This is a genomic window from Pedobacter nyackensis (genome assembly GCF_900176505.1).
GTDB classification, from domain to species: domain Bacteria; phylum Bacteroidota; class Bacteroidia; order Sphingobacteriales; family Sphingobacteriaceae; genus Pedobacter; species Pedobacter nyackensis.
In genome coordinates this window covers 1-57,671 of the sequence record NZ_FWYB01000010.1, presented here as the reverse complement: position 1 = coordinate 57,671, position 57,671 = coordinate 1, and the positions used below count along the sequence as shown (strand labels likewise).

Here is a 57,671-nt window from a genome sequence, read left to right as displayed (position 1 = left end):
TCTTATTCCTTACGGTAAGGTATCTTATCATTCGGGCACTGTTTAAAAGATCGAAAGATGTACAAAAGATGAAGCTGAACTTCTTTACTTATGTCTCTCATGAAATCCGTACGCCTTTAACCCTGATTCTTGGTCCACTTGAACATTTATTGAAAACAACTAAGGACAATCCGGATTTAAACAAACAGATACTTCCTATAAAAAACAATGCAGACCGACTAATGCGCCTCATTACGGAGCTAATGGACTTCAGAAAAGCTGAAACTGGCCATTTAAGATTATACGTCGGCAGTAGCAATATTGTTGAGTTTACTTACGATATTTTCCATGCTTTCCAACACCTGGCCGAAGCACGTAATATTGAATATATATTTTACAGCAAACAGAAACACATTGAGCTGTATTTTGATAAGGTGCAATTAGAGAAAGTCTTGTTTAACCTGCTTTCAAACGCCTTTAAGTTCACCGATGATCAGGGTAGCATTAAAGTTTCTATCGAGGAAACTGCACAAGAATTGAGCATTAAGGTGCGCGATAATGGTAAGGGTATTCCTTACGAAAGTCAGAGTAAATTGTTTAGTGATTTCTTCCAGGTTGACGAACGCGGATCAGGACATATCGGATCAGGAATTGGTCTGGCCCTCTCAAAAAGCATTGTAGAGTCTCATCATGGTATTATTGCGATTGAAAGTCACCCGGCTACATCTGCTCAGCCAGGCGACACCTGCTTTACTGTAACGCTAAAAAAGGGTAAAGCTCATTTTAAAAGCAATGACTTTATAGATCCGCAATATCAGGAAACTGAACACAGGATTTATACACCACCAACAGCAGCTGCGATTACTGCTGAAAGGGTTGAAACCGGGAAAGCACATCAAAAAACTATTCTGATTGTGGAAGACAATCCCGAAATCAGACAGATGTTAATGGGCTTTTTAAACAGCGATTACCAGGTTTATGAAAGCTATGATGGATTAAATGGTTGGGAAACAGCCATCGACTTGTTCCCCGACCTGATTATTTGTGATGTAATGATGCCTGTAATGGATGGTTTGGAATTGTGCAGGAAGCTCAAAACAGATGAACGTACCAGTCATATCCCTGTTATCCTGCTAACGGCTAAATCATCTCATATCCACCAAATGGACGGTTTAGAGACCGGAGCTGATGCTTATATTACCAAACCTTTCAGTATTGATCTGCTTGGGCTCAATATTAAAAATCTGCTGCAATCCAGAGCAACAATGAAGCAGAAGTTTAGTCAGGAAGTGAACCCACAACTTCAAAATACCGCTATTAACACCGTTGAGCATGCTTTTATGCTGAAAATAGTCCAATACATAGAGGATCATATGTCGGATCAGGACTTTAGCGTTCCTGAACTAGCTAGCTATATTGGGATGAGCCAGCCGATACTGTATAAAAAAATCAGAGCAATTACAGATCTTTCAGTGAATGATTTCATTAAAACCATTCGCCTGAAAAAAGCTGCACAGTTGTTTGCTCAAAAGCAATATAATGTATCAGAGGTATCTTATCTGGTAGGTTTTAACGACCCTAAGTATTTTAGCCGGGAGTTTAAAAAGCAATACGGACATACACCTAAGACTTATGTGGGTTCTTTATCGGAACAAGGATCATAGTAGGGCATTATCGGTTTTACCGAATCGTTTCTCCTGTAATCTATCGTAATCCTTTACATAATCCGGATGCTCCGTTTTCATTAGTCTATCCCATACCCGTAGATATAATCCATAATTCCCTTTGAACTTCTGATGGTGGAGGTTATGGAAGGTTGATGTATTGATGATTTCAAAAAGAAAAGTATTTCTAAAACCCTTCGGCATAATTTCATAACCCAGATGCCCATAAACATTGATTATAAACGAAGAAAGGGCAAACAGTCCAATCGTTAAAGGATGTAACGGCATAGAAAAAACCAGTAGAATGATGACTGCTCCTTCTGCTATAGCTTCCAGAAAATGGAAGGAATAGGAAGTCCAGGGAGATGGATTTGTAGACTGATGGTGCACAAGGTGCGTTAATTTGAATAGCTTCTTATGGTGCAATATCCGGTGCATCCAGTAAAAATAGGTGTCGTGCACCACTAAGGTTAATAAAAGGCTTACCGGAATCCACCATAGGGGATAAGCATGCAGGTCAGTATAAATAAATGTATGCGGCCTGAGGCTATCGGACAGCGCGATGATGGAGGTAATGGCCAACATAATGCTGGAGATAGACGAATGGAGCATTTCTCTGAGAAAATCGGCCTTGCCCGCAAGCCTGCTTTGAATTTTATTTCGCAGCAGGCTTTTGGGAAAAAGCAGGTAAAAAACTAAAAAAAAGATACCTGCAATTATAAAATAACGACCAATGGTGATGAGAAACGCCCAACTAATGGTTTGAAATAAATGGCTCATAATTATTTACGTTTTCTACGAATCAACAAGACCATTCCTAACAGGAATAAGGTCCCGGGAATTATGCCATAAAATAATATCTGTATAGGTTTTATGCTGGCCTTGGTGAGTGTAACGGCATTATCCTTTGATGGCGGGCGACTGGCATCAATCGGGAATTCCTCATAAGAAAACCAGCGGAATATGCTCATGGCAAATGCTGTATTTAGGGTTTGCATGTTGTTACGGTTCAATTCTGTATTACTGAAGAAGTCTGCATCAGCTGCTACGATGATCCGCTGTTCCTTATTGTTCACTTTCCGGGTCAGCATCAGGGCGGTAGGAAAGCTCCCCTGCTGATCGCCATTTATGTGATCAACTGTAAGCGCGGCAGAATCCAGCGTAAACTTGCCTTTTTTCAGCCAGCTGCTCTGGGCATTTGACGTTAAAAGTAGATGTACTGTAAAAGCCCCCTTTGCCGCATAGCTTAAGGCCCCGGCACCCGGCATAGAAACGGTCAATCCGTACGAATAATATTGTTGTAAACGCTTATCCATGGCCACTGCACCCGCAGCCAGATTTGGCGTAAGCAGATCGTAAGAATAGTCCCTGCTCTGCTGAACAATAGTCCCGTTTAGCATTTGAACACCCAATGAATCCAATAAAGGATTTACGACATTCTGTTTCCCCGGTTCACCTGCAATCATCAGGTTGCCTCCGCCCTCCTGCGTGGAAAACTAAGCCTAGCTGGTACCAGGTGTCAGACCATGATCCAATGATTCCTCCAGAGACACAAAAAGAAATGGCGGACCGCATAAAAGCAAAAAAGATCATTCATTTAAATTCCGGTCATGCTTCTCTGGCTACCCAACCCAAAGAAGTCACCGCATTGATATTAGAAGCTGTTGAAGCCGCTGTTTTCGAGTTTTCGTAAAATAAAAAAGCCTGCTATCGTGTGATGCAGGCTTTTCAATGTTTTTATGTTAATGCGGACCGGACGGGACTCGAACCCGCGACCTCCGCCGTGACAGGGCGGCATTCTAACCAGCTGAACTACCGGTCCGTTTTCCTTTTCAGGAGGGTTTAGAATATAGCTTCTAAGGGCTTCAATATAAAAACACTCTGTTGAGTATTTTTGCGGACCGGACGGGACTCGAACCCGCGACCTCCGCCGTGACAGGGCGGCATTCTAACCAGCTGAACTACCGGTCCGTTTTCCCTTTGCTTTCTTTCGTCCGTTTCGGGATTGCAAATATAGAGCGTTTATTTATATTTACAAACTATTTTTGAAATAACTATAACTACCTATATTACAGCGCCTTCTTTTAGCTTTTCAGCATTTTCTGCAAACTGAAGCGCATCAATCAGCTCCTGAACACCACCATCCATGATGTTATTTAGGTTATAAAGCGTCAATCCGATACGGTGATCGGTCACCCTACCCTGCGGATAATTGTAAGTTCTGATCTTCGCCGAGCGGTCACCTGTCGAAACCATAGTCTTACGTCTGGCCGCAATATCACCGTTCTTTTTCTGCAATTCGATATCGTATAATTTACTACGCAACATCTCCATTGCGATCACGCGGTTACCTAACTGCGAGCGTTCTTGCTGACAAACCACAACAAGACCGGAAGGTCTGTGTGTTAACTGTACTTTGGTTTCCACCTTATTTACATTCTGACCACCGGCACCACCTGAACGTGATGTTTGCAAATCAATGTCTGCAGGGTTGATGTAAAGATCGATCTCCTCTGCTTCAGGTAAAACTGCAACTGAAGCCGCAGACGTATGTACACGCCCTTGTGTTTCTGTATCCGGTACACGTTGTACACGGTGAACACCAGACTCGTATTTCAGCTGTCCGTAAACATCCTCACCGCTCACCTTTAAAATCACCTCTTTATAACCACCAGCAGTTCCTTCTGTTACATCAACAGTTTCAACTTTCCAGCCTTTCTGCTCAAAAAAGCGGCTATACATACGGTATAAATCTCCGGCAAATAAAGCTGCCTCATCACCACCTGTACCACCTCTGATCTCAAACACTGCATTTTTAGCATCTTCAGGATCAACAGGGATAAGCATCAAACGAACTTTCTCTTCCAATTCTTCCTGTTGCACCAATAAAAGGTCAAGCTCTTCTTTAGCCATCTCACGCATTTCGGCGTCTTTTTCCGTACTCAGAATCTCTTTATTGGCCTCAATGTTGCTCATTACATTTTTGTAGATTTTATATTCATCTACGATCTTACCCAGATCTTTATACTCTTTATTCAAAGCAGCAAAGCGCTTCATATCCTGCATCGTATCAGGATTACTCAACTGCTCTTCTACATCTTCCCAACGCAGTTTAATTGCTTCTAATTTCTCTAACATATTCTTTTTTTCAGAAAATACTACACATTACCCTCAGCCCTAAAAAGGTCCGCACAATGGCGGCTTGCATTCAATCAGGCAAATGGCATTTATTTTGGACTACAAAAATAGGTTTTTTCGTTTAATGCAACTAATATTTATTGCCATACCAGCCTCGCATTTCATCCCACTAATCCTTTTCGAAGTAATTCAGGCTTAAATCATTGCCATCAAACACCGCATATGAATTGAAATTGATCCATTCACCAAGGTTTACATATTTGGTTTTATCCGTGATATGGAGATCCAATGGCAGATGTCTGTGGCCAAAAACGAAATAATCAAAATGCTCTTTTTGCAAGATTTCTTTGGCATAAATAGCCAACCATTCTTTCTCCACGCCCTCAAAAACCTCTTCGGCGGTATTGGCAAGCCTACTATTTCCCGACCACCAGTTAGCGATCCCTAAACCAATCCTAGGTGGAATCAAGCCAAACAACCATTGACAAACTGGGTTTCTAAATATCTTTCTCAACATCTTATACTTTGCGTCGCCCGGACCTAAACCGTCACCATGATGTAAAAAGAAACGCTTACCCTCCCTTTCCATGATCAATTCATCACTCACAATCTCTATCCCCAGCTCTTCGGTAAAATAGGTATTGACCCACATATCGTGGTTACCCTTAAAAAAGTAGACCTTTATTCCGGCATCGGTCATAGCGGCAAGCTTACCCTGCAACCGAACAAATCCTTTAGGCACAACAGTGTGATATTCAAACCAGAAATCGAAAATATCGCCCATTAAAAACAACTCACTACATGATGATTCTATGGAAGTTAGCCATCTTAAGATGCAATCTTCGCGCTTTCTGCTCTCCTTATGATTGGGAGATCCCAGGTGGAAATCTGAAGCAAAATATATGTTCTTTTTCATTAATGTAAACAAAGATAAATAAAATATCTGCTCAGATCTTCCTTATAAAATCTACGGATTATGTAGATTATTTATAAATTGCATCATTATTAAAACAAAAGTTCGTAAATTCGCACAAAATTTAAACTATGATTTCTACTGATATAGCCATCATTGGCGCCGGACCTGTAGGTTTATTCGCGATTTTTGAAGCAGGCTTACTAAAAATGCGCTGCCATCTAATCGACTATCTACCACAAGTTGGCGGACAGCTTTCTGAAATTTATCCTAAAAAACCTATATATGATATCCCTGGCTACCCTACTGTACTGGCCCAGGAATTGATCGATAACCTGATGGAGCAGGGCAAACCTTTTCATCCGGGCTTTACTCTTGGCGAACGTATTGAAGGTTTAGAAAAACGTGGCGAAGGCGACTTTGTGCTAACCACTAACATGGGTACTATTATAGAATCTAAGGTAGTGGTTATTGCAGGTGGACTAGGCTGTTTTGAGCCTCGTAAGCCAGCCGTTCAGGGTTTAGAGCAATTTGAGAATGGAAGAGGTGTAAACTACATGATCCTTGATCCTGAAAAATACCGTGGACAGAAAATGGTAATCGCCGGTGGTGGTGATTCAGCATTAGACTGGACCATCTTTTTAGCCGATATTGTTGATGAATTGACATTGGTTCACCGTAGCGAAAGCTTCCGTGGTGCTCCTGATTCAGTAAACAAAGTAATGCAATTGGCTGAAAGCGGAAAAATCAACCTGGTATTAAACAGCAACCTGAATTCAGTAAGTGGAAACGGGAAACTGGAAAGTGTTGAGATTATCCATAATAAGAGCTTAGAAATTACTAACGTAGAAGCAGATCATCTTATCCCATTGTTTGGTTTAAGTCCGAAATTAGGCCCTATTGAACAATGGAACCTAAACATCAGCAAAAGTGCTATCGAAGTTAATACAGACGATTATTCGACCAATATACCGGGTATCTACGCAATTGGCGACATCAATACTTACACCAACAAGTTAAAACTTATTCTGTGTGGTTTCCATGAGGCTGCTTTGATGAGTCACAGTGCTTATCAATACATGAATCCTGGAATTAAATACACCATGAAATATACAACTGTAAACGGCGTATCAGAATTTTAAACATGGAAGACAATAACATTACCCTGCACGTCGAAAATCCTGACGGCAGCAGAACTACACTTGAGGCGCCGGTAGATATGGGCCTGAGTTTAATGGAATATTTAAAAGCATGCGAATATGATATCCTTGCAACTTGCGGTGGTATGGCACTTTGTGCTACCTGCTGTGTAGATGTATTGGAAGGCGAAGATAAGCTTAATGAAATGAGCGACGACGAATACGCAATGCTTGACACCCTACCTGATGTATTACCAAATTCAAGATTGGCCTGCCAGCTGCAGTTAAACCCTGCTATGGACGGCCTTGTGGTTAAATTACATCACGCAGAATAATACTAAAATACTTTATTGATTATCATCTACAGCGGCAGCGATTGTTTTTACAGGGCTGCCGATTGTTTTATATTCACCCTCACCTTTCAATATCGCAGCCATTTTGCCTCCATCATTTAAAATGGCTTTTGCCGTATTCAGCTCCTTATCATACTGAAATGCCTGCGTTACCTTGCCCTTTTCGTAATAATAACGACCAACAATCTGCGCTTCCAGCACTCTCTTTATCTCAGTCTTATAAGTAATCAGGTCCGCTTTTTTAGCCCCGATCATTTTAGCCTTCAAATCATCCAGATCAGCCTTTACAGCATTTAACTTATTTTCCTTCTCGGCCTCAGTTCTTAGATCTGAAAGTAATCTTTCTGTACGCGAGACATAAGCGTAATCTTTCCCGGCCAGTGAATTTACAAAAGCTGTATAATCACTCTCAGTCAGCTGAAAGGATGCTGCAGGAGCGATATCTTTATTCTTTTTCTTATAGCCGTTGGCATAATCAAAAAACAGATATTTATTGATGAGTGAAACCGTGATTGGACTTAACTTGGGCGCGTTGACCAATACATCAGGATAAACACCATTCCCGTCGTACACACTACGTCCGATTTTAGTATTAAATTTAGTCATCAGGGAATCGGCAAACTTAGAGCTCTTGCCATTTGCATCTTTATGGGCATAATCAAACGCCTGGATGCATCTGCCCGATGGCGTGAAGTACTTTGCCACAGTAACCTTTACGAGGCTATTATAAGGCAGATTAAACGTTTGTTGCACCAAACCCTTGCCGTAGCTCCGCTGACCTACAATAATGGCTCTGTCGAGATCCTGTAATGCCCCTGCGACAATTTCAGAAGCTGATGCTGATGATCCACCAATCAATATCACTAAAGGAATTTGCGGGAATAGCGGCTGGTTCAATGTTTTATAGGTAATTGTCTTTTGCGGATTTCGGCCTTTCTGCGTAACGACCAATACGTCTTTGTCGACAAATATATTTACGATTTTTACGGCTTCCTGAAGTATTCCTCCTCCATTATATCTTAGATCAAGCACCATTCCTTTAGGCTGGAGTTTACCCAATGTAACAGCAGCATCTTTCACTTCCTGCGCTGCATTTTCAAGAAATTTATCGAGACGGATATAGGCAATATTATCGGCAGTCATGCCTGAGTAGGACACATTAGGCTGCCTGATCTCATCACGCACAAGGGTTTTGGTAATCAGCGCCCCTTCTCTTATGATCAGTAACTCAACAGATGAGCCTTTAGGTCCGCGTAACAGCTGACTTACCTGACTACGTTCTTTTCCCTTTACCTCATTGCCATTAATTTTTACCAGTTGATCCCCAGGTTTCACCCCCTGCTTATCAGCTGGATATCCTTCACTAATGTCATTAACAAATAGCTTACCCTCAATAAAGATGGTACTTGCGCCGATGCCTCCATATTGTGTACTCACATATTTCAGCTTATAATCTTCAACTTCAGATTCGGGAACGTATTCGGTATAAGGATCCAGATTATCGAGCATAGCATCAATACTGCTACGCATCAGCGTCGATGGATTGGTTTCCTCTACATAATTGATGTTGATTTCTCTATAAAGCGATGCAAAAATGTCCAGGTTTTTGGATATAAGGAAGAGGTCTTCCCTAAAAGACAAGGATAAAACAGCAAAGGAAATTAGAAAGGCGGCCGCAGCAATTTTATATTTTTTCATCATAAAGAGGATGGTTTCATCGATCTGTTGATGGTAAATTTACAAAAAAGCCTTGTATATCAATAGGCTTGAATAGAATTAAAGCCTGTTACCGTCTGGGTCGGCCAATGCCTTTTGAATGGTAAATTCTACGTAAGCTTTATCTCTCTTTACCAGGTCCATCAATTGTGCAACCAGCTGATCTTCCTCTCCGGGAATAAAGTTAAGATCTGCCTGGGCCAGGTCGCGGTATTTTCTCAGGAATTTAATTTTAACCTTTTGCCAGGTTTCAGGAGTAAGTGTAAAATTTGCCATAGCGCAAAAATATAAATAATTATAATACAGTACTCCTTAATTATGACCAGGTGCGCCTTTTATATTCAAATCTTTTATTTGCTCCCTAAGCCTTTTCATAAAATCTATCCCGGGGTCTGTTTTATGTGTACTGTAAGCAGGATCTGTTTCCTTCCACAAAGGGGTATGCTTAAATAAGGTATATTCATAATGGCCAATCACATACTCAATAGGATACTTACGCTTAAGGTATCTGATTAACTGCTCATTGGCAACCAACTGGGCCGGTGTCAATGGATTCTTCTCACTTCCAATGTTCTCTACACCAATGGCACAATAATTAAGACCGATCACATGTCTGGCAAAAACAGTATCCGGCAATAACCTAAATACAGTTCCATCTCTATCTACAAGAAACTGGGACGAAACATTTAATGCGCTTGCTGTAGCGATTTCTTTACGTGCTCCGGGCAACTTTGATTTATTAAAAACATCAAATGTGACTTCAATACTAGGAATGGCAGTCCAATGCAATACCACCATCACAGGTTTGATGGTTGGTTCATTCTGCTTTAATCCGTGGCGCTTCTCCAGATATTCTAAAGAAAGCTGTTTCCGCTCAGCATCAAAAATAATAGGCTTATCAAAGATTCTAAAAGTAGCCTGCGCCCTTAAGGTAAGAGCTGCAGTACTACAAAGTAAAATCAGTAAAACCTGCTTTACAGCATATTTCATTATCATCATTTATTTTAACAACTAGTTTGTATCCCAGCAAAGTTCGCGAAAAATAAAGAGGCCCCACCACAATTAAATAGTACGACCTCTTTATTTAATACCCAATCAAGCTACCTATTCCTTGTCAAATCAAGTCCAAGATTGCCAGCAACAGTAACACTCCCTCTTGAAGCTATCGTATAAACAAAGCCCTTAGAAAACGAAACCGTGTTCCTTGTAATTGTATAATTCGCTGGAACATTCGCACTTACTGAAGTTAGATTGTAAACACCATTTGGAACTTTTGTAAACCCCGATGCCGCTTTATATGCTATTACCGGCGCAATAACGACTTGATTCAAGATTGTGGTGTTGACTGCCTTTAAATCAAATCCATTGGTTGCATTGGGAACGGTATTTACAAATCTTACATAGGCTACAGAGGTATCCGGCGCAGGTAAAGCATCTTCTAAAATAAACCCGGAGGTGGTTTTAGCCGTTGCATCATAAACCCCACTGGTAAATAGAGAATAATATTTTCCAGCTTCAATAGTAGCAGGAACAGTAGCAATTACAACTCCCGGATTTGCGGATGCCTTAGAAGGGATTATCGTTTTAAAAACAACACTACCTGTATTACTTAGAGACAAATAGTTGTTATTTGCGGGGAAAATTCCAGCATAAGCAACACCGGTAGTCGCCTCAATTCCTGTCGTTGAATTTGTTGCCGAAATTTTTGTGTCATTAACATAAAAATTAACACTCGGGCCATTCACTGCAAAGTTATACCCTCTAACAAAAGGGCCATTTGGCAGACTATCTATAACTTGAACCGCATTCTTTTCACACGAAGAAAAGAGCAATGCTACGACCGATAATATTATAATATAATTCTTTTTCATCTTAGAAATAATTAAGGTTGAGTAATCCATAGAGGTACAGTATGATAATCCGTCGCCAAAGCGCCAATTTTATCTAAACTCGCTCTGTTCCAAACATATTCTGAATTGTAACGAGGCCTTATCCGTTGAACCGTTTTTCCTCCGTTATCACCATACAAGCTAGTTGGAACTCCAAAGCCCAGAAATACCTGTTTAGTACTTATAGGATCAATATCGGTATAATGATACCTCCTTAAGTCCATCCAGGTTTCAAAGTGCCCCCAACCCCATTGAGCTATATATTTTTGGGACATAATATGTGACAGAGTTAGGTTGGCCGGAAGCAAGGGAACGATTGCAACATTGGACAAAAACGCACTCTTTTCAATCGCAGTAATTTGGCCAGGCATCTGGCCATTGTCACTGTTACGGGCATTTACAAAATCGATATGGGATGCTACTGCAATTTTATACGCATCATAAGCAGTAGGTTTGTCTCCTTTTTTAAATGCAGCTTCAGCCTTAACAAACTGCAATTGTGAGTAAGTCATGGCTGGAAACTTTGATTTGTCATCAAAAAGGTATGTTGTAGGTACTCCTGAAGAGATATTAGCCGCATAACCCCAAATATTGTTTGGTCTTTGAGCAGTAGTTAAAGCTCCATAATTCACCACATTAATATCCAGACCGCGATATTGACCATCAGGAGAAGCCGCCAGCATTTTACTCATCCGGGGATCAACCACCCCGCCAAATTGCGTTCCATTCATCAGGTTTACAATAAATGCAGTTTGTCTGTAATTCTGAAAATTCTGACGTCTAGGCCCCATGAAATTACTATCATCATTTGCTGTATTTGTAAATGGGATCAACGCATCATCGGCATTACTTGCAAAGGAATTATTAACGGCAGTGATTACAGCATCAGGATCATAGGTACCTTTATTCGAATAGTGATTTAAATTCAAGGCTAACAAACCATATGCATACTTAAGCCATTTCTCCCTATCACCATTATATATTTTGTCGCCTACAGCCAGATAAGTTTTATTTACCTCCCCATCTGTTCGTTTTAAATTTTCAATTGCAAGTGTCAATAATCTTCTTGACTCCTCATAAGCAAACTGCTGAGTATCGTAAGCAAACTCTGTTTTATTAGGATCTATTGCCTCTTTAATCATAATTTCACCGTGTATTCCAGTTAAAGTTTGCCAACCCCAGGCCTTAAGAATATAACCTACACCCAGCAAATCCCAACGTTTTTCGCTTTCAGCCTTTTGCATCATAAGAATCAAATTATGACCTAGAGACCAATAGACATCCCGAAAGGTCTGAGCGCCATTATCAGAACTTGGATCATAACCCTGCCTATCCCAGGTACTAATTGAAGTTGCAGGCAGATACCAGTTCTGGGTATACCTACCTATAAAACGCCCTTCAAAAGCGGCATCGGAAAACATCCAGTGCACCATTGGGGCCAGATACAAATTCGCTGCCACTTGTTGTGGTGCATTTGGACTGGTATTCACGTCTAAGAACTTCTTGCACCCACCGGCCATAACCAGCAAAGCGAGTAAGCATATTTTATAAAAATTTTTCATATCCTCTAATTTTAATTATAGCCCAATTTTAACACCAAAATTTATCCCGGCAGGTATCGGAAAATTACCATAATCAATGCCAACACCTCCAGAACCTCCAACAGCAGCGCTGTTTCCATTTACAACAGGATCCATACCTGAGTAGTTCGTAATTAAGAACAAATCTGTTCCCGTAACGAAAACGCTCGCATTTTTTATAAAGTTCTGTTTTTTCAAGATTGAAGAGGGTATTCTGTAATTTAAGGTAACATCCCTCAACCGAACCCAATTAATGTCTTTCTCTATAAAGAGCTCTTCACTAATCTCAGTATAATAAGTGGTTTGATAACGAGGCACTACAACAATATTATTGCGCGTTGGATTAGCCGTATTTTCAAGGCCATCACGTAATACCCCATCAATTACACGAGGAACATCTCTATCTAGCGTCCTGTTACTTAAGCCTCTTGAGGTCAAAAATTGTTCTGTCGCATTAAGTATATCCCCGCCTTTTCTTATGTCTAATAAGAACGATAGAGAAAAATTATTGAAGCTAAACCGATTAGTTAATCCGATAGAAAAATCAGGTTGTCTATCATATCCCGCATCAAAAAAGACCGTCGACCGATATGGCAAACCTGTAGTAGCATCAATTAACAACTGACCATTATCATTCCTTAAATAAAACAAACCAGTTAATGATCTTGTCGATTTCCCTACAGAATTCCCATTTCTTACATTACCAAATAACCATGTATCAGAAACGTAAGATTCAGGCAATGAATTTGGCAGCCCTGTAACTATACCTGTTGCTTTTTCGAAATTGGCCTGAATATTCCACTCAAAATTTTTCTTCCTAATTGGCGATCCAGTTAAACTTATCTCAACTCCTTTGTTACGTGTACTTCCCCCATTGAGGTTAAACAAGATATAACCGGTGGCATAACTGCCACGAATATCATTTATAATTTGATCAGTTGTTACCTTTTTATAAACCGTCAAATCCAAGCCAAGCCTGTCATTAAAAAAAGACAGCTCAGTACCAAATTCATACGAGGTAGCAAATTCCGGCTTCAAACCAGGATTCGGCCCTGTAAAACCCAGACCATAACCACCTCCAACAGTTGCTTTATACTCAAGTGCGGGTACATAAGCATATGGTTTGGCATCTTTACCTACTTCCGCATAAGCTGCCCTCAGTTTACCCGAAGTAAGCACACCTCCTTTTAAGCCCTTAAAGGCTGGCACATCTGTAAAGACAAAACTTGCAGAAACCGAAGGGTAATTAAAAGAATAACGCTCAATAGGAATTGTAGATGTCCTATCATTTCTAAATGTGCCGGTCACATATAAGTAATCATTATAATTTAGGGTTGCACGACCAAAAAAGCTTACCAGTCTTCGTCTTGCCTGCGTATTCCTGGCATTCCTGATATAAGTATTGTTGACAGAAATAAAATCCGGTTCCAAGAAATTCTCTCCATATGAGGCATCTGTATTGGACCTTAAATCCTGGAACGAATGACCCAGCGTCGCATCAAAAGACAATCCCTTAGCAATATCAATACGGTTAAGGTTAAATAAGTTTTGCATACTGATGTTGCGCGTCATATCGTTAGCCACATCAATAATCCCCTTGAAAGCAAAACCAGCTGCGCTTTCAGGGTGTCGGAAAACCAGATTCTGACTGGTGTAACTATCAATTCCAATATTTGATTTAATGTTAAACCATTTCGCCGGCATAATCGTCACTCCAAAATTTGATAACACCCGGTTAACTTTAGAATTTGACAAATTCTTATTTACATTAAAATAAGGATTATCTATTTCACTACCGGCGCCAAGAGTAGTCAATCTTCTTCTGGCTCCCAATGGATTTAAGTATTCTTTTGCATTATCTGTTTGCGGCCAAACCAACAAGCCAATTAAAGGACCGCCAGCACCCTTCCTTGGCTGGTCATTGTTTGAGTAAGTGTAACTGATAGAAAGGTCCGTTTTTAACCAACTATTTAATGTAGCTTGAGTTGCCCCAGTTAAATTAATCCTATCATATACAGAGTTGGGAATAACACCATTCTGATTGGTAAATGAACTCGAAATCCTATAACTCATTCGTTCAGCTCCACCACTTAAAGATAAATTATGTTTTTGCGTCAATGCGGTCTGAAAAAAACCATCGATATTATCATAAAAAGTTGTTCCGGTTGGATACTCATTTCCAAAGTAATAAAATGAATTTGTTGATAATGCACTTACCCCGTACTTTTTCTGAACTTCGGGTTTACCTCGAGGTGTTTCAATTCTAAAACTATTGCTGTAATCGATCGTACTTACTCCTGGCTTACCTCTTTTCGTCGTAATTACTATAGCCCCGTTTGCAGCATCGATTCCATATAACGCAGCAGCTTCAGGTCCTTTCAGCACAACCAGACTTTCAATATCCTCAGGGTTTATATCAGATGAACGGTTAGTAAAATCAACAGTTCTATTAGCCTGAGAGGTATTCGAACTTATTTCCGAGAAAAAGGCAGATGTATTTAATGTTTTATTATCAATCGGCAATCCGTCAACAATCATCAATGGCTGGTTACTACCACTAATTGAACTGACACCACGGATGGTAATAGAAGCAGACGACCCCGGAACACCTGACGAAGTGGTAACTTCAACCCCAGCAACACGCCCTTGCAGTGCATTTACAAAATTCTCTCGTTGCGTCTCGGCAATATCAGCTCCTTTAACTGTTTGTTCCGATGTACCCAAGGACCTCCTGGTAGTAGTTCGTCCTAAAGCCGTTACAACCACCTCATTTAGTGACTGATTATCTGGTTTCAAAGCAACATTTATCATATCAGCGCCACCAACCGTTCTCTCCTCAGGGATCAACCCGATATAACTAAAAACAAGGACATCCCCGACTTTCGCCTTAACGCTATATAAACCAAAAGCGTTAGTCTGCACTGCGCTTGGCGTACCTTTAATCTTGACGGAAGCACTGGGAATAGCCAACCCGTCGTCAGACGAAGTTACTTTTCCGGTAATAACTTTTTGCTGCGCATAGGATTGTACGAACAGCAAAAAACAACTTACCACAACTAAGAGTAGTTTTTTTTTCATAAATGCCAATTTTAATAAGAATTTGAACTATTGTTGGTTTGTTAGGTTGAGGAATATTAAAACACGCACTAACCCGCATAAACACACCCTCTTAAGTAAATATCAAAAATGTTTTTGATAAAAGACAATAATCTTTAAAGTATTTTTCACAACAACCCCATAAAACACCGCATAAAAACGCAAAAACTCGCGTCACATTTTCTTGTCTTTTTTTTTTACATTCGTTAAAAATTTCCCCCAGTATGCTCAAAAAAGAAAGGCATGACTTCATTATGCGTCAAATCAATTTACACAACCGTGTACTCACTTCAGATCTTGTTCAATTATTAAATGTTTCGGAAGACACCATCCGCCGTGACTTGCAAGAACTATCGGAAAATGGGCAGCTTTCTAAAGTACATGGGGGAGCACTCTCTAAATCATACCATTCCACTTTTGACGATAGCGAGGTTTACGCTAAGGACGCCAAAATCGCGATTGCAAAAAAGACTATCTCTTTAATAAAAGACGGAATGGTAGTTTTAACCGGAGGAGGAACAACCATTATTGAGTTGGTAAAACAATTGCCCGAGAATTTGAACGCTACTTTCTTCACCATCAGTCCTTTGGTGGCGATTGAGCTGTCGAACTATGTCAATATAGAGGTCATTCTTATTGGGGGCTTATTCTCTAAAAATTCGCAAATAACTTATGGCGGGCATGTCATCAGCCAACTGGCAGAGATCAACGCCGACCTTTGCTTACTGGGAACCAGTGCCATACACCCTCAAGATGGCCTGACAGACACTGACTGGGAAATAAATCAGCTGAAAAAAGCCATGTTCAATTCATCAAAAAAAACAGGTATTTTGTGTATTTCCGAGAAACTGGATATCTCATTGAAACTTAAAGTAGCACCCTTAAAGAATATTAATTACTTAATTACGGAAATTGATCCTCAATCGCCCGAATTAGAACACTATAAAGTTGAAAATTTACGGATCCTCTAAATTCAATATATCCCATTTCACCCCCATTAGATCATCGTGCTTTAGCACCCTATAATTGCAAATGGGTTATATCAAATAATGATACAACCCATTTATATTCGTTTTACACTTCAATTAAAACGTCGGATCAGCCGGCGTATTCGTATTGTTATCACGCTCAACAAACGGATATGGGAAGAAATTCCGTTTTCTATCAGCATTAGGCAAACCAAATCTTCTCATATCTTCCAGTTTTAAACCTGACAAAAAAAGCTCTATACAGCGATGCTTATAAATCAGAGCCAACAACTGGGTCTGATTAAAAGGGCCTATAAGCACCGGCAAATCTGCACCGACCCCATAAATATCAGCAGCAGGGGTTTTAGTTACCACCTTGTTAAGCTCAATTAAAGCATTACCGAGATCCGGTTGCCTTGCTAACACCTCAGCTTTAATCAAGATCATCTCTCCTGGCAAAAAAATGGGAATTGATGCACTACCAGACGCACCAAAACCAGCTAGTCGAGCTGTGGGCGCCGTAGCATTTGGTACAGTATAAAATGAAATCCGCTTATCACCTGCATCTGGCACATTGGCGCCAGTCTGTCCTAAATTTATATTTGTTGGCTGAAATACATTATTAGTAGAGGTGGCAATTTCAAATATTGGATTTAATGTTTGCGCATCAAAAGTAAACACAGATTTTTTTGTCAGATCAACGCTATTCACAGCAGTTAACGCCAAAGGATAATTACCAGCAAAAAGTGCATATCTCGCTTTTAATGCATACAAGGTATTTGTTATATCAATAGCCGGAGTAACCGGAGTAACATTTGGCATAACCGGGATATTAGTATAAAAGCCAGCACTGATTGGATTAGCCGCAATCACAGCTAAAGCATTATCTATTACCGAAATTGCTTTATTAAAACCTTCTACTCTGGTTATAAAGCCGACATTTTGTCCAATGCCTGCAGGAATTTTCTCCCAATACTGCGACAAATTACCTAATGCCAGTGCTTTAAAGATACTTGAATAAGCGATTAAACCCGAGGCGTAACCTTTATCGGACAGATTTGCAGAATTATTGATCACATTATCAGCATCATAAATAATTTTATTGCTAATGGTCCATATATTCGCTAGAATATTATTGGTACCATCAACACTATTACCACCTGTAAACAGCTGTAACTCGGGGATGTTACCTGAATTCATCAACTGAATTTCATTGGTAACAAAGCCTGTAGCAGAAACCGAATTAAAATACACACCCACCCGGCCAGCAGCATACAACCGCTGTAAGCCAATAGCCACCCCCGTCAAGCCTCTGGGTGAACCTAATATATTTTCCGCATTTCCCCCTCCAGGATTTAAATATTCCTTCTTACAGGATGTGATTACAAGAATAATCAGTGTAATACACGCTATTTTATTTATATAATTTTTCATAATCGTTCATGTTTAAATTAAAACTTAACCTGTAAACCCAAAGTGAAGGTACGAGGGATAGGAACTGATCCAAAATCAATATTCCTCAGAATTGTTGATTGTCCACCCGCATTCAGTTCCGGATCATAGCCTTTATAATTATCCCATGAAATCAGGTTTCTACCACTTAAATTAATAGTAAGATCCTGTAAGTACTTAACCTTTCCTACATTGTAACTTAAAGAGATTTCTCTCAATTTAACATAAGAACCATCATCAATACGCCATTCCTCTGTCGCATATACTCCGGCTACATAACCCCTGGGCAATAAGCCCATTTGCTCTTGCTCGGCAACCTTACCCCCGCCTACTCCCTGACGTGTTCTCCAATCAGCATTCCATACATCTGAACCTTGAGAAGCATCAAGTTGGATATGAAGGCTTAGTTTTTTATATGAAAAATCGTTCACAAAAGATGCGGTATAATCCGGGTTTGGATCCCCAATAACCTTACGCAATGTTGTACCAGTCGGCAAACCATTAGCACCACGTTGAGGAGTATAGGTTGTACTTGAATTCTGAATGCCACGTTCCAATTGTGGAATACCCGCAGCATTGGTTAACAAGCTGCCATCCGGATTACGTGCAAAAAAAGTTCCATAAAAGACTCCAATTGGTTCATTACTTATAATTGCAACGGGCGCTCCTGCATTAGTAGAAATCAATCTCAATGCCCCTGTATTCTCAGCTTTATTCCGGTTTCTGTTAAAAATTAAAGTAGTATTCCATTTGAAATCTTTAACCAACACAGGCACTCCTGTAAGCATCAATTCCATCCCCCTGTTTCTCAAAGCACCATTGTTTTCTAGAAAACTCGAAAAACCTGTAGATGGCGCAATAACCACTGGCACAAGTAAATCCTTTACCTCCTTATCATACCAGTTAAAAACAACACCCAGCCTATTCTTAAAAAAGGATAAGTCTGCACCCAATTCAATTTCCCTTTGAAGCTCCGGTGCTACTCCGACATTTGCAAGTTGCGTTTTAGACAACAACGCAGTTTTACCTGCCAGGGATGAAGGCAAATATTCATTAAAACGATCATAAGCACCAATTCCGGTAAGATTTCCTGATTCACCGTAAGCCGCCCTGATTTTAAAAGTATCCCACCAATCAGACACACCAAAGCCCTCCCAATAATCGGCTGATGAAAGCACATAGCTGACATTACCTTTTAAATAAAGGTGCGAACGATTATCTGTACCGAATACTGTCGACTCATCCACACGCAATGCTCCGGTCAAAAACAAGTGATCTCTGTACTTAAAGTTTTGTTGTAAATAGAATCCACTTATCGAGAACTCAGACCTGGAATCAACATTTTGCAAGATTGTACTTGCGCTGGTTACATTTTGAAAAAAGGGAGCCAACCCTCTCCCATTCGACAATAGATACAAGTCTTTCTGATATTGATAATTGCCACCTAATTGCGTCGTAGACAAAAGTCCTTCTGCCAGTTTAGTATCATAAGTAAAGTTTAATTCGTTATTAAACAAAGTAGTGGTAGCATTAGCCGCACTAGCATAACCATTTAAAGTCGGATCTAAGGAAGCTCCACCTCCAAAAAAACCAGTACTCACATTGTATGCAAAAGGAGGAATAAACGTCGTACCATTTTGAATGGTATTGTCTACCCCGATAGTATAATCGACAGTAAGATTCTTCATTGGATTTATTACCAATTTTGCATTAGTAATTACACGGTTAGTGGCCTGATGTTGTTTAATGTCTTCAATTACAGATACCGGGTTTACCCTTCCACGCTCCCCAACTGATTTTAAATTCCCAATTGCATCTCTGGTGAACAAATCATGAAAATTCCCTATAATCGTTACAGAATTCATCGGCGAGAAAAACGAGTTTCCATCAGGTTTTTCATCCGCGTCACTATGTATATAATTAAAGTTCGCGGAGACCTTTATCCAATCGTTAATTTTCTGATCAAGGTTTGCCCTCATATTATACCTTTTGAAGTTGGTATTTTTAATGATCCCCTGATTTGAAAGATAGCCTAATGAAGTATAAAACTTAGTATTCTCACTACCCCCGGAAAGTGAAACCGTATTATCGGTACCAGCAGCAGACTGGAATATATAATCTTGATAATCATATCTGGTAACCGGAGTAGTGTTAGAAAGCAACACAGGAGGCGTTCCAACGGTTTGTATAACATCCTGTGTAAAGGAATCCACAGACCCGCCAAATTTAACAGGCGATTGGTTTACGTCGATTTCCTTACGCAAATGACTGGATATGAAACTAGTCGACAAGCTCACAACAGGCTTTCCGCTTACTCCTCTTTTTGTAAAAATCTGTACTACACCTGCATTTGCTCTTGACCCGTAGATGGCTGCTGCAGCAGCACCATTTAAAACCTCAATACGCTCTATATCGTTTGGATTGATATCAACCATTCTGTTTTGGCCAATATCACCAACAAAATTACCTCCATCATAGTTCGCTGATGTATTAGTTACACGCTTGGTTGAATTGTTTACGATCACCCCATCAATGATATATAAAGGCTCAGATGATGAATAAAGAGAACTTACCCCCCTCAATCTTACCGACATTCCACCAGCCGGATCTCCGGAGTTCTGACTAATTTGCGCCCCGGGTGATTTACCCTGCAAAGAGGAAAGCACATTTCCACTTGGCGCTTTTACTAAATCATCGCCCTTTACAGAGGTAACATAACTACCCATTTGCTTACGGGTCGTGCCTAACGAGGTACCTGTCACAATTACCTCGTCAAGGCCAATATTATCGGCCGTAAGTGCTCCATTGACTGTAACCTGAGTAGCAGCTCCCAACTCAACAGATTTAGTTTGAGACTTATAACCAATCGAAGAGAACACAATCTGATACGTCCCCGGTGCCAGATCAGCATTTAAGCTAAACCTTCCATCACCATTCGTTGCCGTTGCAAAATTTGTGTTTTGTACTTTAACAACTACCCCCGGAACTCCCGTTGCAGATGAACCCTCTGTAACCCTACCTGTTAAAGTAAATCGTTTTGTCTGCGCATTTGCTACCTGAGTAAGCATTAGCAGAAAGATTGGCACCCAAAAAACCAGCCGGATTTTAGGGAACCCATTAGAGTACAATTTTTTCATAAATTTGGTTTATTTGTTGTAATACACCATTTAAGGAATATTGTTTTACAAATAGCCAAATATTTTACCAAAAATATTCTTTAAGGCAAACAAACTTTCCCCATATGAACAGACGGAACCCCTTCACGATTACCAAAATCAACATGCTCACCTACCAAAGTCTCATTGGCAAGAATGGCAAATAAAACAGCTTCTTTTGCATCCGGATTGATTTCCAACTCGTCAGTAGAATGGAAACTGGCATTACTCAATTTCTCTTTAAGCAGCAGCAAAAGCAAAGGATTATGCATCCCACCGCCGCTGATATAAATTGACGGCGTTTTATCTTTTCCAAAACACCTCTCAACCGCAGCAACAATTACCTGTGCGGAAAAGCGGCAAAGCGTTGCCATAACATCTTCTTTAGGAAGTAGCAAAGTACCCGACCTACTTTGAGCTTCAGTTAAATATTCAAGATTAAAAAGTTCAGGACCGGTTGTCTTAGGGAAGTCGGCCTCTAAAAACTCCGACTGCAGTAACTCTCTTAAAAGCACAGGATTTACTGCCCCGGACAGTGCAATGCTTGCATTTTCATCAAAATATAGTCCTTTATAGTGCTGCTGAACATACTGATCCATTATTGTATTTCCAGGTCCCACATCTGTCGAGAACACTTTAGAGGGATCATTATCACCAGGCAGATAAGTAAAATTGGCAATCCCACCTATATTCAACATGATCCTGTCTTCACCCTTTTTTGAAAAAAGCAGATAATCCCCATAAACAGCTAAAGGAGCACCTTCTCCGCCCGCAGCAATGTGCTTTTGTCGAAAATCAGCAATGGTAACAATACCTGTTTTAACAGCAATATGGTCGCCATCACCAATCTGCAAAGTAGCATTTGGGTAATCTGCAAGACCATGTAATGACTTTGGCGCATGAAAAATAGTTTGACCATGGCTAGCGATTATATCTACCTCTTCAGGCTTCCTGCCCCAGGACGCAATAGCATCCAATATCATTTCAGCGTGCACAAGCCCAACTTTTTCGTTCATCAGGCAAACCATCTGCAGATCTGCATCCCGTCTTGAGAAAATCGCCTTTACCTCTGCCTTAAATTCATTCGTATAAGAAACCGTTTTAAACTCAAGCAACCTAACCTTTGTTTCGGTCCCGCTGCCAGCAATCCCGCAAAGGGCGATATCTAAACCGTCCATAGAGGTGCCAGACATGAGCCCTATGATGAATCTTTCGGGCTTTTGAATGGTATTGAATATTTTTTTCCAGTTTGAGTTCATGAGAATGATTATGCTAGGTCTTAGCTCAAAAATAATCTTTTCAAATTGCTTCTGTAAGCCGACGATACTATTTATTGTGGTTAATTAGCTTCTTAGATGCCAGGCTTTAGTTTTGGTAAAAGCCCGCAAGCCCTGGTGTGATAAGGTTGTTCCCATACCCGAATGACGTCTTCCGGTCCATGGGAGCCCCGCACTCACCCTGTCGCAGCAATTCCAGTAACCTGTACCGGAGTCAATCTGTGAAAGTATAGTTTCTGCCCTCTCCCTGCTTTCAGAATATACAGCAGCCGTTAAACCATATACAGTATCCTGCATTAAATAAGTGGCTTCCGCATCATCATGGACTTTCATGATGCCAATAATAGGCCCAAAGCTCTCTTCCTGCATGATTTTCATGTGGTTGGTTACATTGGTCATTACCGTTGGTTCAAAATAATTGCCTTTTCGCTCTATTCTTTCCCCTCCTGTTAAAAGCGAGGCTCCATGCTCCAGGGCCTCTTTAACTTGCTGCTCTAGTACAGCAATTTGTTCTTTTCGTGTTAAGGCCCCGAAATAAACACCTTCATCTGTTGGCAACCCAACCTTCCAGGACTGCACTTCTTTTAAAAATGCAGCGATATAATCATCATAAACTTTCTCATGCACATAAATGCGCTCTACCGAACAGCAGCTTTGTCCGTTATTATAAAAAACACCATCCGCCGTGCCGGCAGCCACACTTGCAATATCCTTCACATCATCCGCCACGTACAATGGATCCTTACCACCCAGTTCAAGCTGACATGGAACCATTTTCAATGCCACGCGCTCATAAATATACTTTCCGGTTTTATAAGATCCGGTAAAGAAATAGCCATCAAAATTCATATCCAGCAAATGCTCCCCAGTCTCTCTTCCTCCTATAGCCACCTTAAATACCTCATCAGGAACTCCGGCTTGCTTTAACAACTTCTCTATTTCCAGTCCAGTTAAAGTAGCATATTCTGATGGCTTATACATGACCGCATTTCCGGCAATCAATGCAGGGATGATTACATTTACCCCTACCAGATAGGGATAATTCCAGGCAGAGATATTGCATATTACGCCCAATGGCTCATAAGAGATCTGCTCTTTCAATTCGGGCGTGTCGGTTACTATTTCGTGTGAAAGATATTGAATGGCGTTATCCAGCATCCACCTCACCCTTGTCCTTGCACCATTAATTTCATTGCGTGATTGCTGCAAAGGCTTACCCACTTCTGAAGTAAGTAGCTGTGCGAGCCGTTCAGTTTCAACCTCCAGCAAGTCATAAAACTGCACTATGATTGCTAAGCGTTGCTGCAAGCTTCTGCCGGCCCAGTTTTTTTGCCCCATCTTAAGCAAATTACGTTTGTGAGCCAGTGTTTTGCTGTCGTCCTCTTTTACGTCTGCAATAATTTCTTCAGTGGCAGGGTTAACAATATTCATCGCTTATGGTTTTTAACTTCCTTAATAAACTGTTCTTTAATTTTTTGCGACAAAGGATTATGCTCCTTTTCTTTCATCCTTTCCGGATGCCATTGTACACCCAGCATAAACGCCTTTCCGGTTTTATCCTTAAACTCTAACCCTTCAATAAGCCCATCAGGTGTATCTGAAGTAGCACTAACCATCAGATTAGTCCCCAAATCACCTGGTTTAACCGCCTGATGATGTGCGCTATTTACCTCCCCAACTTCATTTCCCGTTATGCGGTACAACAAACTGTCTTTATGGATATTCAGCCCATGAATTTTATCTTCAACACCTTTTTTGTGCAATTTGTTTACCTGCTCACCATTATCTTCAAAAACCGTCCCTCCTTCCAGGATATTGATGTATTGCATCCCCCGGCATATGCCCAAAACCGCAACCTTTGCCTTTTGCGAATATTCATATATCAACCGTTCAAACTCATCCCTCTCAGGTAAAAACGCATCAGGTTTATAAGGATATTCTTCAGCACCACCATATATTTCCGGTAGTACATCAATCCCACCTGTAAGAACAAAACCGTCACACTTTTCAATATCGGCCTTATTGTTCTTTTCAAATGAAAGTTCTACAAGCTCAATATCATCGCCCAGATCTTCGGGCGTAAACCAATTCCAGTAGTTCTGAAAATTTGCCTCTGTATAACTTATTCCTAACTTCCTTTTCATCATATTTATTTTAACCACCCTCCATTGCTATCAAAACCTAGATTGCTCTCAAATACAACTGCTTAAAATCGGCTCTGCTAACTGGCTTCGGATTATTTGGATGAGCAAAATCAGCGAATGCAAGATCGGCCAGCGTCTCAACATGCTTCGGCTTCACCCCAATATCCCGCAAATGATGGGGAATACCAATTTTAGAATTGAGATTGGTCAGGTATTTAACCACCGCCGATCCATTTTCGTCTTTCAATTCCAATGTCCGGGCAATCCGCCGAAACTTATCTTCAAATCCGGAAATGTTAAATTCCATCCCATAGGGAAGATTTACGGCATTAGCCAAACCATGATGCGTATCCAATAAGGATGAAAGCGGATGAGCAAGGGAATGCACCACTCCAAGGCCCTTTTGAAAAGCGATAGCCCCCATCATGGAAGCCATCAGCATTTTACTCCTGCTTTGTATATCTGGTTTGTTTGTAGCGGTTTCAAGTGAATCCTTAATCAGGGAGATCCCCTCAAGGGCTATTCCATCGCACATAGGATGTGGATTTTTAGCCAGGAAAGCTTCCATATTATGTGTCAATGCATCCATTCCGGTAGCGGCAGTAATAAATGACGGCAAGTCCATGGTCAGTACCGGATCAGCAAAGACGATTTTAGCCATGAGCTTTGGCGAGAACAATATTTTCTTCTGATGCGTTTCGTCATCGGCAATGATGGCACTCCGGCCAACTTCACTCCCCGTCCCGGATGTGGTGGGTACGGTAATAAAATGAGGCACATCATTGGTTACGTAAATGTCGCCACCAATCAAATCATCATACTTAAACAGATCTTCACGATGGTTAGTACGTAACACAATCGCCCTGGCGACATCCAGAGCCGCCCCCCCGCCAATTCCAATGATACAGTCTCTGGAGGTGTTATCCCATACTTCTGTTCCTCGGATCACATCACTTTTTACCGGGTTTTTATGAATATCACTAAATACTTCGGCAGCAAAACCATGCACCTGCAAATCACTAATAATGGATTTAAAAAAGGGTAAATCCGCAACTGTTGTATCTGTTACAATCAACGGACGCTTCAATCCATGCTGGCGGAGATATGCCGGCAACTCCTTGATTGCCCCAGCCCCAAAACGAATAGTAGTTGGAAAATTATACTGATAGATCTTGTCAAATGTCATATGCAAAAAATAATAACCGTTAAATAATTTCGAAATACCTTTTCAGCTCCCAATCTGTTACCACTTTAGCATATTGTCGCCATTCCCATTCTCTGGTTTGCGTAAAATGCTCCACAAAACCCACCCCAAACAACTCAGTGGCTATTGTCGATTGCTTCATATTTTGTGTAGCCTCATAAAGATTTTGCGGCAAGATTCCATTAGAAAGGTCTTTATAACCGTTTCCCGATGTAGCCTCTTTTTGAAGCTTCATCTTATTTTTAACGCCATATAAGCCCGCAGCAAGACAGGCTGCCAGGGCCAGGTATGGATTCGTATCGGATCCCACAACCCTTGTTTCTAAACGCGTTGCTTTTGCACTGCAGGGGAGTGCCCTCAAAGCAACCGTTCTGTTATCTATACCCCAGGTTAAGGTTGTTGGCGCCCATGCTCCTTCTACCAGTCGCTTATAACTATTGATCGTAGGTGCAATCATGGGTAAAATATGGGGTAGACAATGAAGCTGCCCAGCTATATAACTTTTCATCAGATCACTCATCAGATGTCCGTCCTTTTCATCATAAAACAGATTATGCTTAAGCTCCTTATCCCATAAACTTTGATGAACATGCCCACTACAGCCCGGTAGGTTTTCACTGATCTTCGCCATAAAAGTAGCCATGATCCCATGTTTATAAGCAATTTCCTTCACCGCCGTTTTAAACAACACAGCCTGGTCTGCGGCCTGCAAAACCGGGCCAAATTTAATTGCAGCCTCATATACCCCGGGACCTGTTTCCGTATGCAAACCTTCTATAGGAATATCGAATCCTGTCAGCATTTCGAACAGATCGCTCATGTATTCATTTTTAAGCGTGCTACGCAGAATAGAGTAACCAAACATACCCGGTGTGAGTGGAGTAAGTCCCTGGAAATGCTTCTGATGTACCGTTTGTGGCGTTTCTTCAAAGTTGAACCATTCAAATTCCTGAGAGAAACATGGGTGAAAGCCTGCCTGTTCTGCATCTGAAAGGACTCTGCGGAGTAACTGCCGTGGACAGGTATAAGTCGGAACATGCTTTTCATCCACAAAATCGCCAAGAAAAAAAGGCACATCATTTTCCCATGGGATTTTACGAAAAGTACTGAGATCGAGCTTTACGAGCGCATCAGGATAGCCCGTATGCCAGCCAGTGAACTTCACATTGTCATAAGCCACATCCCCCATATCCCACCCAAACGTGACATCGCAAAAACCTAAGCGGCTCTGAGCAACCGAAGCAAATTTTTCTGCTGAAATGTACTTTCCACGCAATACTCCATCTATATCGGCCACAGCTATTTTAACTTTACCTGAAGGATGCTGTTTGATATAGGTTAAAATTTCTTCTGTTATCATCTATCAGCGGGTTTAAATATTTTATACAATAAAAAAGCTATCAGCAGAATTGAAAAGTAGATCAGTCCAAGCATCAGGTTAAAAATAAACATGGCGACAATGGACACTGTAGCTATAAACAAAGAAATGACAGGAAATGTTGGATAAAAAGGCACGCGGAACGGACGCTCGAGCTGTGGTTCTTTTTTCCGGAGTATGATGATGGAAATCATCGAAATGATGTAGAGCGTGAGTGCACCGAAAACCGATATGATAATGATTTCTCCTGTCTTGCCCGATAACAACGCCAGAATCCCCATCACCATGTTCCCGATCAGGGCATTGGCGGGGGTATGAAAACGAGGAGAGATTTTACCTAAAAAAGCGGGTATATTTCGTGTCCTGCCCATCTCATAGGTAGAGCGTCCTGCAGCAAGGATCAATCCATGAAAAGACGCGACCAAACCAAATAACCCTACAGTAATCAGTAAATGATACATAACGTGACTACTGCCGGTAATTTTTGCCAGTGCCAGTGGCAATGGAGAATCGGATGTTTCTCCGCTTATTCCGTTTTTATATACAATGGCTTCCCAACCTGCAATCCCTGTGGCGGTAATAAAAATTAGCACACACAAGATAGCAAGCGTAAATATCGCCCATCCAAACCCTTTACTGATATCTTTTTGAGGATTCCTGGTCTCTTCAGCCACATTAGCGATCCCTTCAATTCCCAGAAAAAACCAGATAGCAAAAGGTATAGCCCCAAAAATACCCGCCCATCCATTAGGGAAAGCGTTATGGGTAAGATTAGACAATTCGAATTTTGGTGCGGCCAGCCCTGAGAAAAGCAACAGCTCAGCAACGGCAAAGATGGTGATAACAACTTCAAATGATGCCGCAGCTTTGACCCCGTAAACATTTAATGCTGTAAACACAAAGTAAATGCAGATAGCGCTGGTTAGAATGGGTACCGTAGGAAAGAAGGCGTTAAAATAGGCTCCAATAGCAAAAGCTATGGCCGGAGGTGCCAATATAAATTCTATAATCTGTGCAATTCCGGCTACAAAACCGATCTCCTTTCCCATGGCTTTATTGGCATAATCAAATACCCCACCTGCTTTTGGAATTGCGCAGGCCAGCTCAGCATAACTAAAAGTGAAGGTGACATACATGACCATAATGACCAGGGTAGCGATAGCCATGCCACCAGTGCCCCCTTTCTCCAGGCCCAGATTCCAACCGAAATACATGCCTGAAATTACATACCCAACACCAAGCCCCCATAACATGAAAGGAGTTAGCGTTTTTTTTAGACCCTTATTTGTTGTCATCGAATAAGAATGGTTACCTAATCATAAATATAGAATAAATACTGCTTCAATCACCACGATACCATCAAGTTAATACATTTAAACCTTAGTTCAGTAAAAACATATTTTTTAAAAAGCCTAACTTGTAATTAAAAAATTTGATAAAGTCAGCAGAGTAACTATATTTACTGCTCCGTACAAAATTTAAGAACAAACTAATGGCTAGATTAAATCTTCTGGAAGAAACACGCTTTGAAAAATTGCCTGTTTCTGTCTTTGAAAACCCCAAAGCAGCATCACTTAGCGTTGCTCACCGCATCGGGGACCTGATTAAGAAAAAACAAAAAAACAATGCTCAGGCAGTTCTAGGTTTGGCTACCGGCGCAACACCAATTGCTGTATATGCTGAACTGGTAAGAATGCATAAAGAGGAAGGTTTGAGTTTTAAAAATGTGGTTACTTTTAACCTTGATGAGTATTACCCTATGCAGCCTAACGCTGCACAGAGTTATGTTACCTTCATGAATGAGAACTTGTTTGATCATATTGACATCGACAAGAACAACGTAAACATTCCTGATGGTACATTAAGCTTAGAGGAAATTCCTGCATTTTGCCTGGATTATGAGAAAAAGATTGGAGACCTGGGAGGATTAGATATTCAGATCCTCGGTATCGGACGTACAGGTCACATCGGTTTCAACGAGCCAGGTTCTGCACCAAACTCAGGAACACGCCTGGTTACGTTAGATGACCTGACCAGACGAGATGCAGCCCGAGATTTCGGTGGTAAATCGTTTGTTCCTACAAAAGCCATTACCATGGGTGTGGGTACCATTTTCAAAGCCAGAGAGATTATCCTGATGGCCTGGAACAAGAAAAAAGCACCAATCATCAAGAAAACTGTTGAAGGGGAAATTTCCAGTGAAGTTCCTGCAACTTACCTGCAGTTATCTGAACATGTAGAGTTTATCTTAGATCAGGACGCTGCGTCTATGCTGACGCGCTTTGACACACCTTGGTTGGTTAAAGATTGTTCGTGGGATGATTTAGCATTAAGAAAAAAAGCTGTTATCTGGCTAGCCAACACGCTTAAAAAACCTATTCTTAAGCTTACAGAAGATGATTATAACAATCACGGAATGGCTCAACTTGCTGTTGAGAAAGGTCCGGTTTATAACATCAATATCGACGTATTTAATAAATTACAACATACTATTACAGGTTGGCCAGGTGGTAAACCTAACGCTGACGATTCCCAAAGACCGGAAAGAGCAGAACCGGCTAAAAAGCGTTCCATCATTTTCTCACCACATCCAGATGATGATGTAATCTCTATGGGTGGTACATTTATCCGTCTTGCTGATCAGAAGCAAGATGTTCACGTAGCTTACCAAACTTCAGGTAACACTGCCGTTTGGGACGATGACGCCTTACGTTTTGTTGAATTCAACATCGACTTTTCTGAGAAAATGGGTCTTGAGACTAAAGAGTTAAAGACTTTATATCAGGACATGCGTTCTTTCATGGAAAAAAAGAAACCTAATCAAATCGATACTCCGGAAATTCAAACTGTAAAAGGTCTGATCAGAAAAGGTGAGGCAATTGCCGGAGCAAGATATTGCGGTTTAGATGATGACCATATTCATTTTATGGCATTGCCTTTCTACGAAAGTGGTAAGAGCCAGAAAAACCCGGTAACAGAGGCCGATGTTGTTTTAACCATGGAGTTGTTGCAAAAAGTAAAACCTCATCAGGTATTTGCAGCAGGCGATTTTGAGGATCCACATGGAACGCACATTGTTTGCTTCAATATTATTTTAGAAGCGTTAAAACGTCTGGCTAAAACTGAGGATTGGGTTAAAGACTGCTGGTTATGGATGTACCGTGGCGCATGGCAGGAATTTGAGACGCATGAAATTGAAATGGCAGTTCCGCTTAGTCCACAAGAGGTTGAGCGCAAAAAAATGGCTATTTTCAAACACCAATCGCAAAAAGATACCGCTGTTTTCCCAGGCGACGATCCAAGGGAATTCTGGCAACGTGCTGAAGACAGAAACAGAGAAACAGCTCAGGCTTATGACAGCTTAGGTTTAGCAGAGTACGAAGCTATGGAAGCTTTTGTTCGCTATAAGTTCTAGTTAAATTATTATATTTATAACCGCTATCAGTTAAACTGTTAGCGGTTTTTTTGTTTAAAGATCTTCATATGGCCCAATCTCAAATTGCAATGGACGCTCCTGCCAGATTATTATCACTTGATTTTTTTAGAGGCGCAACAGTCGCAGCCATGATTCTCGTTAATAATCCCGGAGATTGGGGAAACATTTATGCACCATTGGAGCATGCGAGCTGGAACGGCTGTACACCGACCGATCTGATCTTTCCATTTTTCCTTTTTATTGTTGGCGTTTCCATTGCCTATGCGATGGGCAACAAAAAAACACAATTTGGGGGACATGGAAAAACCATTTTAAAAGCTTTAAAAAGAGCATTGATCTTATTTGGATTAGGCCTGTTTTTATCCCTTTACCCTAAAGTTTTTACCGAGCCGATTGAAGCTTTTCAAAATGTACGAATCCCGGGGGTATTACAACGTATAGCTGTTGTTTTCTTCTTCTCTGCGATCTTATTTCTTAAGAGCAGCGAAAAGAACCTCTTCAGGATTTTTGTCGTAATTCTGGCAGTTTACTGGGCAATGATGACCTTTATACCGGTTCCGGGTGTTGGCTATGCCAACCTGGAGAAAGAGACCAACCTGGGCGCCTGGATTGACCGCAGCATCTTTACCGAAGCTCACTTATGGAAAGCAGCAAAAACCTGGGATCCTGAAGGCCTTTTAAGTACCCTGCCAGCTATTGCAACAGGTCTTTTTGGCGTATTGGTTGGTATATATTTAAAGCGAAAGGACATCGATCCGGCCACAAAAATAGCCTGGTTATTTTGCAGCGGAACCGCTGCTGTTGCGCTTGGTCTGATCTGGGATCTTCAATTTCCAATAAACAAATCACTATGGACCAGTTCATTTGTGCTTTATACAGGAGGACTGGCGACTATTATTCTGGCTTTTTGCTTTTGGATTATCGATATTCAGCGCTACAACCGCTTTACGAAACCTTTTGTTGTTTATGGGGTAAATGCAATTACCGTTTTCTTCCTTTCCGGATTAATCCCAAGAACACTAAGGATGTTCTCGGTAAAAGCAGCAGATGGCTCAGAAATAAGCCTTCAGACCTGGCTTTATAGTGGTTTTACAAGCTTCCTTTCTCCAATAAACGCCTCATTGGCATGGGCAATAACCTTTGTGCTATTCTGGCTTGTTGTACTCTGGGTGATGTACAATAAAAAAATCATTATAAAAGTTTAGTCGCAACCCTATTATTGCCCAACCTGTTTGTTAAATTATGTTAAAATTTTGACGATTACTAAGAGGCCTTAGTAGGTTTGATTGTAAACTATTATTCATGAAAAAAAAAATTGGTGTCCTAGGCATAGGACTCGCAGTCATTTTGGCTGTAAATGCGCCTGTATATGCGCAGCAAAAGGCTGTAGTTAAAAAGACTGCAACTTCCACCGGGAAAAAAATTGATGGGAGCCTCATTCCGAATGACCCCAATGTAAAAATCGGCAAGTTATCCAATGGCTTGACTTACTATATCAGAAAAAACTCCGAACCAAAAAACAGAGCTGAACTATATCTGGCTACCCGAATAGGGTCTTTAATGGAAGATGATAACCAGCAAGGATTGGCTCACTTTACCGAGCATATGGCATTTAATGGGACTAAAGATTTCCCAAAGAATGAGCTCATCAATTATTTACAAAAAGCAGGTATACGTTTTGGTGCCGACCTGAATGCTTATACGAGCTTTGACCACACCATTTATCAGCTGCCAATTCCGACAGACAGTATTGCTTTATTTAAAAATGGCTTCAAAATTCTGGCTAACTGGGCAGGAAAAATTGTGATGGAGGGCGAGGAAATTGACAAGGAAAGAGGCATAATTATAGAAGAAGACCGTCAGCGTGGTAAAAATGCACAGGAACGCATGAGTAAGCAATTGTTACCATTGTTGCTAAAAGGTTCGCGTTACGAAAACCGTCTTCCTATTGGCAAGATTGATATATTAAACACTTTTACTCATGACAAAATAAGGAACTTCTACAAAGACTGGTACAGACCAAATCTGCAGGCAGTAATTGCAGTGGGTGATTTTGACGTAGCTCAGGTGGAACAAATGATTAAGGATAATTTCTCCGGCTTAACCAATCCTGCAAACCCACGACCACGTTTGTCGCACGACTTACCGGATAACAAAGAACCTTTGGTTAAAATCATTATAGATCCGGAGCAACAGTATAACGTTGCACAGATCATGTACAAACAACGTGGAAATGTGACCAAAACTACTGCAGATTACAAGAAGAGTCTGATGTATACTATGATCAACAGCATGCTAGGTTCAAGATTTCAGGAAATCATGCAAAAAGGAGATGCGCCATTTATTCAGGCACAGAGTAGCTTTGGCGCATATCAGGGCGGACTTGTACCTAACATCAATGCGTTTCAAACTGTTGCCGTTTCGAAGTCGGGCGCTACCCTTGAAAAAGCGTTTACTGCTGCCCTTGCAGAAAATGAACGCATGAGCAGATATGGATTTTTACAATCAGAACTGGATGTCATTAAGAAAAACATTGAATCAAGTAACGAGAAGAGCCTGAAAGAGAAAAACAAAACATCCTCGATTGCATTTGTAAAGAAATATCAAAGCCACTTCCTTACCGGATCCAGCATCCCTTCTACGGAATATTCTTATGAGCTGACGAAAAAAACATTGGCAGAAATTACTTTAGCTGAGGTAAATGCACTAGCAAAAACCCTGATCACAAAAGAAAACCAGATCATCATTGTTCAAGCTCCGGAGAAAGAAAAGGCAAGCTTACCTACACAGGCTCAGTTGCTGGCCGCTCTAAAAAATGCAGGAAATAACGTAACAGCTTACGTAGACAACTCCGTAAACAAACCACTACTGGACAAAAAGCCTGTAGCAGGGAAAGTGGTTAGCGAACGTAAAATTGATGCCATTGGCGTTACTGAGCTAACCCTAAGCAATGGCATTAAGGTGTTGTTAAAACCTACCGATTTCAAAAATGATCAGATCCTTTTCAAATCCTTCTCAAAAGGTGGTTCTTCGTTGGCTACGGATGCGAATTTCCTTTCTGCGAGCAACGCGGGCCTTATCTCGCAACTTGGCGTAGCGTACTTCAACCCAACACAAATGTCTAAATTACTGGCAGGTAATACCGGAAGAGCTGGAGCTTACATTGAAGATTTGTATCAGGGATATAGTGGAAGTGCTTCTCCAAAAGATCTGGAAACAGCATTTCAATTGGTTTATGCCTATGCTACCAACCCACGCAAAGATAATGAGTTGTTTAATAAAACCTTAAGCGACTATAAAGTGAGTCTGGCCAATAAAGGTGCCGACCCGGGAAGCGTGTTTTCGGATACAGTACAAGCGGTGCTTTCGTCTTATCACAAACGCGCCATGCCACTATCCGTAGCAGATGTAGATAAAATATCTTTAGATGAGGCCTTTAATTTTTACAAAGACCGTTTTGCTGATAACAGTGAACAAGTGTTTGTAATTGTTGGTGCATTTAATCCTGAAAGTATCAAACCGCTGGTAGAAACATATATCGCAAGTCTGCCGTCATTAAATAAGAAGCAGAATTTCGTGGACAACGGTGTTAATCCGCCAAAAGGAAAAGTAAGCAAAACCGTTTACAAAGGACTGGAAGATAAAGCCGCTGTAGAATTGTACCTCCACGGTGACTACGAATACAACTCACTAACCAATGTGCAGTTAAATGCGATAAAATCAGCATTGGAGATGAAAATCCTGGAAAGATTAAGAGAAAAAGAAAGTGGTGTTTATAGCCCGCAGGTTGGATTGAGCATTAGCAAATACCCAACAGCTCATTACTATTTCACGGTTTCATTTAGCTGCGCTACAGCGAACGTTGAAAAGCTGATCGCAGCAGCATTGGATGAGGTTAAACACATTAAGGACAATGGTGCAACCAATGATGACATCAACAAATTCAAATCGGAAGAGCAACGTCAACTTGAACTGAGTCTGCGTGACAATGGTTTCTGGTTGAATTACCTGACCGGCCGTTTAAAGAACGGAGAAGACATGACCTCGCTTTTAACGATTAAAGATCGATTGAACAGCGTTACTGTTGAATCCACTAAAGCAATTGCTCAAAAATACCTGAACGAAGACAACTACATTCGTTTGGTTTTGATGCCACAGAAATAACAGCTGGCAAAGCATAAACCAAAAAAGCAGCCTGTATGATTATACAGGCTGCTTTTTTGGTTTATTAAGCACCTCGTCATTCCGGCGAAGGCTGGACCTCTCTTATAAAACCTATTTTGCTATAACCGTTTCCTTTGCCTGAATACCTACCATTTCGCTAGGTACACTTTCGTTTTTGAGCCGGTCTAAGGCAGTAACCACATAACTATATCGCTTACCTACCTCTACTTTTTTGTCTACAAAATTATAAAGATCTTCATAGGTAATCTTTATAATATTTTTCGCATCCAGCACTTCCACCTTCTCCCCTTCGCTAAATCTGTAAATCACGTAACCTGAAGCGGTTTCTCCATCTGTGGCTTTTAATGGCTTCTCCCAGTTCAAATGCACACCGTCTTCGATTGCTTCTGCAGCAAACTTAAGTGGTTGATTAGGCGCCACGCTGTCCAGCCATACCATTAGAGGAGGCAGAGCCGGATATTTATAGTAGTTATTTTTCAAAGTGTCTCCGAGTCCCCTAGCCACAGTAGAGAACGACTTGGAACTAAAAAATACGCTCCCTTGTATCAGGTTGCTATTTCTTATATGCTTGATCTGATCTGGGATCTGATTTGACAATGCCCAGGCAGCTTCCTTTTTTGTACTTCCGTTATGAATCAAATACGGCCCTTGTCCGATGTATAAATGTCTGCCGAAGGTATTATTAGTCCACCAGTCTACAATCGTCCCAAATGGCGCTACTTTGCGCGAGAAGCTAAAATAAACTTGAGGATTAATATAATCTACCCAACCTTCTTTAACCCATTTACGAGAATCGGCATAAAGTTCGGAGTAATTCGACAGGCCACTTGTTGCTGAACCCTCACTATCTTCTGCGCGATTTTTCCAGATACCGAAAGGACTCACGCCAAATTTCACATGCTTTTTATAGTGGTGAATACTATCATCCAACTGCTTAATCAGCAGATTTACATTGTTCCGGCGCCAATCGCCAATATCGGCAAAGCCATTCGCATATTTTCTAAATGTTGCCGCATCATTTATCGTTTGTCCGGATATCTTATATGGATAAAAATAGTCATCAAAATGAACTCCATCAATATCATAGCCTTTAACCACATCCAGAATCACCTGAACGATATATTCTCTCACTTCCGGGATACCAGGATCGAATTGCTTTTTACCACCGTATACGAAGAATAAATCAGGTCTTTTACGGGTCATATGCTCGGGACTAACAACCGAGTTAGCACTCATCGTTGCACGGTACGGATTAAACCAGGCATGGAGCTCCAATCCTCTGGAATGAGCCTCTTTAATCGCAAATGCTAAAGGATCATAACCCGGACTTGGTGCAAGCCCCTGTCTACCCATTAACCATTGGCTCCATGGCTCTCTGGATTTGGCATAAAATGCGTCTGCAGCTGGCCTGACCTGCAATATAATCGCATTCATACCGTTTGCTTTATGCTGGTCCAGCAATACAATTAACTCCTGTTTCTGCTGATCAATGCTCAAACCAGGCTTAGACGGCCAATCAATATTCGCAACAGTTGCAACCCATATACCCCTGAACTCTCTTTTTGGAGCAATTTTTGAGGTAAGCTGTGCTGTTAGGGAAATAGGAGTTATTAGTATTGATAATAGTGCATAGGTTAATATTTTAAACATCTTTTGTAATTAGTGGTGATTAAAATTGGTTTCATTTTGTTGTTTTGTGTGTACAGTAGCATAACTGAATCAAGCAATTAAACGATTTTTTTTTATGTCTCATATAATTTGAGTGTTTTTTTACCTTACTGTGCATTAAGCTATTTCTTTTTCTGTGTTTATTAGAACTGAAAAATGTCAAACCAAAACGATATAGTCAACAAAGGCGACCGCAACAAAATATACTTTTTAATTGTGGTAATCGCCGCTTTGCTTGGCACCAATGCCTATTTATACATTAAAGACGAGAAACAAAATGAGCGTTATATCTCTATCAGTACAGAGAAAGACAGGCTAAAACTCGAAGTTGAGAAAATTGAAGTAGAACTAGACAAAGCCAACAGCCTGAATTTAGTGTTAACCGGAAAACTTCAGGAAGAACAACAATCGGCAAGAGACAAAATCGCAGAACTAAAAGCAGCCTTACAAAAAGGAACCTTAACCCAGGAAAACCTGGTTGCAGCCCAGAAGGAAGTTCGCCAACTGCGTGAATTTGTCAATAGTTATAATGAACAAATACTTCGCTTAACGCAAGAGAATTTACAGCTTAAGTCGCAACGAGACAGTTTAAAACAGTTTGCTACAGCAGAAAGCATAAAGGCTGATCAACTGGCAAAAAAGAATGAAGAACTTAATATCAAAGTAAAAACAAGCGCTTCTTTAAAAGCCAACAATGTTGAAATTACCGCCTATAGAGTTAAAAGCAATGGTAAAAACATAGCTGTAACCCGAGCCGGTTCTGCAAAAAAATTAAGCGTTAAATTTAATATCGTACCTAACCAGCTGGCTGAAAAAAACTACCATAAAATCTATCTGCGCATATTCGATCCGGCAGGTAACCTGATTGCGGATGAGAACAACATGTTTGAGGCCGACGGTCAGGAAATGCAATACACTTCCTCTACTTCTATATCCTATAACGACGACAATACAACCTATACCATGGATTGGGTTAATCCCAATGAATTTATAAAAGGCGATTATTCCATCATCCTGTATACTGATGGCTTTACAATGGGTAAAGCTTCTATTACTTTAAGATAAGGGGAAGCTAAGGTAGAAGATGGTTCCTCCATCTTTTATAGACTTGAAATCCACTGTTCCCCCGGCATTTTCTACAGCTTGTTTCACAAATGCCAGCCCCAATCCGGTACCGGATGATTTTGTTGTAAAATTGGGCACGAAAATCTTATCCTGCAGATAAGCATCAATTCCTTTCCCATTGTCCTCAACTTCTATAAAAACATGCAATCCCTTAATTACAATTCTGATCTTAATGATACACTTATCATTGTCATTAGCCGCCTCAATACCATTTTTTAACAGGTTATTGAATGTCCGCAATAGCTGATCTTTATCACCAAGAACCATCACATCTATATTGGTATGGTTAAAGATATAAATCTCCACATCCTCGGTGTTTGTAAACACGTTTCTTGCCTGTTCAATAATTGGCAGCAGGGCTAGCTTTTCCAGTTTAGTATCAGGCATTTTCGCAAAATTGGAGAACTCAGAGGCGATGGTCGACAAGCTATCTATCTGCTCTATAAATGATTTAGTAAATCGTTCAAATTTCTTTTCAAAATTCGGGTCTTTTTCTTTCCATGATTTTTCAAGCAACTGGACACCTAGCTTCAATGGCGTTAAAGGATTCTTAATTTCATGTGCCACCTGTTTTGCCATCTCCCTCCAGGCACTCTCCCGTTCAGAACGCGCAAGTTTCGTTGCACTTTCATCAAGCGCTGCAATCATTTTATTGTATTCCTTAATTAAAGATCCGATCTCATCATGACGGGACCATACAATCGGTTGATTCTTTTGTCCCAGCTTAGTTTTTCTAATGCTGTCCTGGATAAACGTAAGCGGACTCGTAATTTGATTGGCCAGAAAGACAGCCAATATTCCAATCGCCACAAACACCAGGGCATAAATACTAATAAGGGTATTGATAAAGAGCCCAATTTTAGCCTGATAATCGGCCTCATTGCCATAATATGGCAAGCCGATATAGGCTATGGTTTTATTCTGCGCATCTCTTATAGGCGCATAAGCTGCTACATATTTAAAATCCCCGATCTGCTCCGAAGGGTTGATGTACTCAGATACCTGCTGCAATTTAAGATTGACATAGGCCATCGCCTCCATCTTTTTCCCTATAATACCAAAGTCGTATATTTTTGGCAAGGAGGTAAAGCGGACATTCCCGTCGGTATCAAAAAGGTTTAAGTAAGCCCCATTGATGTTCGCAAACTGATTAAAGTCGGCATTGGTTTGATCAGTTTCTTCCGGTATAGTGCCCGTGCTGAAAACTTGCTTTTCGTACGACAACTGTACCTTTCTGATCTTCTCTTTTATAAAATTCTCCTGCTGCTTACGGTATTCATCACGGATATAAAAATAGGTTGTCCAGCCAACAATCAACAATGTAGCTACCACAGACAGTACTATAGAGAACTGAATCCGGGTTTTATAAAGAATTTTATTAGCATTGATCATCAGCGACCGGTTGATGTTGAACCAGCCCCCCCAGCTTTGATCAATATTTTTAATCAACCAGATTAATGCATAAAGTGTAATCGAGAAAACAATAAACACCAAAAAGAAAAACGACAGGGTGGCCAGCCATACGATAAAAGAAATCCTTTCCTTACTGATTACAATAATTTTTGAACTGGCAGGCATATACACCAGGTGTGTGTATTTTAGCGTATCAGTAACGATTTTACCTTTCCCTACTTCACCATTAAAACCGGAGGCCGACAACTTATAAGTGTATTTACCGGATTGATTAACCAACTTCCCTGAGTTGTAAAACGCAAAAGAATAATCACTATAATCCTCTTCTCCTTTAACTTTACCTTCAACCAGAATTTCAGGTAGCTGGCTGTTGTAGTTGTACTGGGGAGATTTAAGATCTATCACCAGGGTTCCCAATATATGGTTGTCAACAAAAATAGGAATGATCCCAAAATAGTTCTGATAGCCGAAGGTATAATTCAAGCGGTAAAAGAACTTCGACTCGGGGACCTTAATAGAGCCCGATTTTACTAAATTCTTATAGTAGCTTAAGGAAACCTTACCATCACTGGATATCGTCGAATCCTGCCCGTTATATTCATATAGATTGTACTCATATTGAGTAAGGTAGCCGTCGAACAGGATTTTATTTACATGCTTTTCCAAGTCAAAGGTTCCACCAAGAATAGGTTGCTTAAAATACTCTGCTATAAATGCGTCACTGGAGACTGCTTTTTCAAGACCTTCAATCGCGCTGATGATTTTTGGATCCTCAGTATAACCCAGTTTTTGAGCTATGGTATAACGTTGACTCTCTTCCTTTGCATCTGTAAACGCTAAGTACTTCATAGAGGTGATAAACGCCAGACAGAAAAACAATGAGGCAAAAACGCCAATAGAGAAGCTACTGTTTCTTATATAGATATTCCAGCCCAAGATAAAAATAAACAGGGCATAGGCCATAAAAACCAGACTGAGGCCGGATTCTAACTGATATATAGCATAAATAAGGAAGCTTGAAAGGAATAGGATTAACCGCTCCTTATTGGTCACATTAAACTGCTGTGTAAGCTGCATGAATATGTTTCCAATCAGATAAACATTAAACCAAACCAAACATAAAATGAAGATACATGTCCAGCTAATCCAGCCCAGGTTAATGATATTAGTGATATTGAAATTGATTTTCGAATTGTTGATCAGACCGACAAACACCTGATCAAACAAAAAAGCCAATGCCGAAAAGGCAACCAACAAGAGCAGATGAAAAATCAGACCGCTTATTTTACTTTTTGCCAATCTGGCGGGCACCATATACTTGTCCCTGTAGGTATAAATAAATAAAACAACCCAGGTTATGGCGATTACGTTGAGTAGGAAATCTCCCAATGAAGGAAGTAAGAAGCTCTCTCCATATATGGTTGGACTAAATATCTGCAGGTTGAACTGGTGATTAAACCAGCCATATTCAAGATCAGTTATCCTTACCGTTACAAAAAACAGCATTAAAAGGACCGTTCCTCCGATAAGGTGCCCCTTTCTTACCAACCAGGCACAAAAGGAATTAAAGAACAAACAAAAACTGAATAAGCCCACTACCCAAAGCCAGACTTCCAGCGTCCCAAAAATGCTTTTAGTATACCCCTGTTTCAACTTAACTTCAAACAGCAGTTCTCCTTTACTGTTTTTAATCGGATAAACCTCAAGATCGTTATAAGTGGCCAGCGACAGGGAGTTCGAGGGGGATAGATACTTCGAAATGGTATTTTCGAGGTAGTGATTCTGGATATCAAAGAGGCTCTTCACTTCAATCAAAAAAATAAGGGTATAATCACCCGAAGTTTTCTTGATCAGCTCATAGGAGCCATTACGGAGCTCAATAAAAGAAGATCCTTCCTTTATCGACTCCGGGTTAGGGGGAAAGACATTAAATGAGCTCCAGAACTTGAGCGCATTGTTCTTATACACTAAAATATTAATGCCTTTATCGCAATAGGTTTTAATAAAGATTGAGCTATTTTTTTCGCTCTGATCGAACTTTTTAGCCTTTTCTATCTGCTTTGCGTCCGAAAGAAAGTCGTATATGGTATGCTCCTTGACAATAAGGTTTTCCTGAAGTTTGCGTGCATCATAACGCAACAATTCCTTTTTGGTAATGGAATGGTTTAAGGATAAAGCAGTAATAATACAACAAGCGCCCAGTATTAATAAAAGAAATCTGATTTTACCTCTTATACTCACGCTTGTTGTATTTTTATGATTTTATAAATTACACAGAAGTAGCAGAACTGGTAGGCATTGCTCTGTTGACTTTCTTAACCAGGCCTTGTAACACATTTCCCGGGCCAACTTCAACAAATTCAGTTGCTCCGTCAGCAATCATGCGTTCAATTGTCTGCGTCCACTTCACTGCGCCCGTTAATTGGGTGATCAAGTTTTCTTTTATTTTCTGAGGATCTGTATTCGGTACCGGATCAACATTCTGATAAATAGGACACACCGGTGATAGAACAGTTACTTTTTCTATCGCTTCCTGAAGCTCTAATCTTGCAGGCTCCATTAATGGCGAGTGGAATGCACCACCAACATTAAGTTTCAAAGCGCGTTTTGCTCCTGCTTCAGTTAATTTCTGACAAGCAATATCAACTCCTTCGATACTTCCTGAAATAACAATTTGTCCCGGGCAGTTATAATTCGCGGCAACAACTACCTCAGGAATCTCTTTGCATATGTTTTCAACGATTTCATCAGCCAATCCAAGGATTGCAGCCATCGTTGAAGGTTGTAACTCACAAGCTTTCTGCATTGCATTTGCACGCGTAATAACCAGTCTTAAGCCATCTTCGAATGACAAAGCTGAAGCCGCAACAAGTGCCGAAAACTCACCTAATGAGTGACCAGCTACCATATCCGGTTTAAAACTATCACCTAAAGTTTTTGCTAATATTACAGAATGAAGAAATATAGCAGGTTGGGTAACCTTAGTTTGTTTCAATTCTTCGTCGCTACCAGAGAACATGATATCGCTAATGCGGAAACCGATGATTTCATTGGCCCGCTCAAACAACGATTTTGCTACTTCATTTTCGTAAAGTTCTTTACCCATGCCCGAAAATTGAGCACCCTGTCCTGGAAATATATATGCTTTCATCTATTTATTTTATGGTTAAAGATTAAGGAGCAAGAATTAAAGACCTTGCTCTTTAACCTGTTTTTATTCTTATGATTAAAGATTAATCCTGAATTCTAATGCAAATTAGCTGTGATCAGTCTTAAAAACTCTGCTCTGGTTTTATCTTTAGCAAATTCTCCTGTAAAAGCAGAAGTGGTTGTAACAGAGTTTTGCTTCTGTATACCCCTCATCGCCATACATAAATGCTTGCATTCAATCACAACAGCAACACCGGCAGGCATTAATGTATCCTGAATACAATCTCTGATCTCATTAGTTAAACGCTCCTGCACTTGTAATCTTCGGGCAAATGCATCAACAATACGCGGTATTTTGCTTAATCCAACAATGTGTCCATTTGGGATATAGGCAACATGTGCTTTACCAAAAAATGGAAGCATATGATGCTCGCACATAGAGAAAACCTCTATATCCTTCACCACTACCATCTGGCTGTAATCTTCTTTAAACATCGCAGAGCGTAATATCTCTGCCGGGTTAAGGTCATACCCATGTGTAAGATATTGTAACGCCTTAGCTACGCGCTCCGGAGTTTTGATCAACCCCTCGCGACTTGGGTCTTCACCAAGCTGACCCAGGATATCTTTATAATGATGTGCTACTGAAGCGATTTTGCTCTCGTTATAACGGTCTATTTTAATGTACCCGTTATCCTCTTCCTCATCTAAATAATTGGTATGATTGTCCATATATACTGTTAGTGACCGAAATATTCAACAAAGTTGTTTTCAGTCTCGTAAATTTTTATGCTGTGTAATTGCGCGCCCGACTCTGCAATCAGATCAACCAGTTGATCCCAGATGGCGATAGCCAGATTCTCTGTTGATGCAAGTTTATCTTTCATAAAATCAACATCAAGATTCAGGTTTTTATGGTCAATTTTTTCAACTACATGCGTATTGGTAATATCCTTAAGCCATTTCAGATCGACCAGGAACCCAGTTTCAGGATTAATTTCTCCTTTTACTGTTACATATAATTGATAATTATGACCGTGCCAGTTTGGATTAGCACACTTGCCGTAAACTTCAGTATTTTTATCCTCCGTCCAATCTGGTCTGGATAATTTATGCGCAGCATTAAATGATGCTTTTCTGGTTATATAAATCATTCTCTGTTATATTATTGACAAATATACGCAGAAAGCTTAAAGTAGAAAGGTTAAATATCTAACTTAGCTATCATGAAGATTCTTTTGGTTGCCGCCACAAGGGCAGAAATAGCTTTATTAATTGCACACTTCGATTTACCCGAGCAGGATTTTATTAGAACAAAAGACTTTGATTTACTGATTACGGGAGTAGGCATGACCGCTACAGCTTTTGCCCTGGGGAAGCACCTGAAGGGAAACTACAACCTGGTTTTAAACCTCGGTATTGCAGGCTCTTTTGACCATACAACACCTCTGGGAACCCTGATCAATGTTACCACCGATGAGTTTGCCGAGCTTGGCGCTGAAAATGGAGACACCTTTTTAAGTATTGATGAACTGGGTTTTGGCAAAGCCAGGTACACCGCGAAAAACAACTTGCTGAGTGATGCCGTAAAAAAACTGCAAAAGGGTCATGGCATCACCGTAAACCGTGTGCACGGGAATGAAAATAGCATATCAAGGGTCGTTTCAAGGTTTAATCCTGCGATCGAAAGTATGGAAGGGGCTGCTGTACTTTACTGCTGCGACCAGGAATCAGTACCCTGCCTGCAAATCCGGAGCATATCCAACTATGTAGAACCTCGAAACAAAGACAGCTGGAAAATCGGCCTCGCCATAAAAAACCTGAACGACTGGGCGATTGGATTTTTGACAAATACATAACCAACCATTTTCTCTTAGTCGCTACCTTTACAAAATGAAATTAAGTCTTGGCTTCTCTCCCTGCCCTAACGATACATTTATCTTTGATGCCCTTATCCATCATAAAATTGACACTGAAGGTTTAGAATTTGAAGTCTTTTTTGACGACGTGGAAACATTGAACCAAAAAGCTTTTAGAGGGGAGTTAGATGTCACGAAACTCAGTTTTCATGCATTTGCCTATGTCCACGAACAGTATGCATTGCTGGATTCAGGGAGTGCCCTGGGTTTTGGAGTTGGTCCCCTACTCATCTGCCATGATGAAACTTTTGTTCATAAAAAGGATCAATTAAATGCCGCTCATAAAGTTGGCATACCCGGTCGTTATACTACTGCGAATTTTTTATTGGGCATTGCATTCCCCCATTTGACAGAAAAACAGGAAATGGTTTTCTCGGAAATAGAAAGCGCGCTATTGGAAGACCGGATTGACCTCGGGTTAATTATCCATGAAAACAGGTTTACCTATACAGAAAAGGGCTTGCACAAAATTATGGATCTGGGTAGCTATTGGGAAGAACAAACAGGCTGCGCTATTCCACTGGGCGGAATTGTAATCAACAGGAATCTGGATCAGGAAATCAAAGAGAAAGTAAACCGGTTGATTAAAGAATCAGTAGCGTTTGCCTTTGCAAATCCAAAGTCAGGCCTTGAGTTTATCAAACAACACGCACAGGAGATGAGCGAAGAAGTGATGTACAAGCACATTGAGCTATACGTAAACAAATACAGCATTGAACTCGGAAAAGAGGGCAGAAAAGCCATTGACGTGATGTTTACAATGGCTCAGGATAAGGGCTTGATCGCTCCTATTAAGCAGAATATATATTTAATCCCTTAGTTACACGGACCGTCCGGTATCTCTTTTGTTATTTTAACCACCTTAGTTACAACCATAGTGGAATCAAAATCGGCCGACATGCTTAGGCTGTCGGATTTTATGGTATGACATTCCACCTCTATGTATACAGGCTCGTAGGGTTTTTCAAAGTTGAAATTGCTGTAAGCCAATTCAAGTGTTTTGGCACTATCAGCAACCCAGTACTCATTTCCCTCTTCACAGTCTGTAAACGATTTTAGTTCGGGACCAAAACTGTACAGACCTTTCATTACACGTGTAGTCCTGTCTTTTACCTCTTCAGGCCTTGAATTACATCCTACTATTGCAATGAAAATTGCTATGATTAAAAATAATGGGCTTTTAAATATATTCATGTTTCTAGAGATCTTGATTTAAGTGATTTATTTTCTTCACGCTCAGATTAGATGACAAAGCTGATGCCATAAAAGAAAAAACACTTACGGTTAAAAATACAAGTAAAAAATCTTTCCATTTCAATGCAACAGGATAAGCACTGGTAATCACAAGGTTATCCTGAGACATTTTTACCAATCCAAATTTTTGCTGCAGCAAACAAAAGACCAATCCGACAACTAAACCGGATATACATCCGGCCATAGTAATCATCATTCCTTCAAAGAGGAAAATACGCTTAATGAGCTTCCTTCCGGCGCCGAGACTGCTTAGGATAGCGATATCCTTCAGCTTATCAATAACCAGCATCGTTAAAGAGCCTATGATGTTAAATATAGCAATAATCAATATAAAGGTCAGAATAATATAAACTGCCCATTTTTCGCTTCCTAAAATATTATACAGCACTTTATTTTGCTGTATCCTGTCCTTTATCTCAAAGTCCTTGCCGATTTTGTTTTCAATTTCAGCTTTAAATTTATCGGCATCCACACCATTTTGCAGATTAATCTCAATAGACGAGATTTTAACCGGCTCATCCAGCAGCTTTCTTGCAAATCTTAAAGGAACGATAGCCAGATTATCAAAATCCTGCTGAACCTCAAAAACACCGGAAACCGGAATAGAAAGGATGGTAAAATCATCTGCCGGATTAATGGACCCGCTATGGTTATTCTTCTTTTTAGGTGAAAAAACCTGCAATGGGTTAAAAGGATCGGTTGTATTAACCATCAAAAACGTCTGAATAGCGGAACCGATAACAGCATAATTCAAGCTTTGATTTTCAAGCTTAAACGCTCCATCAATCGTAATGCTATCCAGGCTCTTATTTTTTAAGTAATCTGTACTCACACCTTTTACCAAGCCCACCGACTGCTTTTCATTGTACCTTAAAAGTGCATTTTCAGAAAGGACCTCAGTATAAGAATAAATCCCCTTTTCCTTTTTCAAGTCATTAAAATAGGCTGTATTGGGATCGAATGTTTTTCCCTGAACCGGCGAGATTACAATTTGCGGCGTAATGGTATTGAACATTTTTAACACCACCTCTTCAAAACCATTAAATACCGAGAGTATAATGATCAAAGCGGCACTACCTACAAAAACACCTGCTACAGAAATTGTAGAGATGATGTTGATGGCATTGGTAGATTTTTTTGCAAAAAGATACCTGCGTGCTATATAAAATGGTGTATTCAATACTTTGTGTTATAATACCTATTGTAAAAAAGGATTGTGTTTTTTCTCAAAGCCTATAGTTGTAGATGGACCATGACCAGGGTAAACCCTGCAGTCATCAGGCAATATAAACAAGTTATTTTTGATACTATTGATTAATTGCGAATGGTTTCCTCCTGGAAGATCTGTCCTGCCAATGCTCGTGTAAAACAACACATCTCCACCAATCAGGAAGTTATCCGCAGCAGCATAAAAACACAAATGCGCCGGGGAATGTCCTGGTGCAAAAATAAGTTCCAGCTGACTGTTACCAAAGCTCACTTTACCTGATTCCGGCAAAAACACTTCTGGCTCAGGAGATAGCTCATAATGCAAGCCCATTTGTGGCACATATCCCGGAATGGCCTGCAAAATATACAATTCGCCTTTATGGAACTGAGGTTTCAAACCCCATTGGTCGTACACAAACTTATTACCAAAAACATGATCGTAATGACAATGCGTATTTAGTAAAAGCACAGGCTTTAACCCATGTTCTTTGATAAAATTAACCACTTCATTCTGTTCTCCAGCATCGTACATTCCCGGGTCAATGATTGCGCATTCGCCCGTTTCATCAAACAGAATATAAGTGTTTTCCCTTACAGGATTAAAAGTGAATTGTTTAATACTTATCATAGGATGTATCGATATTTAAAATTAGTTTTTCCATTTAAAAGTACTGATCATCCGGTCGAGATCTTTTTTAATAAAGTTAACCACCGGTTGAATCGAATCATATTGAGGTCTTTCATTGAAATACAATGCCGCCCTAAAATAATGTTTTGTACTATCCGTTAAAAAGAACTGGACTGAAGAAGCTGTATTTCCTTCAATCGCATAGTAAACGCCATAAACCTTCTTTTCGGGGTAATTGATTATTTTTTGATCAATTGCGTTAGCCTTTACAGTATGTTTAAAAGCAAATGTTCTTGCATCCTCAACCAGATTTTCATACTCTTTTTTTGAAGTAACATCATAATAGGTCAGGTGTAACCGCCCATTAAATTGAGGGAATGCCAGGTTAAACCAACAAGGTTGGGTTCCGGCACTGCTATCGGCAACCAAATTGGCATAGCTGGGATACTCAAATGAAAAAGAGCAGCCTTTATCAAAACTCCGGTAAGATTTAGCCGGAAAATCTATCTTAAAAAAACCTCTTGGCTTTGGGGTATAACTATTGCTGTTACAGGCTGAAAATGCCAATATACACGCGCAGAAAAAAAGAAAGAAATATCTCTTCATTTTATGAATTCCAAATCTCCCAGGAACGTATGGCTTGCAAATGCAACATTTCAAGTCCGTTTTTTGTTTTTCCGCCCTTTTCCCTCACCTCTCTTAAAAAGATTGGCTCTTCGGGGTTATAAACCAGGTCGTAAGCAATATGCTGAGTTGTCAGGCATGCATAAGGTATCTCCGGATAAGTATCCACATTCGGCGACATGCCCAAAGGCGTCGTATTGATCAGCACGGTATATTCCTGAAGCAGTTTTTCATCAACGTCTGCATACAAAATACTGCTTTCAGAAGGCTTTCTGGTTACGACAAGGAAAGCAATATTTAACTTATTTAATACGTACTTTACAGCTTTAGCCGCTCCGCCATCGCCAAAAACCAAGGCTTTATGGTGATGAGGTTCTAACAAAGGCTTTAACGATTCCTCAAAGCCATAGGCATCCGTATTGTAGCCTTTAAGCCATTGCCCTGCACTATTCCTTGTTATTGAAATGCAGTTGACCGCTCCAATAGCGGTGGATGCTTCATCCATTTCATCTAAAAATGGCAAGACCTGCACCTTATAAGGAATGGTTACATTTATACCACAGAGATCCTGATCGGTTAGCAGTCCAGGGAATGCTCCGATCTCAGGTATGGGATACAATTCGTATTCACAATTGGCAATCTGCTCATCTCTAAACTTTTCCGTAAAGAACTTCTTTGAAAAAGAATGTGATAAGGGGTAGCCAATTAAACCAAATTTTCTCATTTCTCTATGCGGGTGGATTTACGGAACTATTTGTCCAGGTTTAAAAAATGATCAAAAGTATCACCTCTCAGGCCTAAACGAATGGTTTCCAAAGGAATTACTTCTGCCGGTGCAATGTTACCAATATTTACATTTGCGCCCAGTAATTTTATAAACCAAACCTGCTGTTCTTTTTGAGGGGCTTCCCAGATAATTGTTTCTTCAGGGATTTGGGTTAAGATTTCATCTACCAAACCTTCTCTAACCTCACCTGATCCTCTGTAAATACCTACATTTCCACCTTCTCTCGCTTCAGCAATAACTTTCCAAGATCCGGCTTCAATCTCCGCATTCATCAGCTTGATCCATTTATAAGGGGCAAATATTTTGGTTGCATCTTTAGAACCAACTTCAGAAATCACAGTAACCTGTTTCGACAACTTTTGAATGAATTCGCATTTTAGTTCATGCTCGATAGTAATAGAACCATCTGAAACCTCAGCGTACTCCATACCAAACTGATCCAGCACCCTGCAATAATCATCAAACTGATTACGTATGATAAATGCTTCGAATAGTGTCCCACCAAAGTAGGTTGGTATTCCAGCATCTCTGTATAGTTTCAGTTTCTCTTTAAGATTTGGTGTTACGAAGGAGGTTGCCCAGCCCAATTTCACGATATCAGTATGTGTTCCGGCTACTTCAATAAAATCTTCAGTCTGTCTTAAACTTAATCCTTTATCCATAACCATTGTAATTCCTTTATTACGTGGTTTTGCTGGACGCTCCGGTATATTATTCAATGGGTAATTCATAGGCCACAAAGGTGAAAAAAAAATAGAGAGTTTTTATCAGTACTTTCTAATAAAAGGCACAATACTATTTAATATACCTATTGATAACCTCGATAATTGAACTGTTATCTTGCAATTGAGGTAAATACTCAAACAAAATATAATGTTTTTCAGGGTCTGTAACTAAGGCTGTTTCAAGATACAAAAGGGCCTCACTATTCTTTCCAAGCGCAAATAGATACGCTACCATACGATAGTATAGCTCTGCAGCATCCGGATTATTCTTAATCGCATCCGAAATGGTTTCAGCAGCTTCCTTTAACTTCCCTTGCTCATACAATACCGTAGAAAAATCAAGCCATGCCTCCACATCTAATGGATTGTACTCTAAAACTTTATCATAAGCCTGAACAGATTCCTCTATCTGACCCAACTTATAATGAGCATCAGCCATAGCAAACCAAAAATCAGGATTCTCCCCATCCAGCTCAAGAGCCTTTCTGTAAAAATGCAAGGACTCAAAATAACGTTCCTCAAAGTTTAAGGTTACGCCAATCCCAAACCATGCATCGGCCATGCCTGGATCCATTTTTACGGATTTTTTGTAATATGACCTGGCCTCATCCATTTTCTCCAGCTTTTCATAGCATTCCCCGATTGCACAATAAGTATCTGCATTTGGTGGTTCATACTCGAAAGTCTGTTTATAAACTTCAATAGCCTCCATGTAGCGATCTAGCTGTACAAGCGCATTCCCTTTATTGTAATAAGCAGAAGCAAAATTATCCTTAATCAGAATCGCGTAATCGTAAGCATCAATGGCTTTTTCAAACAAATCCAATTTATGATAAGAGTTAGCAAGATTGTACCATGCAGCATAAGAATATGGATCGTTATCGATATATTCCTGGTAAAACTGGATACTTTCTTCCTGTTTATCCAAAATATCGTAACAAAAAGCCAGTTCATATAAACCGTCTTTATTTTCCATATTTTGTTCCAGACTTTGCTTAATGTAAACAATAGCATTTTCATAATCCAGCATATTCTGGTACACATATGCGATTTGCAGTAAAATCTCATCCGTTGTTTCAGCAAACTCCAATGCCTTCTGAAAATTATCCAGCGCTTCTGAATACCTTTCAAGGCTATTATAAATATTTCCCCTTAAAACGTAAATCTCGGCCTCCGAAGCTTCCAGCATTTCTGCCTTTTGTAACGATAGAAATGACCGTTCAATTTGATCGGTAATAAAAAGCAATTGTGCCTGCTTAATCAGAAAAACCACCGCGTATGGGTGCTGGTTAACCGCATATTCAATCACCTGCAAAGCCTTCACCGGATCGCTTTTCTCAATATAATAATCAATAATATTCTCAAAAGCCTGGGCATCAAAAAAGTATTGATCCTGATTGCGCAACATCTCTTCGTAACGCTCAACTGAACGTTGGGCATCATCACTAAAATCAAAATAAAATTCCTCTTCCATGTCTTGAATAATTAAAGAACAGCTCCCTCCTGGACTAAATACATTATAAGTTTACAAATATTATAGGAGGTATAAACGAAATAATTTTCAACATACGCACGTTTTAGCTGTTAAGTAACTGACTATATTAGTAATGCGAACGGTTCCCTGATCAGATTTATTTCACAAAAGAAAGCAACTTTATTCGAAATCAGGTAAAATTCAAGTCACGAAACCCATTTACCCCTCCTCACACACCTTTCTCATTACTTTTTGTTTATTGCTATACCTAACCAATATAACATGATGAACAATATCAGTACCGTTTTAAAGAATTTAGGCATTCTTAAACTAAATCCGGCCTTTAGCACCGGCAGCAATTGGGGTGCTACCTCAGGTGCAAAAACTTTAGACAGCTTTTCTCCTGTTGATGGAAAGAAAATTGCCAGTGTACAATTAGCAACTGACGAAGATTATGAAACTGTTATAAAAAAAGCAGCAGATGCTTTTCTTTTTTGGCGCAATTTTCCTGCCCCGAAAAGAGGGGAAATTGTTCGTCAATTTGGTGAAGCTTTACGCATGCACAAGGAAGATCTAGGGACCCTGGTATCCTATGAAATGGGCAAGAGCTTACAGGAAGGCTTTGGCGAAGTGCAGGAAATGATCGACATCTGTGATTTCGCCGTTGGTCTCTCGCGCCAGCTTTACGGTCTAACCATGCATTCCGAGCGCCCGAACCATCGGATGTACGAACAATGGCATCCAATGGGAATAGTAGCGATCATATCTGCCTTCAATTTCCCCGTAGCCGTCTGGAGCTGGAATACAGCATTAGCTTTAGTATGCGGAAATGTATGCGTCTGGAAACCTTCCTCAAAAACCCCACTTTGTGGAATTGCGTGTCAGCATATTATTGCAACGGTTCTTAAAAAGAACAACATGCCAGAGGGCATTAGCAATCTCCTGATCGGAAATTCAGTTGGCAACCTCATCAACAACGACAAACGCGTCCCTTTGGTTTCCTTCACAGGATCAACCCGTATCGGCCGCGTAGTTTCGGCATCTGTAGCCAGTAGATTTGGGAGAAGCATCCTGGAACTGGGAGGTAATAATGCCATCATCATTTCTAAAGATGCTGACCTCGAGATGTCTATCATTGGAGCCGTTTTTGGAGCCGTGGGTACTGCAGGACAACGCTGTACATCAACCAGACGATTAATTATCCATGAAGATATTTACGAAGCTTTTAAAAATAAGCTGGTTAAAGCCTATGGACAATTGCGTATTGGCGATCCATTAGATCAACACAACCATGTAGGTCCCTTAATCGATATTGCGGCTGTAGAGATGTATAGTCATGCTATAGATAAAGGTAAAAAAGAGGGTGCCAATTTTGTAGTAGAAGGCGGCATATTAAGTGGTGATGCCTATCAATCCGGCTGTTATGTAAAACCCTGCATTGCTGAAGTAGAAAACCACTATGAAATTGTGCAGGAAGAAACCTTTGCCCCTATTCTTTACCTGATAAAATATAAAACCTTAGCCGAGGCTATTGCTTTGCAAAATGGAGTTCCGCAGGGTTTATCGTCGGCCATTATGACCTTAAATCTGCGTGAAGCGGAGCAGTTTTTATCTGCAGCTGGCTCTGATTGCGGAATTGCTAATGTTAACATTGGTACATCGGGAGCAGAAATTGGTGGAGCTTTTGGTGGAGAGAAAGAGACGGGTGGAGGAAGAGAAAGCGGTTCAGATGCCTGGAAAGGATATATGCGCAGACAAACAAATACCATCAATTACTCAAACACACTTACTTTAGCTCAGGCTGTTAAATTTGATTTGTAACGAACAATATTAAAACAAGAAAAGGCCATAAAAAGGACGTGCTCTGGTCTTTTCTTGTTTATAAATGGCCCGGCTGTTTATTTCATTAAAGTTTCTGCCACATCAGCAATAACGGTGTCTTTTGGAATAACGATGGAATAACCTGTCAAGATCGCATCATCAAGAGATGTGTTTGTTGTTTTTAGCGCTACAAATTGATCCATTTTTAATCGTGCTACCCTACCTTTGGCCAGTGTATGATCTTTTGAAGATCCTTTTAATCTAAGTACTGCGTAGTCGTCAATTACTGTATACAAGCTGCTGATATCCCCGTTTACAAATGCTTTTGCATGATCTTTTACGAAAACCTGCATTGCATTCGATAAAAATTTACCTCTGGTAGTAACACTTACTTTCTGAGAAGCGTCAATTCGAACCAGATCTTTAACATATACAACGATATTGATCGGCTGCTCTTCATTAGAGTTAATGTATAGCTTATCTCCTTTTTGCACAATAGAAGTACGTTCCTTATTGTATTGCTCATATATAACTACGCGAGGTTTATTCGACTGAACCAGCTCAACTTTTGCATTACCGGTTAGGATCACTTTATTAAAATCAATTCCTACCGATATAGCAGAAGGATTGGTGTTTTTATCAGCTGCGACTGAAGCAAATGCTGTTGATAAGAAGATTGCTGTTAAAGCTGAGGCGAATAATGTTTTTACTGAAGTTTTCATGTTTTTAGGCTTTTAAATTGGTTAAAATCTTTACATATAAGTCGATCAAAACGCCAAAACGTTACAGAACTTTTAATGCTTTTAGGCAACATCTATGTAATAGCCGACCAACAGCCAAAATTTTTCGACGAACAGAAATAAAAAACAAGTAATAATTAGCGCATTTTATTTGAAAGCATATCAATTTGATGTAAGTTTAAAGCTTTTTAAATCCATACCTTCTGATTGTTTTAATCAATTGCCAATGTTACGCGTCGATAGCTCCAAACCCTGCAAAATTGTATATTCCATATGTAAACATGCGTATTTTGGTTATTTAATTGAACCACATATTGTTCAGCTAAACCCACAGGGAGATTTCTCGCTTACTTATCAGCGCATTTTTTCTCATACGGCAAAAGAATTTGCTAAGCACCTAACAGAAATCGACTTTAAACTCATTAAAATACTTGATGAGACAGAGCAGGATTATATCATCAAAAAATATCACAAAAAAGTAATCAGACCGGCAGAGTTCTTCGGTAAGTTTTTCAACGAGAAATTTTATGAAAGCGTCCGCCCAAAGATTGAAAAAAGGCTTTCCGAAGTTTTAGAGATACTGAAACAAATAGGCTCATTATATCTGATGGATAAAGATGGCTGGCCTGCAGAAAGAAAAATCGAGATTGCAACTGAACCTTCTACTGTACTCTTCCATTTCAGAAGAAGTGAAAATGAAACCCGTTATTTCCCTACAATAAAGTATCAGGGATTGCGCATTGACTTTATGTTTAAAGATGCGCAGGTGATCAGCAATCAACCAGCATGGTTATTACTCAATGATATGCTCTACTTTTTTGAGCAGGATATTGAAGGCAAAAAACTAATGCCTTTTTTAAATAAACGATTCATTACCATTCCAAAATCTGCTGAGGAAACCTATTTTGGAAAATTCGTAGCCCCGCTGATAGAAAAATACCATGTGTATGCTGAAGGATTTGATATCAAAACCGAAAAGTACGAACCAACAGCTATTATTAAAGTAATTTATGTAGATGCAGGTATCTCTCAACTGCAATTGCACTTTAAATATGGCGAGCATGTTTTTGCCATGGGGAACGACAAGAAAGTAACGGTTCACTTGCACAAAGAGGGCGACAACTACGTCTTTACCCGTATTAAGAGAGATGTAACCTGGGAAAAACAAAAATTCAATTACCTGTTGGGGCTAGGGCTCAAAAAAACAAGTGCCCTCTATTATCATCTGGAAGTATCCGTTGATCCGGAGGAAGATCAATCCTACGCTGCCATCAACTGGGTTAACGAACATTTGGAGCAACTAGAAAGTGAAAGCTTTGAGATTGAGCAACACCGTGGAACCAAACGATTCCTATTTGCGGTAAATAAAATCAGCTTTGAAATCAAAGAAGATAACGACTGGTTTGACATCAATGCCATTGTTTATTTTGGCAATCACCCCATACCATTTATCTCTTTAAAGCAACATATCCTTCATAAAAAAAGAGAATTCACCTTACCCGACGGATCAATAGCCATCATACCTGATAAATGGTTCACGCAATATGGAAGTCTGTTTAGCCTGTCTGACGGAGGAAAGGGGCTTAAGCTTAAAAAACATCATATTGGACTAATCAATGAGTTGGCTGAAGACGGCATTGCCAACATCACCCTAAGTCGCAAGCTCCAGAAACTGAACGATTTTGAGAACATTGCCGACACTCAGATGCCTGTTAACTTTAAAGGTGACTTGCGGAGTTATCAAAAAGCGGGTTACAATTGGTTCAGCTTCTTAAGAGAATATCATTTTGGTGGCTGCCTGGCCGATGATATGGGTTTGGGAAAAACCATTCAAACCCTGGCGATGTTACAAAAGCTCAAAGAAGAGGATCAGGAAAATGAAACACACAGCACCTCTTTAATCGTGATGCCTACTTCGTTGATCTACAACTGGCTAAATGAGGCAAAAAAATTTACGCCAAAGCTCAAGATTCATGCCCATACCGGGACAACCAGAAACAAAGACATTAGCCGCTTTTCCAATTATGACATCATCATCACTACATATGGCATTACCCGTGTAGATATTGATTCACTCAAGGACTTTTACTTTAGTTATATCATTCTTGATGAGAGTCAGAACATTAAAAACCCTTCATCAAAATCATTCAAAGCAGTAAGAGCCCTTAAATCAAAGCATAAATTAATCCTGAGTGGTACGCCGGTAGAGAACTCTGTTAGTGATCTCTGGACGCAACTCACCTTTCTCAACCCCGGGTTACTGGGCACACAAGCCTTCTTTAATGAAGAATATGTACAGGCTATTGAAAAGAAAAAAGACGAGGAGAAAGCCCGAAAACTGCAAGCCATTATCAAACCCTTTGTGTTGCGCCGTACAAAAGAACAGGTAGCGAATGAACTTCCATCCAAAACGGAACAGATCTTTTATTGTAACATGAGCGAAGATCAGGCCGCTTATTATGAGAAAACCAAATCAGCTTATAGGAACGACCTGCTTAATAGCATGGATGATGGGACTTATGCAAAAAAACAAGTGCAAATTTTACAGGGACTTACCGCCCTGCGCCAGCTGGCTAATCATCCCGTGATGATCGATCACAACTATACTTCCGATTCAGGTAAATTTGAAAACGTAGTTCATACCCTGGACAATGTGCTTAAAGGGGGGCATAAAGTGCTTATATTCTCGCAGTTTGTTAAGCATCTGGCTATTTTCAAACAATACCTCGACCAGGAAAAAATTCCTTTTGCCTATCTTGATGGTGCAACTAAAAACCGTGGGGAGATTGTAGCAGAATTTCAGAAAAACACAGAATTAAAAGTTTTCTTAATCTCGATAAAAGCTGGCGGTGTGGGCTTAAACTTAACGCAGGCTGACTATGTGTTCATTCTTGACCCATGGTGGAATCCTGCTGTAGAACAACAGGCTATCGACCGAACACACAGGATCGGGCAAGACAAAAAAGTATTTATCTATAAGTTTATTGCAAAGGATACCGTTGAGGAAAAGATTTTAGCACTTCAGAACCGTAAGAAAAGGCTTGCAAGCTCGCTGATCACTACCGAAGAGAGCTTCTTTAAGTCACTCAGTAAAGAGGATATTAGCGAACTACTGAAGTAGTGAGGGTGTAAAATAAACTGTGTCAAAATAGTTAATTGTTAACTTAGAGACACAGTTTATAAAATGAGAAAAGATGAGCAGCTCGATTATGAGCAAATGAAGCAAAAGGCCCTTGAGCAATTGCGTTCGGGCAAATCCTTGTACGGTAAGGACGGAGCTTTTGCTCCCTTACTAAAAAGCTTTTTAGACTCGGCATTAGAAGCGGAACTTGAAAGCCATTTAGATTCTGAGGAACGCCTTTCAGGCAACCGTAAAAACGGCAAGACCAGTAAAGAAGTACGTACTTCCTCCGGTACCATTACCATCGACACCCCAAGAGATCGGAGCTCTACCTTTGAGCCTGAGTTGATTCGCAAACGCGAGACTATTCTTGCAGAAAGTCTGGAGACTAAAATCATTGGTATGTATGGGCTTGGAATGAGCCTTAGGGATATTTCCAAACACATAAAGGATATGTACGATACAGATATCAGTCACAGCACTTTATCAGCCATTACAGACAAAATTATTCCAGAAGTAAAGGAATGGCAATCCCGTCCATTGGAGGATCTCTATACTATTGTATGGCTGGATGCGATGCATTACAAAGTCAAAGAGGATCATCGCATGATCTCACATGCAGTTTACAATATAATCGGCATAGATCGCCACGGTTATAAGACCCTTTTAGGAATGTATGTTTCTCAAAATGAAGGCGCCAATTTTTGGCTATCGGTGCTCACTGATTTACAGAACAGAGGGGTAAAAGATATTCTGATTGCCTGTATTGACAACCTGAATGGGTTTCCTGCTGCTATCAATACCGTATTTCCACAAACGGAAATCCAGACCTGCGTAGTACATCAGATCCGCAACAGCTTGAAATATGTAGCTTCAAAAGACCAAAAAGCATTTATGACCGATCTGAAGCCTGTTTATAAAGCTGATACACTTGAACAGGCAGAACTCAGATTGGATGATCTGGAGGCTAAATGGGGTAAGAAATATGAAAAAGTGATTGAATCCTGGAGGAATAATTGGTCAAAATTAACCAGCTATTTTCGATATGATGCTGCTGTACGCAGATTGATTTACACCACCAACACCATTGAAGGATTCCACCGACAGGTACGAAAGGTGACTAAAACAAAAGGAGCATTTACTTCTGATATGGCACTACTAAAACTAATTTACCTGGCACATAATAACATTAGCCAGAAGTGGACAATGCCATTGAGTAATTGGGGTATCACTGCGCAAAAACTTGCCATTTGGTTTCCTGATCGGATGGTATTAGATTTGAACTAAAATGAACAAGGCAGTAACTCTAATGAATCACCGCCTTGACACAGTTTATTTTACATACCC

At 40.2% G+C, this 57,671-nt stretch carries 45 protein-coding genes and 2 tRNA genes (1 of these 47 running past the window's edge); 14 read left to right on the top strand and 33 right to left on the bottom strand.

What is annotated here, in order from left to right:
* Nucleotides 1-1,643, top strand: the 3' end of a protein-coding gene (locus tag B9A18_RS17090) for a hybrid sensor histidine kinase/response regulator transcription factor (RefSeq protein WP_084290765.1). 2,458 nt of this gene lie to the left of the window's left edge; the window shows 1,643 of its 4,101 coding nt (coding positions 2,459-4,101); its start codon lies beyond the left edge, outside the window; the stop codon is at nucleotides 1,641-1,643.
* On the opposite strand, the gene B9A18_RS17085 is transcribed toward B9A18_RS17090, so the two are convergent.
* Both B9A18_RS17085 and B9A18_RS17080 read right to left on the bottom strand, forming a co-directional pair.
* Complete coding sequence (locus tag B9A18_RS17085; protein WP_235005357.1) at nucleotides 1,638-2,423, bottom strand: sterol desaturase family protein; 786 nt, start codon at nucleotides 2,421-2,423, stop codon at nucleotides 1,638-1,640. The genes B9A18_RS17090 and B9A18_RS17085 overlap by 6 nt on opposite strands.
* 2 nt (nucleotides 2,424-2,425) lie before the next feature.
* Nucleotides 2,426-3,112, bottom strand: coding sequence for a hypothetical protein (locus B9A18_RS17080; protein WP_449415908.1), 687 nt, complete (start codon nucleotides 3,110-3,112; stop codon nucleotides 2,426-2,428).
* On the opposite strand from B9A18_RS17080, the gene B9A18_RS25670 reads away from it, so the two are divergent.
* Nucleotides 3,055-3,336, top strand: a complete 282-nt coding sequence (locus B9A18_RS25670) for an alpha/beta fold hydrolase (RefSeq protein ID WP_394335631.1) — start codon at nucleotides 3,055-3,057, stop codon at nucleotides 3,334-3,336. The two genes, B9A18_RS17080 and B9A18_RS25670, sit on opposite strands and share 58 nt — an antisense overlap.
* Nucleotides 3,337-3,391: 55 nt before the next feature.
* Here B9A18_RS25670 and B9A18_RS17070 read toward each other — a convergent pair.
* The 4 genes from B9A18_RS17070 to B9A18_RS17055 form a co-directional block, all read right to left on the bottom strand.
* Nucleotides 3,392-3,465, bottom strand: a tRNA-Asp gene (locus tag B9A18_RS17070).
* A 75-nt stretch (nucleotides 3,466-3,540) separates the two neighbouring features.
* Nucleotides 3,541-3,614 (bottom strand) — tRNA-Asp (locus tag B9A18_RS17065).
* A gap of 93 nt (nucleotides 3,615-3,707) precedes the next feature.
* Nucleotides 3,708-4,781 carry a peptide chain release factor 1 gene (gene prfA / locus B9A18_RS17060; RefSeq protein WP_084290764.1) on the bottom strand — a complete coding sequence of 358 codons (1,074 nt, stop codon included), beginning with the start codon at nucleotides 4,779-4,781 and terminating at the stop codon, nucleotides 3,708-3,710.
* A gap of 169 nt (nucleotides 4,782-4,950) precedes the next feature.
* A complete protein-coding gene (locus tag B9A18_RS17055; RefSeq protein ID WP_084290763.1) occupies nucleotides 4,951-5,697 on the bottom strand; it encodes a UDP-2,3-diacylglucosamine diphosphatase in 747 nt (248 codons plus the stop codon).
* Between the two features lie 128 nt (nucleotides 5,698-5,825).
* Here B9A18_RS17055 and B9A18_RS17050 point away from each other — a divergent pair, with 128 nt between their 5' ends.
* Together B9A18_RS17050 and B9A18_RS17045 are read left to right on the top strand one after the other, a co-directional pair.
* Nucleotides 5,826-6,836, top strand: coding sequence for an NAD(P)/FAD-dependent oxidoreductase (locus B9A18_RS17050; protein WP_084290762.1), 1,011 nt, complete (start codon nucleotides 5,826-5,828; stop codon nucleotides 6,834-6,836).
* A 2-nt stretch (nucleotides 6,837-6,838) separates the two neighbouring features.
* Complete coding sequence (locus tag B9A18_RS17045; protein WP_084290761.1) at nucleotides 6,839-7,168, top strand: 2Fe-2S iron-sulfur cluster-binding protein; 330 nt, start codon at nucleotides 6,839-6,841, stop codon at nucleotides 7,166-7,168.
* Between the two features lie 12 nt (nucleotides 7,169-7,180).
* On the opposite strand, the gene B9A18_RS17040 is transcribed toward B9A18_RS17045, so the two are convergent.
* The 6 genes from B9A18_RS17040 to B9A18_RS17015 form a co-directional block, all read right to left on the bottom strand.
* On the bottom strand, nucleotides 7,181-8,887 hold the full coding sequence (locus B9A18_RS17040) for a S41 family peptidase (protein ID WP_317048247.1): 1,707 nt from the start codon (nucleotides 8,885-8,887) through the stop codon (nucleotides 7,181-7,183).
* Nucleotides 8,888-8,962: 75 nt separating this feature from the next.
* Nucleotides 8,963-9,178, bottom strand: a complete 216-nt coding sequence (locus B9A18_RS17035; protein ID WP_084290759.1) for a hypothetical protein — start codon at nucleotides 9,176-9,178, stop codon at nucleotides 8,963-8,965.
* Nucleotides 9,179-9,214: 36 nt separating this feature from the next.
* Nucleotides 9,215-9,901 carry an N-acetylmuramoyl-L-alanine amidase gene (locus tag B9A18_RS17030; RefSeq protein ID WP_200816380.1) on the bottom strand — a complete coding sequence of 229 codons (687 nt, stop codon included), beginning with the start codon at nucleotides 9,899-9,901 and terminating at the stop codon, nucleotides 9,215-9,217.
* Between the two features lie 101 nt (nucleotides 9,902-10,002).
* Nucleotides 10,003-10,773: a DUF4397 domain-containing protein gene (locus B9A18_RS17025; protein WP_159452676.1), complete on the bottom strand. Its 771-nt coding sequence runs from the start codon at nucleotides 10,771-10,773 to the stop codon at nucleotides 10,003-10,005.
* 11 nt (nucleotides 10,774-10,784) lie between these two features.
* Complete coding sequence (locus tag B9A18_RS17020) at nucleotides 10,785-12,353, bottom strand: RagB/SusD family nutrient uptake outer membrane protein (protein ID WP_084290757.1); 1,569 nt, start codon at nucleotides 12,351-12,353, stop codon at nucleotides 10,785-10,787.
* A gap of 15 nt (nucleotides 12,354-12,368) precedes the next feature.
* Nucleotides 12,369-15,449: a SusC/RagA family TonB-linked outer membrane protein gene (locus tag B9A18_RS17015; RefSeq protein WP_084290756.1), complete on the bottom strand. Its 3,081-nt coding sequence runs from the start codon at nucleotides 15,447-15,449 to the stop codon at nucleotides 12,369-12,371.
* Between the two features lie 242 nt (nucleotides 15,450-15,691).
* Between B9A18_RS17015 and B9A18_RS17010 the strand changes: the two genes are divergently transcribed.
* Nucleotides 15,692-16,438: a DeoR/GlpR family DNA-binding transcription regulator gene (locus tag B9A18_RS17010; protein WP_084290755.1), complete on the top strand. Its 747-nt coding sequence runs from the start codon at nucleotides 15,692-15,694 to the stop codon at nucleotides 16,436-16,438.
* A 114-nt stretch (nucleotides 16,439-16,552) separates the two neighbouring features.
* Here the strand turns inward: B9A18_RS17010 and B9A18_RS17005 are convergent, their stop codons facing one another.
* The 8 genes from B9A18_RS17005 to eat all read right to left on the bottom strand — a co-directional run bounded on the left by B9A18_RS17005 (nucleotide 16,553) and on the right by eat (nucleotide 28,340).
* Nucleotides 16,553-17,869, bottom strand: a complete 1,317-nt coding sequence (locus tag B9A18_RS17005) for a RagB/SusD family nutrient uptake outer membrane protein (protein WP_084290754.1) — start codon at nucleotides 17,867-17,869, stop codon at nucleotides 16,553-16,555.
* A 17-nt stretch (nucleotides 17,870-17,886) separates the two neighbouring features.
* Nucleotides 17,887-21,024, bottom strand: coding sequence for a SusC/RagA family TonB-linked outer membrane protein (locus tag B9A18_RS17000; protein WP_084290753.1), 3,138 nt, complete (start codon nucleotides 21,022-21,024; stop codon nucleotides 17,887-17,889).
* An 80-nt stretch (nucleotides 21,025-21,104) separates the two neighbouring features.
* Nucleotides 21,105-22,301, bottom strand: a complete 1,197-nt coding sequence (locus B9A18_RS16995; RefSeq protein ID WP_084290752.1) for an anhydro-N-acetylmuramic acid kinase — start codon at nucleotides 22,299-22,301, stop codon at nucleotides 21,105-21,107.
* Nucleotides 22,302-22,385: 84 nt separating this feature from the next.
* On the bottom strand, nucleotides 22,386-23,750 hold the full coding sequence (locus B9A18_RS16990) for an aldehyde dehydrogenase family protein (protein WP_084290751.1): 1,365 nt from the start codon (nucleotides 23,748-23,750) through the stop codon (nucleotides 22,386-22,388).
* Nucleotides 23,747-24,466 (bottom strand): gamma-glutamyl-gamma-aminobutyrate hydrolase family protein, encoded by a 720-nt coding sequence (locus B9A18_RS16985; RefSeq protein ID WP_235005356.1) that lies wholly within the window; start codon nucleotides 24,464-24,466, stop codon nucleotides 23,747-23,749. Before B9A18_RS16985 ends, B9A18_RS16990 begins: the two co-directional genes overlap by 4 nt.
* A 34-nt stretch (nucleotides 24,467-24,500) precedes the next feature.
* Nucleotides 24,501-25,649, bottom strand: a complete 1,149-nt coding sequence (locus B9A18_RS16980) for an iron-containing alcohol dehydrogenase (RefSeq protein WP_084290750.1) — start codon at nucleotides 25,647-25,649, stop codon at nucleotides 24,501-24,503.
* A 19-nt stretch (nucleotides 25,650-25,668) separates the two neighbouring features.
* Entirely contained in the window at nucleotides 25,669-27,027 is a 1,359-nt protein-coding gene (locus tag B9A18_RS16975; protein ID WP_084290749.1) for a glutamine synthetase family protein, read from the bottom strand.
* Nucleotides 27,024-28,340 (bottom strand): ethanolamine permease, encoded by a 1,317-nt coding sequence (eat, locus tag B9A18_RS16970; protein WP_084290748.1) that lies wholly within the window; start codon nucleotides 28,338-28,340, stop codon nucleotides 27,024-27,026. The genes B9A18_RS16975 and eat overlap by 4 nt, the downstream gene beginning before the upstream one ends.
* Nucleotides 28,341-28,537: 197 nt before the next feature.
* On the opposite strand from eat, the gene nagB reads away from it, so the two are divergent.
* From nagB to B9A18_RS16955, 3 genes are all read left to right on the top strand, one after another.
* On the top strand, nucleotides 28,538-30,460 hold the full coding sequence (gene nagB, locus B9A18_RS16965) for a glucosamine-6-phosphate deaminase (protein ID WP_084290747.1): 1,923 nt from the start codon (nucleotides 28,538-28,540) through the stop codon (nucleotides 30,458-30,460).
* A gap of 68 nt (nucleotides 30,461-30,528) precedes the next feature.
* The gene (locus B9A18_RS16960; protein WP_084290746.1) at nucleotides 30,529-31,686 is read left to right on the top strand and encodes an acyltransferase family protein; all 1,158 of its coding nucleotides are present in this window, start codon (nucleotides 30,529-30,531) and stop codon (nucleotides 31,684-31,686) included.
* A gap of 97 nt (nucleotides 31,687-31,783) precedes the next feature.
* On the top strand, nucleotides 31,784-34,645 hold the full coding sequence (locus tag B9A18_RS16955; protein ID WP_084290745.1) for a M16 family metallopeptidase: 2,862 nt from the start codon (nucleotides 31,784-31,786) through the stop codon (nucleotides 34,643-34,645).
* Between the two features lie 111 nt (nucleotides 34,646-34,756).
* Here the strand turns inward: B9A18_RS16955 and B9A18_RS16950 are convergent, their stop codons facing one another.
* A complete protein-coding gene (locus tag B9A18_RS16950; RefSeq protein ID WP_084290744.1) occupies nucleotides 34,757-36,316 on the bottom strand; it encodes a glycoside hydrolase family 10-like protein in 1,560 nt (519 codons plus the stop codon).
* Nucleotides 36,317-36,490: 174 nt separating this feature from the next.
* Between B9A18_RS16950 and B9A18_RS16945 the strand changes: the two genes are divergently transcribed.
* Entirely contained in the window at nucleotides 36,491-37,399 is a 909-nt protein-coding gene (locus B9A18_RS16945; RefSeq protein WP_084290743.1) for a hypothetical protein, read from the top strand.
* Here B9A18_RS16945 and B9A18_RS16940 read toward each other — a convergent pair.
* The 4 genes from B9A18_RS16940 to B9A18_RS16925 all read right to left on the bottom strand — a co-directional run bounded on the left by B9A18_RS16940 (nucleotide 37,391) and on the right by B9A18_RS16925 (nucleotide 43,176).
* Nucleotides 37,391-41,113, bottom strand: a complete 3,723-nt coding sequence (locus tag B9A18_RS16940) for a sensor histidine kinase (protein ID WP_235005355.1) — start codon at nucleotides 41,111-41,113, stop codon at nucleotides 37,391-37,393. The genes B9A18_RS16945 and B9A18_RS16940 overlap by 9 nt on opposite strands.
* A 28-nt stretch (nucleotides 41,114-41,141) precedes the next feature.
* Entirely contained in the window at nucleotides 41,142-42,023 is an 882-nt protein-coding gene (gene fabD, locus B9A18_RS16935; protein ID WP_084290742.1) for an ACP S-malonyltransferase, read from the bottom strand.
* A 95-nt stretch (nucleotides 42,024-42,118) separates the two neighbouring features.
* Entirely contained in the window at nucleotides 42,119-42,754 is a 636-nt protein-coding gene (folE, locus tag B9A18_RS16930) for a GTP cyclohydrolase I FolE (protein WP_084290741.1), read from the bottom strand.
* 8 nt (nucleotides 42,755-42,762) lie between these two features.
* On the bottom strand, nucleotides 42,763-43,176 hold the full coding sequence (locus tag B9A18_RS16925; RefSeq protein ID WP_084290740.1) for a 6-pyruvoyl trahydropterin synthase family protein: 414 nt from the start codon (nucleotides 43,174-43,176) through the stop codon (nucleotides 42,763-42,765).
* 72 nt (nucleotides 43,177-43,248) lie between these two features.
* On the opposite strand from B9A18_RS16925, the gene mqnB reads away from it, so the two are divergent.
* Nucleotides 43,249-43,881, top strand: a complete 633-nt coding sequence (gene mqnB / locus B9A18_RS16920) for a futalosine hydrolase (RefSeq protein WP_084290739.1) — start codon at nucleotides 43,249-43,251, stop codon at nucleotides 43,879-43,881.
* 34 nt (nucleotides 43,882-43,915) lie between these two features.
* Nucleotides 43,916-44,761, top strand: a complete 846-nt coding sequence (locus tag B9A18_RS16915) for a menaquinone biosynthesis family protein (RefSeq protein ID WP_084290738.1) — start codon at nucleotides 43,916-43,918, stop codon at nucleotides 44,759-44,761.
* On the opposite strand, the gene B9A18_RS16910 is transcribed toward B9A18_RS16915, so the two are convergent.
* From B9A18_RS16910 to B9A18_RS16880, 7 genes are all read right to left on the bottom strand, one after another.
* Nucleotides 44,758-45,135, bottom strand: coding sequence for a hypothetical protein (locus B9A18_RS16910; RefSeq protein WP_084290737.1), 378 nt, complete (start codon nucleotides 45,133-45,135; stop codon nucleotides 44,758-44,760). The two genes, B9A18_RS16915 and B9A18_RS16910, sit on opposite strands and share 4 nt — an antisense overlap.
* Before the next feature lie 4 nt (nucleotides 45,136-45,139).
* Complete coding sequence (locus tag B9A18_RS16905) at nucleotides 45,140-46,375, bottom strand: ABC transporter permease (RefSeq protein WP_084290736.1); 1,236 nt, start codon at nucleotides 46,373-46,375, stop codon at nucleotides 45,140-45,142.
* 18 nt (nucleotides 46,376-46,393) lie between these two features.
* Entirely contained in the window at nucleotides 46,394-47,032 is a 639-nt protein-coding gene (locus B9A18_RS16900) for an MBL fold metallo-hydrolase (RefSeq protein WP_084290735.1), read from the bottom strand.
* A gap of 21 nt (nucleotides 47,033-47,053) precedes the next feature.
* On the bottom strand, nucleotides 47,054-47,638 hold the full coding sequence (gene gldD, locus B9A18_RS16895; RefSeq protein WP_084290734.1) for a gliding motility lipoprotein GldD: 585 nt from the start codon (nucleotides 47,636-47,638) through the stop codon (nucleotides 47,054-47,056).
* Between the two features lies 1 nt (nucleotide 47,639).
* Entirely contained in the window at nucleotides 47,640-48,380 is a 741-nt protein-coding gene (locus B9A18_RS16890) for a shikimate dehydrogenase family protein (RefSeq protein WP_084290733.1), read from the bottom strand.
* A gap of 26 nt (nucleotides 48,381-48,406) precedes the next feature.
* Entirely contained in the window at nucleotides 48,407-49,174 is a 768-nt protein-coding gene (locus B9A18_RS16885; RefSeq protein ID WP_084290732.1) for a phosphosulfolactate synthase, read from the bottom strand.
* A 64-nt stretch (nucleotides 49,175-49,238) separates the two neighbouring features.
* Complete coding sequence (locus B9A18_RS16880) at nucleotides 49,239-50,642, bottom strand: tetratricopeptide repeat protein (RefSeq protein WP_084290731.1); 1,404 nt, start codon at nucleotides 50,640-50,642, stop codon at nucleotides 49,239-49,241.
* 282 nt (nucleotides 50,643-50,924) lie between these two features.
* On the opposite strand from B9A18_RS16880, the gene amaB reads away from it, so the two are divergent.
* Nucleotides 50,925-52,463, top strand: a complete 1,539-nt coding sequence (gene amaB / locus B9A18_RS16875) for an L-piperidine-6-carboxylate dehydrogenase (RefSeq protein ID WP_084290730.1) — start codon at nucleotides 50,925-50,927, stop codon at nucleotides 52,461-52,463.
* Between the two features lie 77 nt (nucleotides 52,464-52,540).
* Here the strand turns inward: amaB and B9A18_RS16870 are convergent, their stop codons facing one another.
* Nucleotides 52,541-53,185, bottom strand: a complete 645-nt coding sequence (locus B9A18_RS16870; RefSeq protein ID WP_084290729.1) for a GIN domain-containing protein — start codon at nucleotides 53,183-53,185, stop codon at nucleotides 52,541-52,543.
* 244 nt (nucleotides 53,186-53,429) lie between these two features.
* Here B9A18_RS16870 and B9A18_RS16865 point away from each other — a divergent pair, with 244 nt between their 5' ends.
* Together B9A18_RS16865 and B9A18_RS16860 are read left to right on the top strand one after the other, a co-directional pair.
* Entirely contained in the window at nucleotides 53,430-56,324 is a 2,895-nt protein-coding gene (locus B9A18_RS16865) for an SNF2-related protein (RefSeq protein WP_084290728.1), read from the top strand.
* Nucleotides 56,325-56,387: 63 nt separating this feature from the next.
* Nucleotides 56,388-57,611 (top strand): IS256 family transposase, encoded by a 1,224-nt coding sequence (locus tag B9A18_RS16860; RefSeq protein ID WP_084288746.1) that lies wholly within the window; start codon nucleotides 56,388-56,390, stop codon nucleotides 57,609-57,611.
* Nucleotides 57,612-57,671 lie beyond the last annotated feature (60 nt).

Bases quoted from the DNA above. Each gene is read 5' to 3' on its own strand.
- B9A18_RS25670 (WP_394335631.1), top strand. From the start codon at position 3,055: ATGAATCCAATAAAGGATTTACGACATTCTGTTTCCCCGGTTCACCTG.
- gldD (WP_084290734.1), bottom strand. From the start codon at position 47,638: ATGAAGAGATATTTCTTTCTTTTTTTCTGCGCGTGTATATTGGCATTT.
- B9A18_RS16880 (WP_084290731.1), bottom strand. From the start codon at position 50,642: ATGGAAGAGGAATTTTATTTTGATTTTAGTGATGATGCCCAACGTTCA.
- B9A18_RS17020 (WP_084290757.1), bottom strand. From the start codon at position 12,353: ATGAAAAATTTTTATAAAATATGCTTACTCGCTTTGCTGGTTATGGCC.
- B9A18_RS16945 (WP_084290743.1), top strand. From the start codon at position 36,491: ATGTCAAACCAAAACGATATAGTCAACAAAGGCGACCGCAACAAAATA.
- B9A18_RS16865 (WP_084290728.1), top strand. From the start codon at position 53,430: ATGTTACGCGTCGATAGCTCCAAACCCTGCAAAATTGTATATTCCATA.
- B9A18_RS17000 (WP_084290753.1), bottom strand. From the start codon at position 21,024: ATGAAAAAATTGTACTCTAATGGGTTCCCTAAAATCCGGCTGGTTTTT.
- B9A18_RS16995 (WP_084290752.1), bottom strand. From the start codon at position 22,301: ATGAACTCAAACTGGAAAAAAATATTCAATACCATTCAAAAGCCCGAA.
- B9A18_RS16985 (WP_235005356.1), bottom strand. From the start codon at position 24,466: ATGATGAAAAGGAAGTTAGGAATAAGTTATACAGAGGCAAATTTTCAG.
- B9A18_RS17010 (WP_084290755.1), top strand. From the start codon at position 15,692: ATGCTCAAAAAAGAAAGGCATGACTTCATTATGCGTCAAATCAATTTA.
- B9A18_RS16910 (WP_084290737.1), bottom strand. From the start codon at position 45,135: ATGAATATATTTAAAAGCCCATTATTTTTAATCATAGCAATTTTCATT.
- B9A18_RS17035 (WP_084290759.1), bottom strand. From the start codon at position 9,178: ATGGCAAATTTTACACTTACTCCTGAAACCTGGCAAAAGGTTAAAATT.
- B9A18_RS17030 (WP_200816380.1), bottom strand. From the start codon at position 9,901: ATGATGATAATGAAATATGCTGTAAAGCAGGTTTTACTGATTTTACTT.
- mqnB (WP_084290739.1), top strand. From the start codon at position 43,249: ATGAAGATTCTTTTGGTTGCCGCCACAAGGGCAGAAATAGCTTTATTA.
- B9A18_RS16990 (WP_084290751.1), bottom strand. From the start codon at position 23,750: ATGAATATTGTTAACCCTGCCACTGAAGAAATTATTGCAGACGTAAAA.
- prfA (WP_084290764.1), bottom strand. From the start codon at position 4,781: ATGTTAGAGAAATTAGAAGCAATTAAACTGCGTTGGGAAGATGTAGAA.
- B9A18_RS17050 (WP_084290762.1), top strand. From the start codon at position 5,826: ATGATTTCTACTGATATAGCCATCATTGGCGCCGGACCTGTAGGTTTA.
- B9A18_RS16870 (WP_084290729.1), bottom strand. From the start codon at position 53,185: ATGAAAACTTCAGTAAAAACATTATTCGCCTCAGCTTTAACAGCAATC.
- B9A18_RS17025 (WP_159452676.1), bottom strand. From the start codon at position 10,773: ATGAAAAAGAATTATATTATAATATTATCGGTCGTAGCATTGCTCTTT.
- B9A18_RS16890 (WP_084290733.1), bottom strand. From the start codon at position 48,380: ATGAGAAAATTTGGTTTAATTGGCTACCCCTTATCACATTCTTTTTCA.
- B9A18_RS16955 (WP_084290745.1), top strand. From the start codon at position 31,784: ATGAAAAAAAAAATTGGTGTCCTAGGCATAGGACTCGCAGTCATTTTG.
- B9A18_RS17005 (WP_084290754.1), bottom strand. From the start codon at position 17,869: ATGAAAAATTATATAAATAAAATAGCGTGTATTACACTGATTATTCTT.
- B9A18_RS16960 (WP_084290746.1), top strand. From the start codon at position 30,529: ATGGCCCAATCTCAAATTGCAATGGACGCTCCTGCCAGATTATTATCA.
- folE (WP_084290741.1), bottom strand. From the start codon at position 42,754: ATGGACAATCATACCAATTATTTAGATGAGGAAGAGGATAACGGGTAC.
- B9A18_RS16975 (WP_084290749.1), bottom strand. From the start codon at position 27,027: ATGATAACAGAAGAAATTTTAACCTATATCAAACAGCATCCTTCAGGT.
- B9A18_RS17045 (WP_084290761.1), top strand. From the start codon at position 6,839: ATGGAAGACAATAACATTACCCTGCACGTCGAAAATCCTGACGGCAGC.
- nagB (WP_084290747.1), top strand. From the start codon at position 28,538: ATGGCTAGATTAAATCTTCTGGAAGAAACACGCTTTGAAAAATTGCCT.
- B9A18_RS16900 (WP_084290735.1), bottom strand. From the start codon at position 47,032: ATGATAAGTATTAAACAATTCACTTTTAATCCTGTAAGGGAAAACACT.
- B9A18_RS17085 (WP_235005357.1), bottom strand. From the start codon at position 2,423: ATGAGCCATTTATTTCAAACCATTAGTTGGGCGTTTCTCATCACCATT.
- amaB (WP_084290730.1), top strand. From the start codon at position 50,925: ATGATGAACAATATCAGTACCGTTTTAAAGAATTTAGGCATTCTTAAA.
- fabD (WP_084290742.1), bottom strand. From the start codon at position 42,023: ATGAAAGCATATATATTTCCAGGACAGGGTGCTCAATTTTCGGGCATG.
- B9A18_RS17015 (WP_084290756.1), bottom strand. From the start codon at position 15,449: ATGAAAAAAAAACTACTCTTAGTTGTGGTAAGTTGTTTTTTGCTGTTC.
- B9A18_RS16915 (WP_084290738.1), top strand. From the start codon at position 43,916: ATGAAATTAAGTCTTGGCTTCTCTCCCTGCCCTAACGATACATTTATC.
- B9A18_RS17055 (WP_084290763.1), bottom strand. From the start codon at position 5,697: ATGAAAAAGAACATATATTTTGCTTCAGATTTCCACCTGGGATCTCCC.
- B9A18_RS16980 (WP_084290750.1), bottom strand. From the start codon at position 25,649: ATGACATTTGACAAGATCTATCAGTATAATTTTCCAACTACTATTCGT.
- B9A18_RS16950 (WP_084290744.1), bottom strand. From the start codon at position 36,316: ATGTTTAAAATATTAACCTATGCACTATTATCAATACTAATAACTCCT.
- B9A18_RS17040 (WP_317048247.1), bottom strand. From the start codon at position 8,887: ATGATGAAAAAATATAAAATTGCTGCGGCCGCCTTTCTAATTTCCTTT.
- B9A18_RS16925 (WP_084290740.1), bottom strand. From the start codon at position 43,176: ATGATTTATATAACCAGAAAAGCATCATTTAATGCTGCGCATAAATTA.
- B9A18_RS16860 (WP_084288746.1), top strand. From the start codon at position 56,388: ATGAGAAAAGATGAGCAGCTCGATTATGAGCAAATGAAGCAAAAGGCC.
- B9A18_RS16885 (WP_084290732.1), bottom strand. From the start codon at position 49,174: ATGAATTACCCATTGAATAATATACCGGAGCGTCCAGCAAAACCACGT.
- eat (WP_084290748.1), bottom strand. From the start codon at position 28,340: ATGACAACAAATAAGGGTCTAAAAAAAACGCTAACTCCTTTCATGTTA.